General features: G+C 71.3%; 45 protein-coding genes, 1 tRNA gene and 1 pseudogene (1 of these 47 only partly in view). 31 read left to right on the forward strand and 16 right to left on the reverse strand.

Annotated elements, in window-relative coordinates; genetic code table 11:
- Positions 1-596: the 3' portion of an alpha/beta hydrolase gene (locus tag B2K11_RS12415; protein WP_163618599.1), read on the forward strand. It extends 232 nt beyond the left edge of the window; 596 of the gene's 828 nt are visible here — the last part of the coding sequence; the start codon falls outside the window, past its left edge; the stop codon is at positions 594-596.
- A gap of 35 nt (positions 597-631) precedes the next feature.
- Here B2K11_RS12415 and B2K11_RS20825 read toward each other — a convergent pair whose 3' ends face one another.
- From B2K11_RS20825 to B2K11_RS12435, 4 genes and pseudogenes are all read right to left on the reverse strand, one after another.
- Positions 632-1,312, reverse strand: coding sequence for an OST-HTH/LOTUS domain-containing protein (locus tag B2K11_RS20825; protein ID WP_345770782.1), 681 nt, complete (start codon positions 1,310-1,312; stop codon positions 632-634).
- 30 nt (positions 1,313-1,342) lie between these two features.
- Positions 1,343-1,903 (reverse strand): annotated as a pseudogene (locus B2K11_RS20830) (NYN domain-containing protein); the annotation flags it as partial.
- 1 nt (position 1,904) lies between these two features.
- The gene (locus tag B2K11_RS12430; RefSeq protein WP_163618600.1) at positions 1,905-2,930 is read right to left on the reverse strand and encodes a Gfo/Idh/MocA family oxidoreductase; all 1,026 of its coding nucleotides are present in this window, start codon (positions 2,928-2,930) and stop codon (positions 1,905-1,907) included.
- 41 nt (positions 2,931-2,971) lie between these two features.
- Complete coding sequence (locus B2K11_RS12435) at positions 2,972-4,378, reverse strand: PLP-dependent transferase (protein ID WP_163618601.1); 1,407 nt, start codon at positions 4,376-4,378, stop codon at positions 2,972-2,974.
- A gap of 138 nt (positions 4,379-4,516) precedes the next feature.
- Here B2K11_RS12435 and B2K11_RS12440 point away from each other — a divergent pair, with 138 nt between their 5' ends.
- A complete protein-coding gene (locus tag B2K11_RS12440) occupies positions 4,517-5,368 on the forward strand; it encodes a sulfurtransferase (protein ID WP_163618602.1) in 852 nt (283 codons plus the stop codon).
- Positions 5,369-5,377: 9 nt separating this feature from the next.
- Here the strand turns inward: B2K11_RS12440 and B2K11_RS12445 are convergent, their stop codons facing one another.
- Entirely contained in the window at positions 5,378-6,319 is a 942-nt protein-coding gene (locus B2K11_RS12445; protein WP_163618603.1) for an NADP-dependent oxidoreductase, read from the reverse strand.
- 61 nt (positions 6,320-6,380) lie between these two features.
- Positions 6,381-10,394: an ATP-dependent RNA helicase HrpA gene (hrpA, locus tag B2K11_RS12450; protein WP_163618604.1), complete on the reverse strand. Its 4,014-nt coding sequence runs from the start codon at positions 10,392-10,394 to the stop codon at positions 6,381-6,383.
- 117 nt (positions 10,395-10,511) lie between these two features.
- Between hrpA and B2K11_RS12455 the strand changes: the two genes are divergently transcribed.
- Genes B2K11_RS12455 through B2K11_RS12485 form a run of 7 tightly spaced genes read left to right on the forward strand, consistent with a single transcriptional unit; the run spans position 10,512 to position 16,809 of the window.
- A complete protein-coding gene (locus tag B2K11_RS12455; protein ID WP_163618605.1) occupies positions 10,512-11,333 on the forward strand; it encodes a CPBP family intramembrane glutamic endopeptidase in 822 nt (273 codons plus the stop codon).
- Entirely contained in the window at positions 11,330-12,031 is a 702-nt protein-coding gene (locus B2K11_RS12460) for a hypothetical protein (protein WP_163618606.1), read from the forward strand. The genes B2K11_RS12455 and B2K11_RS12460 overlap by 4 nt, the downstream gene beginning before the upstream one ends.
- Positions 12,024-12,320 carry a transcriptional regulator gene (locus B2K11_RS12465; RefSeq protein ID WP_163618607.1) on the forward strand — a complete coding sequence of 99 codons (297 nt, stop codon included), beginning with the start codon at positions 12,024-12,026 and terminating at the stop codon, positions 12,318-12,320. Before B2K11_RS12460 ends, B2K11_RS12465 begins: the two co-directional genes overlap by 8 nt.
- Positions 12,317-13,240, forward strand: a complete 924-nt coding sequence (locus B2K11_RS12470) for an ABC transporter ATP-binding protein (protein WP_163618608.1) — start codon at positions 12,317-12,319, stop codon at positions 13,238-13,240. The genes B2K11_RS12465 and B2K11_RS12470 overlap by 4 nt, the downstream gene beginning before the upstream one ends.
- The gene (locus tag B2K11_RS12475) at positions 13,237-14,046 is read left to right on the forward strand and encodes an ABC transporter permease (RefSeq protein ID WP_163618609.1); all 810 of its coding nucleotides are present in this window, start codon (positions 13,237-13,239) and stop codon (positions 14,044-14,046) included. Before B2K11_RS12470 ends, B2K11_RS12475 begins: the two co-directional genes overlap by 4 nt.
- Before the next feature lie 32 nt (positions 14,047-14,078).
- Complete coding sequence (locus B2K11_RS12480; RefSeq protein ID WP_163618610.1) at positions 14,079-14,915, forward strand: aldo/keto reductase; 837 nt, start codon at positions 14,079-14,081, stop codon at positions 14,913-14,915.
- Between the two features lie 28 nt (positions 14,916-14,943).
- Complete coding sequence (locus B2K11_RS12485) at positions 14,944-16,809, forward strand: DUF255 domain-containing protein (protein WP_163618611.1); 1,866 nt, start codon at positions 14,944-14,946, stop codon at positions 16,807-16,809.
- A 13-nt stretch (positions 16,810-16,822) separates the two neighbouring features.
- On the opposite strand, the gene B2K11_RS12490 is transcribed toward B2K11_RS12485, so the two are convergent.
- Complete coding sequence (locus tag B2K11_RS12490; RefSeq protein ID WP_163618612.1) at positions 16,823-18,481, reverse strand: glycosyltransferase family 39 protein; 1,659 nt, start codon at positions 18,479-18,481, stop codon at positions 16,823-16,825.
- Between the two features lie 23 nt (positions 18,482-18,504).
- On the opposite strand from B2K11_RS12490, the gene rsmI reads away from it, so the two are divergent.
- Entirely contained in the window at positions 18,505-19,323 is an 819-nt protein-coding gene (gene rsmI, locus B2K11_RS12495) for a 16S rRNA (cytidine(1402)-2'-O)-methyltransferase (protein WP_163618613.1), read from the forward strand.
- On the opposite strand, the gene B2K11_RS12500 is transcribed toward rsmI, so the two are convergent.
- Positions 19,296-23,654 carry a hypothetical protein gene (locus B2K11_RS12500; RefSeq protein ID WP_163618614.1) on the reverse strand — a complete coding sequence of 1,453 codons (4,359 nt, stop codon included), beginning with the start codon at positions 23,652-23,654 and terminating at the stop codon, positions 19,296-19,298. The genes rsmI and B2K11_RS12500 overlap by 28 nt on opposite strands.
- Before the next feature lie 75 nt (positions 23,655-23,729).
- On the opposite strand from B2K11_RS12500, the gene B2K11_RS12505 reads away from it, so the two are divergent.
- The 4 genes from B2K11_RS12505 to B2K11_RS12520 all read left to right on the forward strand — a co-directional run bounded on the left by B2K11_RS12505 (position 23,730) and on the right by B2K11_RS12520 (position 27,114).
- Entirely contained in the window at positions 23,730-23,897 is a 168-nt protein-coding gene (locus B2K11_RS12505; RefSeq protein WP_163618615.1) for a hypothetical protein, read from the forward strand.
- Positions 23,898-23,985: 88 nt separating this feature from the next.
- On the forward strand, positions 23,986-25,566 hold the full coding sequence (metG, locus tag B2K11_RS12510; protein WP_163618616.1) for a methionine--tRNA ligase: 1,581 nt from the start codon (positions 23,986-23,988) through the stop codon (positions 25,564-25,566).
- Between the two features lie 93 nt (positions 25,567-25,659).
- The gene (locus B2K11_RS12515; protein ID WP_163618617.1) at positions 25,660-26,580 is read left to right on the forward strand and encodes a TatD family hydrolase; all 921 of its coding nucleotides are present in this window, start codon (positions 25,660-25,662) and stop codon (positions 26,578-26,580) included.
- Positions 26,581-26,601: 21 nt separating this feature from the next.
- Positions 26,602-27,114, forward strand: a complete 513-nt coding sequence (locus B2K11_RS12520) for an NUDIX hydrolase (RefSeq protein ID WP_163618618.1) — start codon at positions 26,602-26,604, stop codon at positions 27,112-27,114.
- Between the two features lie 10 nt (positions 27,115-27,124).
- Here B2K11_RS12520 and B2K11_RS12525 read toward each other — a convergent pair whose 3' ends face one another.
- Both B2K11_RS12525 and B2K11_RS12530 read right to left on the reverse strand, forming a co-directional pair.
- Positions 27,125-28,429, reverse strand: coding sequence for an MFS transporter (locus B2K11_RS12525; RefSeq protein WP_163618619.1), 1,305 nt, complete (start codon positions 28,427-28,429; stop codon positions 27,125-27,127).
- Between the two features lie 44 nt (positions 28,430-28,473).
- Positions 28,474-29,937, reverse strand: coding sequence for a sugar porter family MFS transporter (locus B2K11_RS12530; protein ID WP_163618620.1), 1,464 nt, complete (start codon positions 29,935-29,937; stop codon positions 28,474-28,476).
- Positions 29,938-30,043: 106 nt separating this feature from the next.
- Here B2K11_RS12530 and rsmA point away from each other — a divergent pair, with 106 nt between their 5' ends.
- Positions 30,044-30,904: a 16S rRNA (adenine(1518)-N(6)/adenine(1519)-N(6))-dimethyltransferase RsmA gene (rsmA, locus tag B2K11_RS12535; RefSeq protein ID WP_163618621.1), complete on the forward strand. Its 861-nt coding sequence runs from the start codon at positions 30,044-30,046 to the stop codon at positions 30,902-30,904.
- A gap of 118 nt (positions 30,905-31,022) precedes the next feature.
- Complete coding sequence (locus B2K11_RS12540) at positions 31,023-31,943, forward strand: phosphodiesterase (RefSeq protein ID WP_163618622.1); 921 nt, start codon at positions 31,023-31,025, stop codon at positions 31,941-31,943.
- Here the strand turns inward: B2K11_RS12540 and B2K11_RS12545 are convergent.
- Complete coding sequence (locus B2K11_RS12545) at positions 31,891-33,477, reverse strand: stealth conserved region 3 domain-containing protein (protein ID WP_163618623.1); 1,587 nt, start codon at positions 33,475-33,477, stop codon at positions 31,891-31,893. The two genes, B2K11_RS12540 and B2K11_RS12545, sit on opposite strands and share 53 nt — an antisense overlap.
- Positions 33,478-33,667: 190 nt before the next feature.
- Here B2K11_RS12545 and B2K11_RS12550 point away from each other — a divergent pair, with 190 nt between their 5' ends.
- The 4 genes from B2K11_RS12550 (at position 33,668) to B2K11_RS12565 (ending at position 39,036) form a co-directional block, all read left to right on the forward strand.
- Entirely contained in the window at positions 33,668-34,753 is a 1,086-nt protein-coding gene (locus B2K11_RS12550) for an aldo/keto reductase (RefSeq protein WP_163618624.1), read from the forward strand.
- The gene (locus B2K11_RS12555; protein ID WP_163618625.1) at positions 34,750-35,676 is read left to right on the forward strand and encodes a 4-(cytidine 5'-diphospho)-2-C-methyl-D-erythritol kinase; all 927 of its coding nucleotides are present in this window, start codon (positions 34,750-34,752) and stop codon (positions 35,674-35,676) included. Before B2K11_RS12550 ends, B2K11_RS12555 begins: the two co-directional genes overlap by 4 nt.
- A gap of 32 nt (positions 35,677-35,708) precedes the next feature.
- Positions 35,709-37,058 carry a GNAT family N-acetyltransferase gene (locus tag B2K11_RS12560; protein WP_163618626.1) on the forward strand — a complete coding sequence of 450 codons (1,350 nt, stop codon included), beginning with the start codon at positions 35,709-35,711 and terminating at the stop codon, positions 37,056-37,058.
- Positions 37,059-37,224: 166 nt separating this feature from the next.
- Positions 37,225-39,036, forward strand: a complete 1,812-nt coding sequence (locus B2K11_RS12565; RefSeq protein ID WP_163618627.1) for an ABC-F family ATP-binding cassette domain-containing protein — start codon at positions 37,225-37,227, stop codon at positions 39,034-39,036.
- Positions 39,037-39,046: 10 nt separating this feature from the next.
- Here the strand turns inward: B2K11_RS12565 and B2K11_RS12570 are convergent, their stop codons facing one another.
- On the reverse strand, positions 39,047-39,550 hold the full coding sequence (locus B2K11_RS12570) for a MarR family transcriptional regulator (RefSeq protein ID WP_163618628.1): 504 nt from the start codon (positions 39,548-39,550) through the stop codon (positions 39,047-39,049).
- Between the two features lie 100 nt (positions 39,551-39,650).
- Here B2K11_RS12570 and B2K11_RS12575 point away from each other — a divergent pair.
- The 8 genes from B2K11_RS12575 to B2K11_RS12610 all read left to right on the forward strand — a co-directional run bounded on the left by B2K11_RS12575 (position 39,651) and on the right by B2K11_RS12610 (position 48,716).
- Positions 39,651-39,722 (forward strand) — tRNA-Gln (locus B2K11_RS12575).
- 1 nt (position 39,723) lies between these two features.
- A complete protein-coding gene (gene glmU / locus B2K11_RS12580; RefSeq protein WP_163618629.1) occupies positions 39,724-41,196 on the forward strand; it encodes a bifunctional UDP-N-acetylglucosamine diphosphorylase/glucosamine-1-phosphate N-acetyltransferase GlmU in 1,473 nt (490 codons plus the stop codon).
- A complete protein-coding gene (locus tag B2K11_RS12585; RefSeq protein ID WP_163618630.1) occupies positions 41,171-42,205 on the forward strand; it encodes a ribose-phosphate diphosphokinase in 1,035 nt (344 codons plus the stop codon). The genes glmU and B2K11_RS12585 overlap by 26 nt, the downstream gene beginning before the upstream one ends.
- A gap of 57 nt (positions 42,206-42,262) precedes the next feature.
- Positions 42,263-45,076, forward strand: coding sequence for an HAD-IC family P-type ATPase (locus B2K11_RS12590; protein ID WP_163618631.1), 2,814 nt, complete (start codon positions 42,263-42,265; stop codon positions 45,074-45,076).
- Between the two features lie 90 nt (positions 45,077-45,166).
- Positions 45,167-45,646 carry an FMN-binding protein gene (locus tag B2K11_RS12595; RefSeq protein WP_163618632.1) on the forward strand — a complete coding sequence of 160 codons (480 nt, stop codon included), beginning with the start codon at positions 45,167-45,169 and terminating at the stop codon, positions 45,644-45,646.
- A gap of 3 nt (positions 45,647-45,649) precedes the next feature.
- Positions 45,650-46,585 carry an FAD:protein FMN transferase gene (locus tag B2K11_RS12600; protein ID WP_163618633.1) on the forward strand — a complete coding sequence of 312 codons (936 nt, stop codon included), beginning with the start codon at positions 45,650-45,652 and terminating at the stop codon, positions 46,583-46,585.
- Entirely contained in the window at positions 46,582-47,148 is a 567-nt protein-coding gene (locus tag B2K11_RS12605; protein WP_163618634.1) for an MOSC domain-containing protein, read from the forward strand. Before B2K11_RS12600 ends, B2K11_RS12605 begins: the two co-directional genes overlap by 4 nt.
- 5 nt (positions 47,149-47,153) lie before the next feature.
- Complete coding sequence (locus tag B2K11_RS12610; protein WP_163618635.1) at positions 47,154-48,716, forward strand: flavodoxin reductase; 1,563 nt, start codon at positions 47,154-47,156, stop codon at positions 48,714-48,716.
- Positions 48,717-48,726: 10 nt separating this feature from the next.
- On the opposite strand, the gene B2K11_RS12615 is transcribed toward B2K11_RS12610, so the two are convergent.
- On the reverse strand, positions 48,727-50,319 hold the full coding sequence (locus B2K11_RS12615; RefSeq protein ID WP_239526005.1) for a HAMP domain-containing sensor histidine kinase: 1,593 nt from the start codon (positions 50,317-50,319) through the stop codon (positions 48,727-48,729).
- Entirely contained in the window at positions 50,316-51,044 is a 729-nt protein-coding gene (locus B2K11_RS12620) for a response regulator transcription factor (RefSeq protein WP_163618636.1), read from the reverse strand. The genes B2K11_RS12615 and B2K11_RS12620 overlap by 4 nt, the downstream gene beginning before the upstream one ends.
- Before the next feature lie 195 nt (positions 51,045-51,239).
- On the opposite strand from B2K11_RS12620, the gene B2K11_RS12625 reads away from it, so the two are divergent.
- Positions 51,240-52,709 carry an ABC transporter permease gene (locus B2K11_RS12625; protein WP_163618637.1) on the forward strand — a complete coding sequence of 490 codons (1,470 nt, stop codon included), beginning with the start codon at positions 51,240-51,242 and terminating at the stop codon, positions 52,707-52,709.
- A 95-nt stretch (positions 52,710-52,804) separates the two neighbouring features.
- Positions 52,805-53,533: an ABC transporter ATP-binding protein gene (locus B2K11_RS12630; RefSeq protein ID WP_163618638.1), complete on the forward strand. Its 729-nt coding sequence runs from the start codon at positions 52,805-52,807 to the stop codon at positions 53,531-53,533.
- 62 nt (positions 53,534-53,595) lie between these two features.
- Here B2K11_RS12630 and B2K11_RS12635 read toward each other — a convergent pair whose 3' ends face one another.
- Positions 53,596-54,585 carry an SDR family oxidoreductase gene (locus B2K11_RS12635; protein WP_163618639.1) on the reverse strand — a complete coding sequence of 330 codons (990 nt, stop codon included), beginning with the start codon at positions 54,583-54,585 and terminating at the stop codon, positions 53,596-53,598.
- Between the two features lie 105 nt (positions 54,586-54,690).
- Here B2K11_RS12635 and B2K11_RS12640 point away from each other — a divergent pair, with 105 nt between their 5' ends.
- Positions 54,691-56,034 (forward strand): FAD-binding protein, encoded by a 1,344-nt coding sequence (locus B2K11_RS12640; protein WP_163618640.1) that lies wholly within the window; start codon positions 54,691-54,693, stop codon positions 56,032-56,034.
- A gap of 115 nt (positions 56,035-56,149) precedes the next feature.
- Here B2K11_RS12640 and gndA read toward each other — a convergent pair whose 3' ends face one another.
- Positions 56,150-57,592, reverse strand: a complete 1,443-nt coding sequence (gndA, locus tag B2K11_RS12645) for an NADP-dependent phosphogluconate dehydrogenase (protein ID WP_275575837.1) — start codon at positions 57,590-57,592, stop codon at positions 56,150-56,152.
- Between the last annotated feature and the right edge of the window lie 79 nt (positions 57,593-57,671).

Here is a 57,671-nt window from a genome sequence, read left to right on the forward strand (position 1 = left end):
ACATGGCTCGTCGGGGGAGCGACGTCCGCGACGTGCTCGCGGCGCTCGACCTACGCGACGCCGTCCTGGTGGGCGGCTCGATGGGAGCGAACACCATCTGGTCGTACCTCGGCCAGGAAGGCGCGGAGCGCGTCGCCGCGGTCGTGTCGGTCGATCAGACGCCGAAGATGCTCAACACCGCCGACTGGTCGCACGGCTTCTACGGCTACACCCCGGAGAACGTGGACACGTACTTCGCCACGGGCATTCCCGAGACCGGGCACGGCACCCCGATGCTCCGGCGCGGCATGCGGCTGGTGCGCCTGCTGCGAGCCATGAAGGGCGCCGAGCGCGCGCTGAGCCCCGGCGAGCTCGCGCTCCTCAACGACCACGCCAAGGCCGACTGGCGGCCGGTGATCGCGGCGACGCCGCTGCCGGTGCTCTTCGTCGCGGGCGCCGAGAGCGAGTTCTGGCCGAGCTCGCACGCGGCGGCCGCCGCTGCGCTCGCACCGCGGGGCGAGTCGGCGGTCATCGCGCACGACGGCCATGCGGCGAACATCGAGCAGCCGGCGGCGTTCAACGCCGGGCTGCTCGACTTCCTCGCCCGCATCGGCTGACGTGCCCGCCCCCCGGGCGGCGGGCGGCGGGACCGCTACTCGCGCAGCCGCACCAGTCGCTCGTGCCCCGTCTCCTCGAGCTCGGCGATCGACTCGCGCGCCTTCACGAAGTCGTTGAACGAGCGATAGCCCAGCGCCTTCTCGCTGAACGACGGGTCCATGCGTCGCATGTGCGTCTTGACCGCCGAGCTGTGGAGCCACTCGGAGTCGTCGTTCTTGTCGTGGCCGAGCCGCAGCGCGCGCTCGAGCAGCCGGGTCGCCGTCTCCTGCGGATCCTCTGCCGGCTCCTCCACGGGCAACGGCTCCACGGGCTCCGGCGCCTCGGGAGCCGCGGCCTCGGCGCGCGCAGCGACCGTCTTGGATGAGGCGCGACGATTCGTGCGCTTAGGCGGCGCCGCGGTCTCCAGCGCCTCGTTGAGCGCGGCCTCGATCTCGGGCGCCGACCGGGTCGGGGCCGCCTCGGCGGCGTCGTCTGCAACAGTGTCGGGCGTGACGGCCTCGGGCGTGACGGCCTCGGGCGTGACGGCCTCGGGCGTGACGGCTTCCTGAGCCGCGGCATCCGTCACTGCCGTCTTCGCCGTCCCTCGACGGCCTCCCGAGCGCGGCGCCGCGGTGGCTGCTGCGCCGCCAGTCTCCTTCGCCTTCGTGGCGCGGCTCGAAGAAGCGGCCTTCGCCTTCGCCGGCGCCTTCTCCGGCGCCTTGTCGGGGGCCTTCACGGCCTTCGCGGGCTCACGCGAGAAGCGCGGGACGCCGGGCAGCGAGTCGTACGCCTCGAACTCGTCGCAGGCGGCGGCCAGCGACTTCGCCGTCGACCCGGCCACGCCGACACCCACCACGTAGCGGCCGAGGCGCTTGCATCGCTGGGCGAGCGGGACGTAGTCCGAGTCACCGGCGACGATGACGACGTGCGTGAGGTCGGGCAGGCGGAACATGTCTTCGACGGCATCCACGGCGAGGCGGATGTCGGCCCCGTTCTTGGCGTATGCCGCGGCGGGGAAGAGCTGCACCAGATCCACAGCACGGGCGACGAGCTGCGAGCGATAGATCGCGTTGACGGGAGCCGACCAGTCGGCGTACGCACGGGTGAGGACCAGCGTGCCGAAGGATGCCGCGAAGTCGATGATCGCGCCGACGTCGATCGTCGCCGCCGAGAGCCGGTCGGCGATCTCGGGATCGGCCGGGTTCTCGGCGATGCGCTGGCGGTCGCGCGAGTACGAGTTGCGGCCGTGCACGCGGTCGTACCAGGACATCACGATGTTGTCGAAGTCGAGGTACACCGCGACGCGGGGATTCTGAAGATCGGGCATGTCAGGCCTCTCCGGGGTAGCGCACGCCCACGAGCGCGCGGATCTCATCGAGCGCGGCCATGATCGCGACGGTCTCGTCGATGGGCAGCACGTCCGAATCGGTGCGACCCTCGGTGAGATAGCGCGCGGCCGCCAGCGCCTGGTACTGCATCCCGCGGCCGGCGACGTCGGAGACGAAGTCCTCGAGCACCGTGCCGTCGTGCGAGACGACACGGAATGACGTCGGGGTGTACCAGACGCGCGCGATCTCGAGGCGGGCGTCGGTTCCAATGATCGCGGCCGTGTTGGGGCCGGCCGCGCGGGAGGCGGAGAGCGTCGTGGAGAGCGCCCCGGACTCGTGGGCCATGATGGTGGCGATCTCGGTGTCTGCTCCGGTGTCGCCCAGGCGGGCGGACGCCCCGATCGACAGCGGCTCGCCGAGGATGTCCCACACGAACGACACCGGGTAGATCCCGAGGTCGAGCAGGGCGCCGCCGCCGAGTGCCAGGTCGTTGAGCCGGTGGGCGGGATCGCTCGAGATCCGCTGGGTGTGGTCGGCGGTGATCGCACGGATCTCGCCGAGCGCGCCCGAGGCCACGATCTCTCGTATGCGCACCATGTGGGGCAGATACCGCGTCCACATGGCCTCCATTGCGAGCAGTCCGCGCTCGGCCGCGGCGTCGCGGACCGCTGCGGCCTCTGCGGCGTTCAGCGTGAAGGGCTTCTCGACGAGCACGTGCTTTCCGGCCTCGAGCGCCAGCAGGGCGTTGGCGGCATGCATCGGATGCGGTGTGGCGATGTAGACGATGTCGACGTCGGGGTCGGCGACCAGGTCCTCGTACGAGCCGTGGGCACGGGGGATGTCGAAGTCGGCGGCGAACGCCTCCGCGGTCTCGCGGCGACGCGATCCCACCGCGGCGACGTCGAGCCCCGCGGTGCGGAGGTCCGCCGTGAAGGCCCGTGCGATGCCTCCGGGACCGAGGATGCCCCAGCGTGGGGAGGACGAGCCGGGGGACTGCCGGCCCGATGGTGAGGACTCTGAGGTCATGACACGAGGCTAGCGGCGGGAGCGCACCGGCGCCCGATCTGCTAGCGCGCGACGGCCTCCGGCTGCCGCGCCGCGTCGGCGCTCTGGGCGCTCTGGGCGCTCTCGGTGATCCGGTCGAGCGCGCGGGCGAGGTCGTCGACGATGTCGCGGGCGTCCTCCAGGCCGATCGACAGGCGCACCGTCGTCGGGCCGATGTGGGCCTCGGCCAGCTGCGTCGGCGACATGTGGCTGTGCGTCATCGAGGCGGGGTGGGCGACGAGGCTGCGGGCGTCGCCGATGTTGGCGACGAGCCTGACCACCTGCAGGCGCGAGATGAACTCCTCGACGAGGCGGAAGTCGGCCTCGGCATCGCCCGTCGCGGGCAGGTCGAACGCGAACACCGAGCTCACCCCGTGCGGGAGGTAGGTCTGCGCCTGGGCTCGCCACGGGCTGGAGTCGAGCCCCGGGTGGTGCACCCGCGCGACCGCGGGATGGGTCTCGAGGAACCGCGCGACGGTGAGCGCGCTCTCGGTGTGGCGCTGCATGCGGAGGTCGAGCGTCTCGAGACCCTGCAGCAGCTGGAAGGCGTTGAACGCCGACAGCGACGGGCCCAGGTCGTGGACGTACTTCGTCTTGACGAGCGCGATGTACGGCGACCCCGTCTGTCCGAAGCGCTCGACGAGGCTGCCGTCGGGGACGCGCGGGTAGGTCTGCGTCAGCTGGGGCCAGCGCTCGGGCTGGACGGTGAAGTCGAACGTGCCCAGGTCGACGACGACCCCGCCGAGCGAGGTGCCGTGGCCGCCCAGGAACTTCGTCGCGGAATGAACCACGATGTCGGCCCCGAAATCCTTGGCCCGCTGCAGGTACGGCGTCGCGACGGTGTTGTCGATCACGAGGGGCACGCTCGCGGCGCGGGCGACGGCTGCGACCGCGCCGAGGTCGAGCACCTGCGCGATGGGGTTCGAGATCGACTCGGCGAAGAGCGCGCGGGTGGTCGGACGCACGGCGGCGCGCCACGCCTCGATGTCGTCCTGGTCGACGAACGAGACCTCGATGCCCCAGTCGGCGAACGTGTCCTGCAGCAGGTCGACCGTGCCGCCGTAGAGCTGGCGCGCGGCGACGATGTGCTCGCCCTGCTTGGCGAGCGCGAGCAGCGCCACCGCGACGGCCGCCTGGCCGGACGCCACGCCCGCGGCGCCGATGCCGCCCTCGAGCTCGGCCACCCTGCGCTCGAACACGAGCACGGTCGGGTTCGCGGCCCGGCTGTAGATGTTGCCGTCCTTGCGGAGTGCGAAGAGGTCGCGCGCCTCGGACAGCGATCGGAACTCGAAGCCGTTGGACTGGTGGATGGCGGGAACAGCGGTGTTCTCCGCGACGCCGGAGTCGAACCCGGCCTGCACCTGCGCCGTCGCGAACGAGCGAGGGGCGGCCGGACGAGGCGGCAGGTCGTTGTCGGTGGCACGAGGCATGCTGACCATTGTCGAGCCGGGTGGGCCGTGCCGGTACGTCGTGTGTCGAACTGTTGCGGCGCCGGCTCCGGCGCCCCCGCGCGGCGGTAGAGCGCGCGCGGGTGAGAGGCGAGCCGGAATGGAAGCCAGAATGGGCCAGTGGCGCAGCTGATCACCCCCGCAGAACTCGACGACCTCATCCGTGCCGGCGCCGTCCGCGTGCTCGACGTCCGCTACCGCCTCGACCGTCCGGACGGCAGCGTCGAGCACCTCGAGGGACACGTGCCCGGCGCCGTGTACGTCGACATGGAGACCGAGCTCTCGCAGCACGGCCGGCCCGAGGATGGGCGGCATCCGCTCCCGTCCACCAAGGGTCTGCAGGCCGCCGCCCACCGCTGGGGTCTTCGCGACGGCGACACCGTCGTGATCTACGACGACGACCGTTCCCTCGGCGCCTCGCGCGCGTGGTGGCTGCTCACGCGCTCGGGCGTCGGCGACGTGCGCATCCTCGACGGGGGGCTCGGCGCGTGGCGGGCCGCCGGCCTGCCGCTCGAGACCGGACCCGTGGTGCCCGAGCCCGGCGACGTGTCGCTCGCCCCGCTGGCGGAGCCGGTGCTCTCGATCGACGGGGCCGCGGCGCTCGCCGCCTCCGGGGTGCTCATCGACGTGCGCGCCGCCGAGCGCTACCGCGGCGAGGTCGAGCCCGTCGACCCGATCGCGGGGCACATCCCCGGAGCCGTGAACCTTCCGACCGGCGCGTACATGGACGGTGAGCGCTTCCGGGATGCCGCGAGCCTGCGTGCACTGTTCGCCACCGTCGGCGTCACCGAGGACGTGACCGCGGCCGCCTACTGCGGGTCGGGCATCACCGCCGCGCAGGCGGTGTTCGCCGCCGAGCGGGCGGGACTGCGGCTCGGCATCTACCCGGGCTCATGGAGCCAGTGGTCGAACACTCCTGGGCGCCCGATCGCCACCGGCGCCGCGCCGGCCGAGGTCACCGCCGGCGTGTGACCCCCGGCGTCAGGGCACCAGGGTGATCTTGCCGTCCACGCCCGCCTCGATCGCGCGGTGCGCGTCTGCTGCGTCGGCGAGGGCGAATGACGGGCCGAGCTCCACCGAGAAGCGCCCCGCCGCCATCAGGGCGACCGCGACCGGCACAGCCTCGGTGCGCCACACCTGCTGCTGAGCGGTGAGCGGCTGGGGAGACCCGCCCGAGAACGCACGGATGCCGCGGCCCGCGGCATCCCGTCCGCGCACCAGCGTCGCGATCCGCTGCCGATCGGGCACCAGTTCGATCGACGTCTCCAGGGCCTCATCGGTGCCGGCCGCGTCGATCGCGACCGTCACGCCGTGCGGGGAGACGTCGCGCACGCGGTCGATGAGCCCCTCGCCGTACTCCACGGGCGTGGCGCCGAGCGCACTCAACCGTTCGAACCGGCGCTCGGACGAGGTCGCCACGACGCTCGCGCCCCACAGCACGGCCAGTTGGATGAGCGCCTGCCCGACGGCACCCGATCCGCCGTGCACGAGGAGGGTGTCGCCGTTGCCGACGGCGAGCGAGCGCAGCGCCTGGTAGGCGGTGCCGACCGGGATGCCGAGTGCGGCGCCTTCGGCGGCGCTCACGTGCGGTGCGCGGGCGAAGACCCGCCCGGCGGGGACGACCACCTCGGTCGCGTACGCGCCGGACGCACCAGCGAACACGACCGGGTCGCCGGCCCGGAACCCGTCCACCTCGTCGCCGACGGCGACCACGACGCCCGCGCCGTCGCCGCCCACGCGTCGCGGCTCGGTGATCTCGCCCGACGGGCGTGCGCCGGAGCGCAGCTTCGCATCGATCGGGTTGACGCCGGCCGCGGTGACGCGGATCGCGACCTCGTCGGGGCCGGGCACCGGCTCGGGGACGGGGATCTCGTGCAGCACTTCGGGGCCGCCGAACTCGGTGTACACGATCGCGGTGGTCATGGCGGGGGCAACTCCTGTCGTCGAGGCGGCTCTTCGCGCAGGGACTGCTCCCATCGAGCACCTAGCCGCGCAGGGCTCGCTGAATCCGCTGCAGCGACACGGGCTCCGCCGTGCCGAGCGACTGCGCGAACAGGCTCACACGGTACTCCTCGAGAAGCCACCGTGCGTGCACGAGCGGCCCCGGAGCGTCATCGAGCGGCGGGATGGTGCCGCCGGCCTCGGCGAAGACGGTCGCGGCGCGCTCGAACTCCGTCATCCGCTGCCGGTCGCGGCCCGGATTGTCGGCGAGGGTGCGGACGCGGTCCAGCGCGCCACGCAGGTACCGCGGAAGGTGCGCGAGGCGCGCCGTGCCGGTGCGCGACACGAAGCCCGGGAACACCAGACCCGCGAGCTGGCCGTTGACGTCGTTGAGGGCGCCGAGCAGCGTCAGCGAATTGCCCTCGCGCATCGCCTTCTCGACCTCGCGCGACGCCGTGAGGATCCGTGCGGCGAGCGACACGGTCTGGAAGAGCTCGTCCACGACGGCGCTCGAGAACGCGTCGCGCACCGCCTCGAAGCCGGCCCGTGTGCGCACCGGCCCGCTCGCCGCGGTGCGCGTGATGACGGCATCCGCCACCGCCACACGGCAGTCCTCGATCAGCGCCTTCGCCGACGGATACGGGGATGCCGCGAGCGCGAGCTTCTCGGCGGACGTCAGGTGCTCGAGCACGTACGCCGTGGGAGAGGCGACCGACAGCAGCACGAGCCGGCGCACGCCCGCCCGCGTGGCACGGGCCGCCGCTTCGGGAGTGGTCTCGATGCGGACGGCCACCGAGGCGTTCTCGTCGACGAGCGCGGGGTAGCCGCGCACGACGCCGCCGGCGACCTTCGTGTCGACGACCTCGGGGAGGTCGCCGAACGTCCAGTCGGTCAGCCCTGCGCGCTCGGCGAACGTCGACTCGGGCCGCGCCGCAGCACCCGGCGCGGCCGCCGATCGCGGTGCCGGCATGCCTGCCGCCGGCCCGGACGCCGGCGCCCGCGTGGTGAGCGAGCGGGAGACGGATGCCCGTGCCCGGTCGGCGAGCCGTGCCTGAAGGGCCGTGAGGTCACGGTCCGAGCCGACGGCACGGCCCCGTTCGTCGACCGCACGGAACGAGACCTGCAGGTGACCGGGCACGCGCTCCATCTCGAAGTCGGCGGTGCTCACCGGCTGACTCGCGACGCGCTGGATCCGCGCGGCGAGCGCCTCTCGCAGCCCCGTCGGCGGCAGGCCGTCGTGGGCCTCCGGACCCTGTGCGGCGAGGTCGGCCGAGAAGGTGGCCGCCCAGTCGGCCGCGGGCACCACATGGCGGCGGATGGACTTGGGAAGCGAGCGCAGCAGGGCCGTGATGAGCTCGTCGCGCATGCCCGGCACCTGCCAGTCGAACCCGGCCGGGCGCAGCTGTGCGAGGAGCGCGAGCGGCACGACCGCCGTGACGCCGTCGTCGGCGGCACCGGGTTCGAAGCGATACGCCAGCGACAGCACCTGGTCGCCCTGCGTCCACCGCGCCGGGAAGTCGCGCTCGTCGCCGCGCGAGGCCTCGTCGACGAGGTCGGCCTCGGTCATGTCCAGGAGGCGCGGCGTTCGGGCGGAGGCTTCGCGCCACCACGCCTCGAACGACCGCGCGTCGAACACGTCGCGCGGGATCCGCGCGTCGTAGAAGCGGTACACAGCCTCGTCACCCACCAGGATGTCGCGGCGCCGCTCGCGCTCCTCGACCTTCTCGAGGCGCCGCCGCAGCTCCAGGTTGCGCCGCTCGAAGGCGGTCAGCCGCTTGTCGAGGTGCGTCGAGTCCCAGTCGCCCTCGACCAGCGCGTGGCGCAGGAACAGCTCGCGCGCGAACGGACGGTCGAAACGTGCGAGCTGCACACGGCGCTTCGGCACGATCTCGAGCCCGAACAGCGTGACCTTCTCGTAGGCGGATGCCGCACCCGACGCCTTCGACCAGTGCGGCTCGCTCAGCGACCGCTTGGCGAGGTCGCCTGCCAGCGGCTCGGCCCACTCCGGGTCGATCGCGGCGACGGTGCGGGCGAACAGCCGGCTGGTCTCGACGACCTCCGCCGCCATCACCGCGCTCGGGCGCTTCTTCTTGAGCCCCGAGCCCGGGAAGATCGCGAAGCGCGTGCCACGCGAGCCCAGGTACTCGGCGCCGCGGCGCTGGTCGGCGCGGTCGGCGCGGTCGGACGATCGGCCGCGTACGGCGGTGCCGGTCGTGCGCTCGTCGAGGATGCCGAGCTGCGACAGCAGGCCCGAGAGGATCGCCTTGTGGATCTGGTCGGCGTCGGCGGCGCCTCCGTGACCGGTCCCTGAGTCTGCGTGACCGGTCCCTGAGCCTGCGTGACCGGTCCCTGCGCCTGTCGAAGGGCGCGGAGCTTTCACCAGGGTGCTCAGCTGCCGGTGCACGTCGGCCCACTCGCGGACGCGCACATAGTTGAGGTGCTCGGCGCGGCACAGCCGCCGGAACGCGCTCGAGCCGAGCTCGGACTGCTTCCCCCGCAGATGGTTCCAGAGGTTCAGGAGGCTCACGAAGTCGCTGGTCGGGTCGGTGAACCGCGCGTGCAGGCGGTCGGCCTCCTCGCGCCGGTCTTCGGGGCGCTCCCGCACATCCTGGATGGACAGCCCGGCGACGATCGCCAGCACGTCGCGGAGGACCCCGGTGCGGCGGGCCTCGACGAGCATGCGGGCGAAGCGCGGGTCGATCGGCAGGCGCGCGATCTCGCGGCCGAGGTCGGTGAGCGTCGGGTGGCGTTTCGTCTCGCTCGTTCCTCGCTCGCTCAACGACCGATCCGTCACGGCGCCGAGCTCGACCAGCAGGTCGAACGCCGCCTTCACGCCGCGGGAGTCCGGCGGGGTGAGGAACGGGAACGACGAGATGTCGCCGAACCCGAGCGACAGCATCTGCAGGATGACCGAGGCCAGGCTCGTGCGCAGGATCTCGGGCTCGGTGAACTCGGGCCGGCTGTCGAAATCCTCCTCGGAGTACAGCCGGATCGCGATGCCGTCGCTGGTGCGTCCGGCGCGGCCGGAGCGCTGCTGCGCGGACGCCTGCGACACGGCCTCGATCGGCAGACGCTGCACCTTGCTGCGGTTGCTGTACCGCGAGATGCGGGCCGTGCCGGTGTCGACGACGTACCGGATGCCGGGCACCGTCAGGCTCGTCTCGGCCACGTTCGTCGCGAGGATCACACGACGACGGATGCCGGCGACCCGCGACCGCTCGAACACGCGGTGCTGCTCGGCCGCCGAGAGCCGCCCGTACAGCGGCAGCACTTCGGTGGGTGCGGCATCCTTCGCGTACATGCCCCGCACCGCATCCGCGGCGTCCCGGATCTCGGCCTCGCCGGGAAGGAAGACCAGCACGTCGCCCGCGGGCTCCCGGTCCAGTTCGCGAAGCGCCGACGTGATGCCGTCGACGTCGTCGGTCTCGTCCGCGTCCTTGGTGGGGCGAGCCGGCGGGCGGTAGCGGATCTCCACCGGGTAGGTGCGTCCCGACACCTCGATGATGGGCGCAGGGGTGCCGTCGGGTTTCGCGAAGTGCTCGGCGAAGCTCTGCGGGTCGATCGTCGCACTGGTGATGACGACCTTGAGATCGGGGCGCTTGGGGAGGATCCGCCGCAGGTACCCGAGCAGGAAGTCGACGTTGAGAGACCGCTCGTGGGCCTCGTCGACGATGACCATGTCGTAGCGACGCAGCAGCCGGTCTCGGTGGATCTCGTTGAGGAGGATCCCATCGGTCACGAGAGCGATGCGCGTCTCCTCCGACACCTTGTCGGTGAAGCGCACCTTGTAGCCGACGGTCGAGCCGAGCGGCACCTGCATCTCCTCGGCGATGCGCTCGGCGATCGTCCGGGCAGCGATGCGGCGGGGCTGCGTGTGGGCGATGCGCGTGCGGCCGAGCTCCAGCGCGATCTTGGGGAGCTGGGTCGTCTTGCCCGAGCCGGTCGCACCGGCCACGATGACGACCTGGTTGTCGCGGATCGCGCGCGCGATCTCGTCCCGCGCGGCGCTGACGGGAAGCTCCGGCGGAAACGAGATGACGGGTGCGGGCGCAGACATAGCCTTCGATCGTATCCCGTCCGGCGGGCCGGTCAGCCCTGCCTGCCGCGTCACGTCGTGCGAGGCGGCCGCGCAAAGGGGGTTGTGTCGCAGAGAACTTTGCGATACAAAGTTGATATGGCGATCGACACGAACCGCGGATCCGCGCCGTCGCACCCCCGACCGCGGACCGGCGACGGCGCGCTCGCCTGGGGCATCGGCCTGCCGGCCCTGCGCGTGGCACTGGTCGCGGTGGCCTGCACGCTGGCGTGGCTCGTGGTCGGCCTCAGTGCGGAGTGGATGCCGTACCCCTTGCCGCCGATGTTCGCTGCGATCGCGATGCTGCCGGTCAACCTCGTGTGCCTCGCGCTGGTGGTACGGCGGCTGCGATCGCAGGGCCGCCACGTGGGCGATCTCGTCGGCTACCGCCGCGGCCGGCTGGGCCGCGACATCCTGTGGGGCCTGCTGTGGCTGGTGGTGCTCTACGTGCCGTTCACGCTGACCGTCATGCTGGTGATGGCGCTGCTGCACGGCGACGCCATGTACGTCGCGTTCGAGACCGTCTTCTTCGATCCCGAGGCGAGCTTCCCCGTCTCTCCGGGGGTCGCCGCCGTGCTGGCCGTCGTCGCCGTGGTGACCTTCGCGCCGCTGAACGCTCCCGCAGAAGAGCTGCTGTACCGCGGCACGGCGCAGCAGGATCTGACGAGACGGATGCCGGTGGTCGTCGCGATCCTCGTGGCATCGGCGTTCTACGGGCTGCAGCATGTCTGGTACGCGCCGACGCCCGACGCGGTGCTCGTGTACGCGTGCGCCTTCTTCGTCTGGGGAGTCGGCTCCGGTCTCATCGCGTGGCGACAGCGCCGGCTGCTGCCCATCATCGTCGCCCACTTCCTGGTCGACCTGCTCACGTCGCTGCCCGCCCTCGCCGTGCCCTTCCTCCTCGCGAACGGAGCATCATGACCCTTCCCGATCCGCCCGCCGGCCCGGGTGACGACATGCGGGACGATCCGCGCGAAGTCGCGGCGATGCTGGAGCTGGTCCGCTCCGAGCAGGATCGGATGACTCGGCGCCTCGCCGCCGGCGTCCCGGTCATCCTGCTCGCCTGGGGGATGGCGTGGTTCGTCGGGTTCCTGCTGCTGTGGATGATCGATGGAGCGCGGCCCGCCTTCGCGATCCCCGTCGCGGTGGCCGCGGTGGCATTCGCGGCGCTCATGGCGGGAGCGCTGGTCGTCAGCGCTGTCGTGGGGGCGCGCATGGGCCGCGGCATCCGTCAGGCTCCCGGCGCGGCGTGGACCGGCATCGTGTTCGGACTCACGTGGCCCATCGGGTTCCTTGCGATCATGGCGCTCGGTCGCGCACTGGTGGTGAACGGGATGCCGCCGGAGCTGGGCAGCATCTACTACCCGACGTCGGCGACGATCTTCGTCGGCATCATGTACGTGCTGGCCGGCGGAATCTGGCGCAACTGGCAGTCGATCGCGATGGGCGCCTGGATCCTCGTCGTCGCCGCCGTGGCCCCCTTCTTCGGCTATCCCACCCACTACCTGGTGTTCGCGCTCGCGGGCGGCGGCGTCTTCCTGGTGGGTGCGCTGGTCGCCTGGCTGTGGCTGCGCGAGAGCCGTCGCCGTCCCGAGCCCGACGAGGACGCCGATGAGTGAGCTGGATCCGATCATCCACGCCGCCGCGCGGCTGCGCATCACCGCGGCGCTGGCGACGCTCGACGCGGGTGAGAGCATCACCTTCCCCCGCCTGCAGGAGCTGCTCGACATGACCGCGGGCAACCTGTCCACGCACCTGCGCAAGCTCGAGGAGGCGGGGTACGTCGCGGTCGACAAGACCCACCGCGGGCGCACGCCGGTGACCTATCTGGCTCTCACCAAACAGGGGCGACGCGCCTTCGAGGACTACGTCGAGACCCTCCGATCCGTGCTGGGAGAATCCGCATGACCATCGCCGAGTTCGCACACGTCACACGCCGCTACGGAGATCTCGTCGCCGTCGACGACGTCAGCCTCGAGATCGACCCCGGCGTCATCGTCGGGCTCCTCGGGCCCAACGGGGCGGGCAAGACCACGCTCCTCTCGCTGCTGCAGGGTCTGCGCCGCCCGACCTCCGGGCGAGTGACACTGTTCGGCGCAGACCCCTCCGACGCGCACGCGCGGCGCCTGCTCGGATCGACCCCGCAGGAGACCGCACTGCCCGACACGCTGCGCGTCGGCGAGGTGCTCGACTACGTCGGCGGACACTTCGCCGATCGGGCGCCGACGGGGGAGCTGGCCGTGGAGTTCGGCCTCGACGAGCTGCTGCGGCGGCAGTGCGGGTCGCTCTCCGGCGGCCAGAAGAGACGTGTCGCGGTCGCCCTCGCGTTCGTCGGGCGCCCGCGGCTCGTCCTCCTCGACGAGCCGACCACCGGCCTCGACGTGGATGCGCGCCGCACGCTGTGGGCCGCCATCCGTCGCCAGCACGAGGCGGGTGCGACGGTCGTCGTCACCAGCCACTACCTCGAAGAGATCGAGGCGCTCGCCCAGCGCGTCGTGGTGCTCGGAGACGGGCGCGTGCTCGCCGACGACACCGTCGCGCGCGTGATCTCGCGCGTGGGCGTCAGCCGCGTCGAGCTGTCCGCGTCCGACAGTGGCGCGATCGCCGCACTCCCGAGCGTCGTGCAGCACGAGAGTATCGACGGGCGCGAGATGTTCACCGTGACCGACGCCGATGCGTTCGTGCGGGAGCTCGTGGTGTCGGGTGCCGACTTCCGCGCTCTCACCGTGCGGGGAGCAACGCTCGAGGAGGCCTTCCTCGCGCTCACCGAGGCGTCCGCGCCGGGCTCGGGCCCGGCGGCGGCCTCCCGCCGGAAGGACGTCGCATGACCAGCTCGCCCACCGCCGCGCCGGCGACCCGTCGAACCGACGGGCGAACGCCGCCGTCGACCCTGCGCCTCACGACGCTGCACGCGAAGTACGTTCTCATCGAGACGTTCCGTGTGCCGATCGCCGTGATCGGGACCATCGTCTTCCCGGCCGTCTCGCTGCTGTTCTTCGTCGTGCCCCAGCGCGCGGTCGCCGACCACCCGCTCTTTGCGACGCAGGCCGTCATCTCGGTGTGCGTGTTCGCGGTCATGGCGAACGCGCTGTTCTCGTTCGGGCTCACGATCTCGGAGAACCGCGAGAAGCCGTGGGATCCGTACCTGCGGACGCTGCCCGCGCCGGGACTCGCCCGTGTGCTGGCGCAGATCCTCTCCACCGGCGCACTGGGGATCGTGGCCATCGTGCCCGTGATCGTCATCGGCGGCCTCTTCACCGCGGCCGAAGCGCCGCCGCACCGGGTCGTTGCGGGACTCATCGCGCTCGCGGTGTCGGCCGTCCCCTTCATGCTGATCGGCACGGCGGTCGGCTACGCGTTCCCCTTCAAGGCGGCGATCGCCGTGATCCAGATCGTGATGTTCGCGCTGGCGTTCATCGGCGGGCTGTTCCTGCCTCCGATCCTCTTCGCCGACTGGCTCAACGCGATCTCGAAGTTCACCCCCTCGCGGCAGGCCCGCGAGTTCGTGATCTGGGCCGTCTCCGGCGGTCCGCTCGAGTGGTGGGTGTGGGTCGGGATCCTGGCGTGGACGGTCGCGATGCTCGTCCTCTCGCTGGTGCTCTACCAGCGTGACGAGGGCAAGCGCTACCGCTGACCGGCACGCGGCGACGCGCCTAGGCTGGAAACATGACAGTCCCCAGCGTGACCTTGAACGACGGCAACACCATCCCGCAGCTCGGCTACGGCGTCTTCAAGGTGCCGCCGGCCGACACCGAGCGGGCCGTCGCCGAGGCGCTCGAGGTCGGCTACCGTCACATCGACACCGCCGCGATCTACGGCAACGAGGAGGGCGTGGGAGCGGCGATCGCCGCGAGCAGTATCCCGCGCGACGAGCTGTTCATCACGACGAAGCTCTGGAACGACCGTCACGACGGCGACGAGCCGAACGCCGCGATCACCGAGAGCCTCGACAAGCTCGGGCTCGAGCGCGTCGATCTGTACCTGGTGCACTGGCCGACGCCGGCGCGCGACAACTATCTGCACGCGTGGGAGAAGCTCATCGAGCTGCGGGACGCCGGCCTCACCCGCAGCATCGGCGTCTCGAACCACCTGGTGCCCCACCTCGAGAAGATCGTCTCGGCCACCGGCGTCGCGCCCGCCGTCAACCAGATCGAGCTGCACCCGGCCTACCAGCAGCGCGAGATCACCGACTGGGCAGCGGCCCACGACGTCAGGATCGAGTCCTGGGGGCCGCTCGGACAGGGCAAGTACGACCTCTTCGACGCGGTGCCCGTGGCGACCGCCGCCGCGGCGCATGGCAGGACGCCCGCGCAGGCCGTGCTGCGCTGGCACCTGCAGAAGGGCTTCATCGTCTTCCCGAAGTCGGTGCGTCGCGAGCGCCTCGAGGAGAACCTCGACGTCTTCGGCTTCGAGCTCACCCCCGAAGAGATGGCCGACATCGACGCGATGGACCCCGGCGACGGCAGCGGTCGCGTCAGCGCGCACCCCGACGAGTTGAACTGACCGCTCGAGAGCGGGAGGAGCGGATGCCGTGAACCCACGTCTCGCGGAAGCAACGAGCCCGTACCTGAGAGCCCACGCGGGCAATCCGGTCGCGTGGTTCCCGTGGGGCGAGGAGGCGTTCGCCGAGGCGCGGCGCCGCGACGTGCCCGTGATGGTGTCGATCGGCTACTCGACCTGCCACTGGTGCCACGTGATGGCCCGCGAGTCGTTCGAGGACGCAGCGACCGCTGCGGAGCTCGACGCCGGCTTCGTGTCGATCAAGGTGGACCGCGAGGAGCACCCTGAGGTCGATGCGGCGTACATGGCAGCGGCCGCCGCGTTCACCCCGAGCCTCGGGTGGCCGCTCACGGTGTTCGCGACACCAGAGGGCCGGCCGTTCTATGCGGGCACCTACTTCCCGCCGCAGCCGCGCGCCGGCTTCCCCGCCTTCCGGCAGGTGCTGGCCGCGGTGCAGGAGGCGTGGACCGAACGGCGCGAACAGATCGACGAGACCGCGAACGCGATCGCCGGCGCGCTCGCCGACGTGCGCGACGCTGCGCCGGCCTCCCAGAACGCCGTGCCCGCCGCTGACGACCTCGTCGCAGCGGCTCACGCTCTCGCCGGCCGCGAGGATCCACGCCACGGCGGGTTCGGCGACCCCGCGTCCGACGCCCCCAAGTTCCCGGTGGGGACGGCACTGCGGTTCCTGCAGACCCGCGTGGTCCGGGAGCGGGCGGGGGAGGCATCCGTCGTCGCCGACCGTGCTCTCGCGGCCATGGCGTCGTCGCCGCTGCGCGACGCCGTCGAGGGAGGCTTCTTCCGCTACGCGACCCGCCCCGACTGGACCGTGCCCCACTACGAGCGCATGCTCACCGACAACGCCCAGCTGCTGGATGTCGCCATGGACGCAGCGGCGATGGACACGGCGGACGCTCGGCACGATGTCGCGCGCGGCATCGCCGGCTTCCTCATCGAGGTGCTCCAGCAGCCGGGCGGCGGTTTCGGCGCCGCCCAGGACTCGGAGTCGTGGATCGACGGCGTCCGCAGCGAGGGCGGCTACTACTTCCGCGACGCCGCCGGGCGCGCCCCGCTCGAGCCGCCGGCCGTGGACGGCAAGGTGGTCAGCGGCTGGAACGGCCTCGCGATCGGCGCGCTGGCCCGTGCGGGTGCACGCCTCGACGAGGCGTCGTGGATCGACGCCGCGCGCTGGGCGGCCGACGCCGTTCTCGAGACGAACGTGGCCGCCGACGGCCGGCTGCTGCGCGCCTCGCTCGACGAGATCCCGTCACGGGCGCACGCGACCCTCGCCGACCACGGCCAGCTCGCGGGCGGACTCCTCGCTCTCGCGGTGGCGACCGGCGAGGTCGCCTACGCGGTCCGGGCGCGGGAGCTCGTCGACTCCTGTGTGGCACCGGACGGCCACGTGGCGGTGCCCGGCGGAGGAGACCCGGTGCTGACCCGGCAGGGGATCGGAGCGCCGGATGCCGCCTCCGACGCCGACGAGCCCTCCGGCCCGGCGGCGCTCGCCGAAGCAGCCGCGGCGCTCTGGACCCTCGGCGCCGGCGAGCAGTACCGCGCTCTCGCCGAGCGGCTCGTCTCGACGCACGCATCGGCCGCCCTCGCGCAGCCGCTCGCGTACGGCGCGCTGCTGCGGGTCGCCACGAGCGTCGCCGTCGCGCCGCGGCAGGTCGTGGTCGTCACGACGGACACCGGCGCCGCGATCGCGACCGCGGCCCGCGGCATCCGTGCCGACGTCGTCAGCATCGTGTCGCCGGAGCAGGTCACCGCGTGGGAGGACGCCGGATTCGGGCTGTTCGCCGACAAGGCGCTGCGCGACGGGCGGGCGACCGCCTACGACTGCCGCGATTTCGCGTGCCGACTGCCGGTCACCGACCCCGAGGACCTGCAGGCCTGAGGCCCAGACCGCCTCAGACCCAGCTGTCGAGCCACATGTGCAGGTGCCAGAAGTCGTACGGCACGTTGACCGCCGAGATGACCGGGTACCAGAAGACGGAGAGCGCGAGCGCGACCCCGAGGAACACCAGCACGAGGCGCTGACCGGTCAGACGGCGGTAGGTCCCCGCCGTCGGGGGGCCGGCGATGTCCTTGAGCGCGAAGGTGAGCGCCAGCAGCATGAAGGGCAGGATGAGCACCGTGTAGAACTGGAACACCGTGCGCGCGGGCAGGAACAGCCAGGGGACGTACGTGACGGCGATGCCGGTGAGCACGAGCGCGTAGCGCCAGTCGCGGGCGACCACGAAGCGGTACGCCAGGTACAGGACGGCGGCCACTCCTGCGTACCAGATGAGCGGATTCGGCATCGTCGCGATGACTTCGCTGCACCCGTTCGGGACGGTGCATCCGTTCACGCCGAACGCGTCGTGGTGGTAGTACACGCCGGTCGGCCGGATCAGGAGCGGCCATTGCCAGGCCGGGCTGGCGTACGCGTGGGCGGAGGTGATCCCCGCCGTCGACGTGTACATCGCCACGTGGTAGAGCCAGAGGCTCTCGAGGGGGTTGCTTCCGGCATGACGGTCGTACCCGCCGTCGGTGACGAGCCAGCCGGTCCACGACGCCAGGTACACGAGCAACGCGACGGGGACGAACAGCACGAACGTGACGAGGCCCTGGCGCACGGCATCCGTCGGCCAGAACACCACGCCCGCCCGCCGGCGGGCGAGCGCGTCCGTCACCACGAGGTAGACGCCGAGACCCGCCAGCACCCACGCGCCCGACCATTTGACGGCGGTCGCGGCGCCCAGCGCCGCACCGGCCGCGATGAGCCACGGCCGGTTCCACAGCAGGGGCCCCCACGAGGTCTGTCTCGCACCGGACGGCTCGTCGCCGTCGTGGCGTGCGGCGACCGTCTCGGCGATGCGCGTCATCGTGCGCTCGCGATCGCGCAGTACGAACAGGAACGCGAGCAGCACGAAGAAGGTCAGCGGGGTGTCGAGCAGCGCGACGCGGCTCATCGAGATCGCGAGGCCGTCGACGGCCATGAGGAGCCCCGCGACGACCGCGAAGGTGGTAGACCTCGTCAGGCGCTTCGCGATGAGCATCAGCAGGAGCACCGAGGCGATGCCGAGGAGCGCGGTCGTGATGCGCCAGCCCCACCCGGACTCGGGGCCGAGCACCATCATGCCCAGCGCGATGATCCACTTGCCGAGCGGGGGATGCACCACGAAGGCCGGGTTCGTGGTGAACACGCCGGGGTCGCCCGAGAGGAACCGCTCGTTGCCATCGCCGGGCCAGGATGCCTCGTACCCGAGGTTCAGCAGCGTCCAGGCGTCCTTGACGTAGTACGTCTCGTCGAACTGGTTCATCAGGTCGTGCGCGGCGGCGAGGTTCCAGAGGCGCAGCACGGCGGCGATCACGAGGACGATCGCGGGCCCCAGCCATGCGTACAGCCGCCGGGCGCGCGCGTCCTCGCTCAGGCGGCGTGCGAAGCGGTCGTAGAGACTCGGTCGTGCCGGGGGGAGGAGCGGCGCGGCGGGCGGGTCGGCAGCGGGCGGGTCGGCAGCGGGCGGGTCGGCAGCGGGCTGGTCGACAGCGGGCCGGTCGACAGCGGGCCGCGGGGCATCCGTCACCCGGCCAAGTCTAGGCTGAGGGCGTGATCATCCTCGCGGCGACCCCGATCGGAAACCTCGGGGACGCGTCCCGCCGCCTCGTCGAAGCCCTCTCCGAGGCGACCGTCATCGCCGCCGAGGACACCCGCACGACCCAGCGCCTGCTGGCCGCTCTCGGCATCGCGAACCGCCCGCGGCTGATCGCGCTCCACGACCACAACGAGAAGGAGCGGGCGCCCGAGCTCGTCGAGCTCGCCCGCGACCAGGACGTGCTCGTGCTGAGCGACGCCGGCATGCCCACGGTGAGCGACCCCGGCTACGGGCTGGTGGCAGCGGCGGCCGCCGCGGGCGTCGAGGTGACCGCTATTCCGGGGCCCAGCGCCGTCGTGACCGCGCTCGCGGTATCAGGGCTGCCGACAGACCGCTTCACGTTCGAGGGTTTCGTGGCCCGCAAGCCGGGGGAGCGCGCGGCGGCCTTCCGGGGCCTCGCCTCCGAGCCCCGCACGATGGTCTTCTTCGAGGCGCCCTCGCGTGCGGCGGCGACGCTGGCCGACATGGCGACCGCCTTCGGCGCCGACCGTCGCGCCGCCGTCTGCCGCGAGCTGACGAAGCTCCACGAGGAGGTGGGGCGCGGCTCCCTCGCCGACCTCGCCGCGTGGGCCGAGGCCGGTGTGCGCGGTGAGCTGGTGATCGTGGTCGAAGGCGCGCCCGCGCGGGAGGTGCCTTTCGCCGACGCCGTCACGCAGGTTCTCGGGCTCGTCCGCGACGGCACCCGGCTGAAGGCAGCCGCCGCCGAAGTGTCCGGTGAGACCGGACACTCCAGCCGCGAGCTGTATCAGGCCGCGCTCTCCGCACGCGGGTAGCGGCGCCGGCGGATCGCGAACAGGATCCCACCGCCCGCGAGCATCACCAGCCCGACCCACAGGGCGGTCAGGGTGACGCCCGTCGGCGGCAGCGACGCCGGGACCGGCGCGCAGGCGGTGGCGGCGGCATCCGCGTCGGTGAACGCGATCGTGGCGGCGTTGAGCAGCCCCGTGCCCTCGGCATCCGACCCGGTCGTGCAGTCCGCCTGATCGGCGGTGATGTTCGCCGCGACGCGGGCCGTCACGCGGACTTCGTAGGTGTGGGTCAGTCCGCCGTCGATCGTGACGGCGGTGGCGACTCGCGTGTCTTCGATGCCGTCCCAGCCCGGCTCGACGGGGAGGCCGTCGCCCGACGCCACGGTGGCCGTGACCACGGTGATGCCGGCGCCGAAGCGCAGCTCGTCGTCGAGGTCGTAGGTGTCGGCGAGCGCGCCGGGGTTCGTCACGGTCAGCGAGTATGAGATGGCGTATGCGCCGTCGGACTGCGCAGTGGGCCCGGACGCGACCGACTTCGCGATCTCGAGCGGAGCGAGGTAGGCGTTCACGAACGTGCAGTACACCGTGGCCTGAAGCGGCACCACGACCGCCACCGACGACCCCTCGACGAGCGGGTCGCTCTCCGAGCCGACGCACTCGACGTCGTCGAGCATCCAGCGCTCGAGCACGGTCGTCTCGGTGACCGTGTACTCGCCGGGGGCGACGAGGCCCGTGGAGTAGGGGTCGGACTCGTCGGTGAGGGTGAACTCCTCCCCATCGGGACCCCACTCGAAGTCGAACTCCTGCGGCGAGCCGGCGGGCAGGGTCGTCTTGTCGACGACGATCGAGCCCCACTGCGTGTTCGTGAAGGTGCAGACCACGATCTCACCGGGGTCGAGCACGATCGTGCCGACGAGGTCTTCCACCGTCGACGCGCCGCCCTCGGGGTCGCTGTCGGCGCAGAGGAGCTCCGTGTTGTCATACCCCTCGGGCGACCACTCCGTGACCTCGTACTCTCCCGGGGTGATGTCCAGGAAAGTGGCTGATCCGGTGCCGTCGGACGTCTCGATCGAGAAGTTCTCGGGGTCGAGCCACGAGCCGGTGAAGTCGAACGTCCCGTCCGCGCCCTCGACGTTCTTGACCACGACGATGCGTCCGACCGCGATGTTCTCGACGTCGCAGGAGATCTGGTCGCCGGGCTCGACGACGAAGCCGGTCACATCGAGCTCCGTGATCTCGCCATCGGCGTGGGCGACGGTGCAGAGGAGTTCGCCCTCGATCCAGCCCGGCAGGTCGATCTCCGACAGCGAGTAGAGTCCGCCCGGGGTGAGACCCGTGAACGTCGCAATGCCCGTGCCGCCCTCGGTGGCCACCGACGCGACGATCGCCTCACCCGCGGGATCGATCGGCGTCAGCACCCACTGGAACGTCGAGTCGCCGCCGAGCGCGGTCTTGGCGATCGTGATGTCGATGGGCTCGAGGACGTTCTGGATGGCGCAGGCGACCGCGACGCCCGGCTGGGCGACGAAGGTCACCGCAGCGGGGTCGGAGTTGGAGTCGTCGATCCCGGTGCAGGTGAGCGTGCCCTGCACCCAGCCCGCCGCGGACTGCTCGGTCAGCGTGTAGGTCTCGCCGGCGAGCAGGCCCGTCCATGTGGCCGTCTGGGAACCCGGACCGGTCCCGGAGATCGACTGAGCGCCGCCGACGGGCGTGACGCCCTCGGAGGGCGTCAGCGCGAACGGGAACGACCATTCATAGTCGCTCGTCACGCCGGTGACGCTCTTGGTGACCGACACGGATGCCGGAGCCGCCGTGTTCTCGGCGGTGCAGACGAATGAGGTGCCGGGTTCCAGGGTGAACTGCCAGCCGTCCTCGCCGGTCCTCGTGTCGACCACATCGCACTCGAGCGCGCTGGTCCACCCGGGTTGCCCGACTTCGGTCAGGCTGTACTCGGTCCCCGGGGCGATGTCGGTGATTTCGATCGACGGGGCTTCGGACGTGAGCGTGATGGTGCGGACGTCGCCCGTCGCGATGTCGGTGAGCAGGAAGTCGAACGACCAGGGAACGCCGTCGGCGATGCCGGTGGCCGTCTTCTCCAACTGGAGCGACACCGGATCGGCCGTGTTGAGGAAGACGCACTGAGCGATGCCCGCCGGCGGGAGGTCCACCGTCGCGGTCAGCGTCTGGAGGTCGATTGCCGAGCTGCCTCCGTCGGAGACCTCGCAGGTGATGTCCGTCAGGGTCCAGTTGGGCAGAGCCCCCAGGTCCTCGCTGATGTCGTACTGGCCGCCCTCGAGCGCCGGACTGACCCACGTCGCCTGACCGGGGAGGGGGTTCAGCGTGAATGTGTCCGTGGGCTCCTCACCTGAGGGCCCGAACTGGAACGCGAAGTCCTCGTCGTACTCGAACGGGTCGGACTCCTTGACGACGATGATCTGTCCCGGGCTGGCGTTGACGAAGTAGCACGTGACGGTGTCGCCCGGCGCGAGGTCGAAGGCCGCGGTCGCGGTGTCGAAGACCACGTCCTGTCCGCCGATCGTGCAGATCAGCGATCCGAGCAGGGTGCCGTGCTGGCCGCCGGGCTCCGTCACCGAGTACTGGCCGGGGGTCACCCCGGTGAAGGTCTGGGTGTAGTTCGTGCCGTCGCCGGTCTCGGCGTTGATCGAGAAGCCGCCTCCGGCAGGAAGGGCCGGCGACCCGGACGTCCACGTGCCGGTGAAGGCGAACTCGGTGTTCGGCGGTGTCCCGAACGCCTCCTTGCTGATGACGATGGTGCTCAGCTGCGTGTTCGTGAAGGTGCACGACACATCCTGCCCGGCGACCGTCGTCACCTCCGCGAAGGCGTCGGATTCGTTGATCACCGAGTTCGGGTCGCTGCATGTGATGTCGGGCTCGCCGACCCAGCCGTCGGGCACGACCTCGGTGATGTCGACCGTCGAGCCGGGCGCGAACGCGAAGGTGGCGCTCTCCCCGTCGGTGAGCGTCGCGGCGTTGCCTCCGACATCGAACGAGAACTCCTGGGGCGATCCGTCGGGGAGCGTCTGCTTGGTCACGGTGACCGTCGAGATGGCGTTCGTGATCACGCAGTCGGTCTGCGCATCCGGGTAGACGGTGAAGGGGTCGGTGGGAGTGCTGAGCTCGAACACGATCGGCTCGGCGGTGCCCGGTCGTGTCGTCGTGCACACGATCGACTGCTGCGCCCATGGCGCGGTCAGCGCTTCGGTCAGGCGGTAGTCCGTCGCCGCGAGCACGTTCGGGAACGTGTCCGTCTCATCGATGCCGAGGTCGTCGACGATCTCGGTCGCACCGGAGTCGGGAAGCACGATGCCCGCGCTCGCGCGATCCACGCGGTAGTCGAAGCGATCGTCGGAGGCGAATCCCGCTGGGACGACGTCCTTCGTCACCGTGAGCGTGCCGCAGTTCGAGATGGTGAGCGGGTCGGCGGCGTCCAGGTAGTCCTGCGTCTGCGCGGTGAAGTCCGACCCGGTGCGTGAGATCTGGGTCGACACCGAGAATGAGCTGCAGGCCGAGGGGTCGAACAGCCCAGCCGTGGTGAGGTCGACGGCGAACTCTCCGAACGTCGCCTGCGGCTGGTTGCCGACCGGCAGAGGGCCCTCGGTGCGCACGCCGACCGACCAGGCGAAGTCGACGGGCTGACCGGTGTCGACCCACTGTCCCGGACCGTTCGGATTCGCGCATGCGTCGTTCGCCGTCGGCGTCCAGCGGCGGAAGTGCACCGTCACCGTGCCGAGGTTCGACTCGTAGTCGAACACCACCAGGATGTCGTCGCATCGACCTGCGGCGGGTCCTTCCAGGCTTTGGAGCAAGCTCAGACTGCCGTTGCCGACCAGCCGCGTCCAGTAGGCGTACAGGATGGCGTGCCGCCGGCCCTGGTCGTCGGTCACCACCTCGTACGCCGAGCCCGTACTGCAGATGTCGCCCTTCTCGTTCACGTTCGCAGGGCCGGGCGCCCACGGGACCGTGTTCGGAGTCTGAGAGCCCGGAGCGCCGGTCGCATCGGCGGTATCAGGGCAGGCGCCGGCGAGGCTGCCGTTGTCCCACGAGAAGGCGGCATCGAGGATGCCCGTCGACGGCAGCCCTTCGGCGGTCGTGTAGGGCCCCGTCGGGGTGAAGGTGTAGCTGCCGTCCGGTGCGGGCGGGGTGAGGAAGGAGTCCCAGTCGAAGGTGGCGGGGGGAGTGCCTCCGACCTTGTCGCCGTCGAGCTCGAAACCCGTCTCCAGGCCCGAAGGCTCGAGCGTGGCGGCTGTCGCTGCGCCAGCGCCCGCGACGGGCACCAGCAGCGCGCCGAGGAGTGCGCCGACGGCGACGAGGGAGACGAAGCGGGTGCGCGACATGGCTGACCTTCCTTAGGAGGAGGCCGACGCCCAAACCGAGGCGCCCACAGCCTCTCGCCGGATAGGTCTGAGAATGTGCAGACCACCGACTTGAGCGAGAACCTACCGGATACCGCCTTCCGGCGCGACCAGTTGAAGCAATCCGCTCCTCGCTCGTCCTCCCTGGCCGGTCTGCGCGTCGCCGGCGCGCACCCCGCGCCCATCACACTGCCGACGACCCTCGTGGTGCGCGAGAGCGCCTGAGTATTACGTTCGGGGCGTTTCCCCGGCGCGCCCGACGGCGTCCGGTCACAGCGGCGGCGGCGGCATCCCGTCGAACTAGACTCGTCGGGTGACTTCCGGCCCCTCGTCCTTCTACATCACGACGCCGATCTACTATCCGAGCGACGTGCCCCACATCGGCCACGGCTACACCACCGTGGCGGTCGACACCCTCGCGCGCTGGCACCGCCAGGCGGGCGACGACACCTGGATGCTGACGGGCACCGACGAGCACGGTCAGAAGATGATGCGTGCCGCGTCGGCGAACGGCGTGACGCCGCAGGAGTGGGTCGACAAGCTCGTCACCGAGGCCTGGTTCCCGGTGCTGCAGACGCTGGATGTCGCCAACGACGACTTCATCCGCACGACGCAGCAGCGCCACGAGGAGCGCGTGCAGCAGTTCGTGCAGGCGATCTACGACCGCGGCTACATCTACGCCGGCGAGTACGAGGCGCTGTACTGCGTGGGCTGCGAGGAGTTCAAGCCCGAGTCCGAGATCGTCGACGGCACCGGCGCGTTCGAGGGCCTCAAGGTCTGCGCGATCCACTCGAAGCCGCTCGAGCTGCTCCAGGAGAAGAACTACTTCTTCAAGCTGAGCGAGTTCCAGGACAAGCTTCTCGAGCTGTACTCGAGCGTGCCCGACTTCGTGCGCCCCGAGTCGGCGCGGAACGAGGTCGTCTCGTTCGTCAAGAACGGGCTGAAGGACCTCTCGATCTCGCGCTCCGCGTTCGACTGGGGCATCCCGCTCCCGTGGGACGAGTCGCACGTCATCTACGTCTGGGTCGACGCGCTGCTCAACTACGCCACGGCGATCGGGTACGGCACCGACCCCGAGGAGTTCGCCCGCCGCTGGCCGGCGTACCACATCGTCGGCAAGGACATCCTGCGCTTCCACGCCGTGATCTGGCCGGCGATGCTCATGGCTGCCGGCCTCGAAGTGCCCCGCGGCGTCTTCGCGCACGGCTGGCTGCTCGTCGGCGGCGAGAAGATGTCGAAGTCGAAGCTGACCGGCATCGCGCCCACCGAGATCACCGACGTCTTCGGCTCGGACGCGTACCGGTTCTACTTCCTGTCGGCGATCGCGTTCGGTCAGGACGGCTCGTTCTCGTGGGAGGACCTGTCGGCCCGCTACCAGGCCGAGCTCGCGAACGGCTTCGGCAACCTCGCCTCGCGCACGACCGCCATGGTCGAGCGCTACTTCGAGGGTGTCGTGCCGCCGCCCGCCGAGTACACCGCGGCGGATCTGCACATCCAGAAGACGGTGGCGGATGCCGCGGCCAACGCGGACGCCGCGATCGAGCGCTTCCGCATCGACGAGGCGATCAGCTCGGTGTGGACGATCGTCGACGCGCTGAACCTGTACATCACCGAGAACGAGCCGTGGGCGCTGGCGAAGGACGAGGCCCAGCGCGAGCGCCTCGGCACCGTGCTGTACACGGCGGTCGAGGGCCTGCGGGCGCTCGCGGTGCTGCTGTCGCCGGTCATGCCGGAATCGACGGAGAAGCTCTGGGTCGCGCTCGGCGCCGCCGAGTCGCTCGGGCGCCTCCAGGACCAGCGGATCCGCGAGACCGGCGCCTGGGGCGTGCTGAAGCCCGGCACGTCGGTCAACGGCCTGGCGCCGCTGTTCCCGCGCGTCGAGCAGTCGGTCTGACTCCGTACCAATATCCATGTCCCGATTTCGCGGCGTCGTGTCCCGATAAGCCGGCGTTCGGGGCCGAAGAGCGCAAGAAAGTGGGACACATCAGTGAGTGAAGCGACCGCCGCAGTCCCGTACCCCGCGGAGGGCTCCGACCCCTCGCAGTACGTCCGCACCCGCGAGAAGGGATCGCGGGACGTCACCTATCCCGACGCCCCGGAGCCGCTGTCGGTACCGGTGTACGACAACCACGCGCACCTCGAGATCGAGGACGGCGAGGTCGGTCTGTCGCTCGACGAGCAGCTCCAGCGTGCTGGCGAGGTCGGCGTCGCCGGCGTCGTGCAGGCCGGCGGCGACATCGAGTCGAGCCGGTGGTCGGCATGGGCCGCGGCATCCCATCCCCGCGTGCTGGCAGCCGTCGCGATCCACCCGAACGAAGCGCCCGCATACGCGGCCGCCGGCCGGCTCGACGAGGCGATCGCCGTCATCGACGAGCTGGCGGCGCAGCCGCGTGTGAGGGCGATCGGCGAGACGGGGCTGGACTTCTTCCGCACCGGCGAAGATGGCCTGCCCGCCCAGTTCGAGAGCTTCGAGGCGCACATCGGTCTCGCGAAGAAGCACGGGATCGCGATGCAGATCCACGACCGTGACGCCCACGACGCCGTGCTCGAGACCCTCGCACGGGTCGGCGCGCCGGATCGCACAGTCTTCCACTGCTTCTCTGGCGACGACGCCATGGCGCGGATCGCCGCCGAGCGCGGCTACTACCTGTCGTTCGCGGGCAACGTCACGTTCAAGAACGCCCAGAACCTGCGCGATGCGCTCGCGGTGACGCCGCGCGAGCGGATCCTGGTCGAGACGGATGCCCCGTTCCTGACGCCGATTCCGCACCGCGGCCGTCCGAACGCGCCGTATCTGGTGCCGGTGACCGTGCGCTTCATGGCCGCCGAGCTCGGCGTCGATGTCGACGAGTTCTGCGCCCAGGTCGCCGCCAACACCCTCGAGGCCTACGGCTCGTTCGAGGACTGACCGGAGCCTCGAGGAGCAGACGTGGACGACGAGCTGTGGGACGTGACGGATGCCGCCGGCATCCCGACCGGACGCACGCACCGTCGCGGCGACCCGGACTTCCCGGCAGGGATGTTCCACATCGTGGCGTCGGTGTGCGTCGTGCGTGGCGACGGGCTCGTTCTCATGACGCGCCGCGCGGCCACCAAGGATTTCCCGCTGGACTGGGAGTTCCCCGCCGGCAGCGCGCTCGTCGGCGAGACGAGCCCTCAGGCCGCGGTGCGCGAGCTCGTCGAGGAAACCGGGGTCCAGGTCGGCGCCGACGACGTGGTCCTGGTCGGTCGGCTCACCGAGCGGACGGCGCTGTTCGACGTCTACGTCGCGGTCGTGGCGGGCGACCCGGCACTGGCGCTCGATCCGGAAGAGGTGTGCGAGAGCGCGTGGGTCCCCTTCGCGGAGGCGCTTCGCCGCGCAGCGGCGGGCGAGATGGCAGCGCCCTGGGTGCCGCGGCTGCAGGAGCTGGGCGCCCGGCTCGCACAGCGCGTTCAGCCGTAGGCGAGCCGCGTCAGTCGGGCAGCGGCATGCCGCCGGCGCCCGGGTCGCTCCCGCGATCGATCTCGTCGGCCGACTCCGCATCCAGCACCGGCTTCGCGGCGGCGATGTGCGAGATCGACCGCCACACCAGTGCGAGCGTGATGGCCGAGCCGGCGAAGGCGAACCACCACGGCGCCGTGAGCCCCCACGTCTGCGCGATGATCCCGCCGAGGAACTGACCGATCACCAGTCCGCCGAAGACTCCCACCATGTTCACCGAGGCGATGCGGCCCTGCAGTTCCATCGGCACCAGACGCTGGCGGACGGTGGTCGAGATCGTGCCCCACACGAAGGCGTACAGGCCGAAGCCGAACATGATGACGAACGCCACCGCGGGCGAGGTCGTGAGCGCGAACGAGAGGTGCATGAGCACCTCGAGCGACAGGCACACCCGCATCAGCGTCGAGAACGATACGTGCTTCTCGAGCCAGCCGAAGCTGAAGATCGCGATGAAGCCGCCGAGCGCCGAGGCGGTGGCCAGGGCGCCGTAGCCGACCGGTCCCATGCCGAGGTATTCGGTGGCGTACAGCACGAGGACGCCCCACGGGGCGGCCCAGGTCACGTTGAAGACCAGGATGATGATCACCAGCGTGCGCACCGGCGCATTGTGGCGCAGCCACTGCAGCCCCTCGCGTATCGCGTGCACCTTGGTCCCGGGGGACGATTCCGGATGCTGGGGGACGGGCGTGCGTGCGATGCGGGAGATCAGCAGCACCGCCAGCGACACGCACAGCACCTGCAGCAGGAACGGCCAGAACGAGCCGAGGGCGAACAGGAACGCACCGAGCGGTGGTCCGGCGAGCTGGTTCGCGACGAGGTAGCCCGCCTGCATGCGGGCGTTGCCGATGCCGAGGTCGGCGGGCTTGACGAGCATCGGCAGCAGGGTGCTGCCGGCCGAGTCGGCGAAAACCTCGGCGGTGCCGTAGAGGAAGCTGGTCGCCAGCACGAGCCAGACGGTCGCGTTCCCGGTGAGGAGGAACACCACCAGGGCGAGCACGACGAGCGCCCGCACACCGTTGGCGAGCATCACCAGGCGCCGCCGGTCGTGGTGGTCTGCGACGGCACCGGCGAGCAGGCCGAACAGCAGCCACGGCAGGAACTGCATCATGGCGCCGGCGGCCACGAGGATGGGCGACGAGGTGAGCGAGGCGATCAACAGCGGCGCGGCGGCCAAGGCGATGCCGTCGCCCAGGTTGCTCGTCCACGAGGACGCGAGGAGCCACCGGAAATCGGTGCCCAGGCGGCGTGGTGCGATCAGTGCGCCGAGCGAGGGCATCCGTTCATCCTAGAGGCGGGACGGATGCCGCAGCCGCCGCGGTCTCAGCTCGTGGGCGTGGCGGCGCCCTTGTGCGTGAAGAGCGTCTCGGTCTGCTCGATGTCCATGCCCTTGGTCTCGGGGATGCGCAGCAGGACGTAGAAGAACGACAGCGCCGCGAACACCGCGTACATGCCGTACGTGAGGGGCAGCGACCACGACGACATCGCGGGGAACGAGATCGTGATGAGGAAGTTCGCGATCCACTGCGCCCCGGCTGCGACGCCGAGCGCCTTGCCGCGGATGCGACTGGGAAAGATCTCGCCGAGCAGCACCCACACGAGGGGCCCCCACGACGCGCCGAAGCCTACGACGAACACGTTGGCCGCGATGAGCGCGATCGGCCCCCACGGTGCGGGCAAGGTGACCGCGCCCTCGGCATCCGTCTCGGAGAACACGAAGGAGATCGCCATCAGTCCGAGCGACACGGCCATCATGACGGAGCCGGTCAGCAGGATGGGCTTCCGGCCCACGCGGTCGACCAGGAAGATCGCGATGAGGGTCACGAGCACGTTGGTGATCGAGGTCACGACGCTGATCGTGAACGAGTCGCTCTCATCGAATCCGACCGACTGCCAAAGGCTCGTGGAGTAGTAGAAGATCACGTTGATGCCGACGAACTGCTGGAACACCGACAGGATGATGCCGACCCAGACGATCCGCTGCAGGCCCAGCACGGGACCCCGCAGCGAGACGCCGGCGTTCTTGCGGTCGCTCTCGATCGCGGTCTGCAGGTCGCGGATGGTGTGGTCGAGGTCGGCGGCCGGCACGAGGCGCGAGAAGATCTCCTTCGCTTCGGCGTACCGTCCCTTCGCGATGAGATAGCGCGGCGACTCCGGCAGGGTGAACGACAGGATGCCGTACACCGCGGACGGGATGACGCCCACGAGGAACATCCAGCGCCACGCCTCGAGGCCGAACCACAGCACCTCGTCGGCGCCGCCGGCGCTGTTCGCCAGGAGCGCGTCCGACAGCAGGGCGGCGAAGATGCCGAGCGTGATCGCGAGCTGCTGCAGCGAGGCGAGCCCGCCGCGGATCTGCCGCGGCGCGATCTCGGCGATGTAGGCAGGGGCGATGACGGACGCGATGCCGATGCCGAGACCGCCGATCACGCGCCAGAGCGCGAGGTCCCAGGCGGAGAAGGCGAGCCCGGCGCCGATCGAGCTGACGAAGAACATGATGGCGCCGAGGAACATGACCCGCAGGCGCCCCCAGCGGTCCGACAGGTTGCCGGCGATGATCGCGCCGACGGCGCAGCCGAGCAGCGCGATCGCGACGACGAAGCCGGTGATGACGTCGTTCAGCGCGAAATCCTGCGAGATCGAGTCGACGGCGCCGTTGATCACCGACGAGTCGAAGCCGAACAGGAATCCGCCGACCGCGGCGGCGACCGAGAGGCCGATCGCGCGGCGCCCGTACGGGCTGCGGAGGGAGAACGCGTCTGCGGGGATTGATCCGGTCGAGCTCATGGTCGTACGCTAGCGGCCGGGTGGGACCGGAGCGAGGTCATCGGCGGCCGGTCGGCGAACCTCGGACGATCCGGGTTTGCGCACCCGCACACCGTACAGTGAACGCATGCCCGTGACACTCCTCGGCGCGGCCGAGATCCGTGCCCTCGCCGCCGAACTCGACGTGACGCCGACGAAGAAGCTCGGGCAGAACTTCGTCGTCGACGCCAACACCGTCCGCAAGATCGTGCATGTCGCCGAGGTGGTTCCGGGCGACCGCGTGGTCGAGGTGGGGCCGGGTCTCGGATCGCTGACCCTCGCGATCCTGGAGGCCGGGGCATCCGTCACCGCCGTCGAGATCGACCACCGCCTCGCGGAGCGTCTGCCCGCGACCGCCGCCGCACACGGCGTCGCGGACGGGGCGCTCACGGTGGTCGATGCCGATGCGCTGCGTGTCACCGAGCTGCCCGGCGACCCCGCGGTGCTCGTCGCGAACCTGCCCTACAACGTGAGCGTGCCGGTGCTGCTGCACTTCCTCGAGCACTTTCCGGGGTTGGATCGCGGCGTCGTGATGGTGCAGGCAGAGGTGGGGGAGAGGCTCGCCGCCCCGCCCGGGTCGAAGGTGTACGGCGCACCCAGCGTCAAAGCGGCCTGGTACGGCCCCTGGCGGCTGGCGGGAACCGTCTCGCGACAGGTCTTCTGGCCCGTCCCCAATGTCGACAGCGTGCTGGTCGGGTTCCGCCGGGATGCGGAGCCGCGCGGTGACGAGGCCCTGCGCCGGAGGACGTTCGGCATCGTCGACGCGGCGTTCCAGCAGCGGCGCAAGATGCTGCGGCAGGCGACGTCCGCGGTGCTCGGTGGATCCGCAGCCGCCGCGTCCGCGGTGCTGGAGAGCGCCGGCGTGGCGCCGACCGCGCGCGGCGAGGACCTCTCGATCGACGATTTCGTCCGAATCGCGCACGCGGCCGGAGATCCCGACGCGGTGTGAGTTTGGTCATTGTTCACCGTGTGGTGACCGAATAGCCCGAAACATGCCGGTAACATTTCTGCGTCTGCCGTCCCGCTACACGGGCAGCTTGCCTCGCGGCCGACCGGAGTGAACCGACATGCGACCCGCCGAGCACCCGGCCCCTGAACGCATCCTGCTGCACATCAGTGACACCCACCTGCGCGCGGCGTCCACGCCGCGCCTGTTCGATGCCCTCGACGGGGCGGCTCAGCTGTCACGCGCGCTGGACGTCATCGAGGCATCGGGCGTGCGGCCCGATGCGGTCGTCTTCACGGGCGACCTCGTCGACCTCGGCGAACGCGGCGCCTATGCGGATCTGCGGGCCCTCGTCGAGCCGTTCGCCGAACGGATCGGCGCGCGCGTGCTCTGGGTGATGGGCAACCACGACGATCGCGCGGCGTTCCGCGCCCAGCTGCTGGACGAGGCCCCCGATCTGCGTCCCGTCGACCGTGTCGACGAGCTCGACGGGCTCCGCGTCGTCACCCTCGACACCAGCGTTCCGGGGCACCACTACGGCGAGCTGCGCGACGAGCAGCTGGCCTGGTTGGCCGGGGTGCTCGCCACCCCGGCGCCGCTCGGCACCATCGTCGCGATGCACCACCCGCCGGTTCCCGCGGTGCTGCCGCTCGCTGCGAGCGTCGAGCTGCGCGATCAGTCACGGCTGGCGGCGGTGCTGCGCGGCACCGATGTGCGGGCCATCATCGCCGGCCACCTGCACTACTCGACGTTCGCCACCTTCGCCGGCATTCCGGTGTCGGTCGCTTCGTCCACCTGCTACGCGCAGGACCTCACGGTTCCCGTCGGCGGCACCCGCCCCCAGGACGGCGCGCAGGCCTTCAACCTCGTGCACGTCTACGACGACACCGTCGTGCATTCGGTTGTGCCGGTCGACGCGCCGCGGACCCTGGAGCACATCGACGCCGACGAGGCGCAGCGCCGGCTGCGTGCCGCCGACGTCGCGCCGCTCAGCGTCGTCCGGAGGGATGCGCCGACCGAGCCGATTCCTCTGCTGCGCTGAGCTCGGCGCGCTCCCACGGCGCCCGCACCGGGAACATGCGCTCCAGCGAGTCCCGGAGGCTCTGCACCCGGACGTCCTCGGGGACCTCGGCGTTGCCGCCGTCGTTGAGGCAGAACATGTCGACGTCGGTGCGCTCGGCGAGACGCTGCATGCGCCGGAGCCCGGACGCCATCGTGGTCTGCGCGTAGCGCACGCGCGGCTCGTGAGTGGCGACCGCGCGCCCGGTCATGAGGGCGTAGTAGTGGTAGAGGCTGTTCGTGACCGAGATGTCGGTGGCGGAGCGGAAGCGGGATGCCGCGGTCCGCGCGAAGTCGTCGGGGAAGGCCTCCTCGAGTTCCGCCATGACGCTCTTGCGCAGCGGCGTCGCGCAGTGGTCGAGGTCGCGCACGATGGTGCGGCCGAATCGCTCGCTCAGCAGGGCCCGGTTGACGCGGAGCCCGTTGTCGTGACCGCTGCGGTGCGACGCCGGGGCGCCGGCGCCGATCCGCACCTCGCACTCGACGAACTTGGTCACGCCCGCCGGGGTGAAGAAGAGTTCGGGCTCGACCAGGCGGCCGAAGAACATGTCGTCGTTGGAGTACAGGAAGTGCTCGGCGAGGCCCGGGATCCGGTGCAGCTGCGCCTCGACGGCGTGCGAGTTGTGGGTCGGCAGCACCGAGGGGTCGGCGAAGAACTCCTCGCTGCGCACGATCGTCACCTTCGGGTGCTCGAGCAGCCACGACGGCGCCGGCGAGTCGGTCGCGATGAAGATCCGCCGCACCCAGGGCGCGTACATGTGGACGCTCCGCAGCGCGTAGCGCAGCTCGTCCACGTGCCGGTAGCGCGCGGGACCGTCGTCGCCGTCGCCGACCACGTACTCGGCCATCTGGGCGGCGCGCATGCGCTGGAAGGCGCTCGACGAGCCGTCCACCCACGAGAAGACGAGGTCGACGTCTTCGGTGAACTCGTGCGGCTGCGGGTCGAACATGCCGTCCAGCGTCCGCCACGCACGCCCGTACCGCTCGACGGTCGTGTAGGTGACATCGTCGGCGGGCGTGAGCTTGCGCGTGAGGGCGTTGTCGTGGGGCGCCTCGACGACGTCGTCGGCGAAGCGCCAGAACTCGAGGTGGGCGCCGAGGGCGGCGGTGTAGCGGAGCGTGCCGTTGCGGCTGATGCGCGGCCGGTAGACGCGGACGCCGGACGGGGCCGCGGGGAACGGCGAGGCGTCGGAGGCGAGCACGGGCGGACGCCCCTTCGCCTTGATGTACACGGGCTCCGTCGCGCAGAGGCCGGCGAGCGCGGCCAGCGCGCTCTCGCGATCGGCGAGGTCGACGGCCAGCGCGGGGATCGCGCGGTCGTGGCGGATCAGGGTCACGGCGATGCCGGCTGCCTCCAGGGCACCGGCGGCGAGCAGGAGATCCGTCGTGCGGGCCTCGACCGGCGTGACATCGTCGTGCACGACGTGCAGGATGCCGCGGTCGACGGCGATGTCCGCGCGCTCCAGCAGTCCCGTCCACGTGAGGGCGGGCTGCGGCAGAGCCGAGAGTGCGGCCATATTTCCTCCTTCGCTGGCGACGCGGTGTCGCCGTCCGGTGTGGTCACCTTAGGCATCATCCGTTACGAAGACGTTTCCGACCGCATCCTTGACATGCTGGCATCCCGTGTGTCCAGTGTGCACCGGTGCGGGGGAGCACACACCGGGGGCGCCACCTGCGTTCCGCACGCCGCGCCGATAGCCTGGACCGGTGACCGAAGACGCGCGCTACCAGTCCCGTGGAGGAGACCTCCACCGCCCCTACGCCGCCGCTGCCGACCGCTACGCTGCGACGGGCTCAGCGGCAGGGAGGGAGTACCGCCGCGTCGGCACGTCGGGCCTCACCCTTCCTCCCGTTTCGCTGGGCCTCTGGTGGAACTTCGGCGACAACATCCCCTTCGACAACCAGCGGGCACTGCTGCGCCACGCGTTCGACCGTGGCATCACCCACTTCGATCTCGCCAACAACTACGGCCCGCCGTACGGCAGCGCCGAGACGAACTTCGGCCGCATGATGCGGGAGGACTTCGCGCCGTACCGCGACGAGCTCATCATCTCTTCGAAGGCCGGCTACGACATGTGGCACGGGCCGTACGGCAACGGCGGCTCGCGCAAGTACCTGCTCGCCAGCGCGGAGCAGTCCCTGCAGCGCATGAGCATCGATTACGTCGACATCTTCTATTCGCATCGCGTCGACCCCGACGTCCCGGTCGAAGAGACGGTGGGCGCGCTCGATACCCTGGTACGTCAGGGCAAGGCCCTCTACGTCGGAATCTCGTCGTACAGCGCGGAGCGCACGGCGGCCGCGGCATCCGTCGCCCGCTCGCTCGGCACGCCGCTGGTGATCCACCAGCCGTCGTACTCGATCCTCAACCGCTGGGTCGAAGACGGCCTGACCGGGGTGCTGCGGCAGGAGGGCATGGGGGCGATCGCGTTCACGCCGCTGGCGCAGGGCCTGCTGACCGACAAGTACCTCGGCGACGGCTCGGCGGAGCGCGCCCAGAAGCGGGCGTCGCTTCCCGCCGGATCGCTGAGCGAGAAGGGCCTCTCGACGCTCCGCTCGCTCGACGTCATCGCCAAGGAGCGCGGGCAGACGCTTGCCCAGATGGCGATCCAGTGGGTGCTGCGCGACCCGGTGGTCGCCTCCGCGCTGATCGGCGCGTCGCGCCCGGCGCAGCTCGATGAGAACCTCGAGGCCCTCGCGGGTCCGGCGTTCGACACCGAGGAGCTGGAGCGCATCGACGCGCTGTCGGACGGCATCGACGTGGACCTCTGGGCGGAATCGGCGAACCGGTGACGCAGGCCCTCGCCGCCGACGGCGTCCGGGTGCGGGCCCCGGGAAAGCTGAACCTCTTCTTCGAGGTCGGCGGTGTGCACGACGACGGCTACCACGACGTCGCCTCGGCGTATCAAGCGGTGTCGCTGTACGAGGACGTGTGGGCGTCGCCCTCCGACGAGTTCACCGTGGCGATCTCGGGCACCGTCGACGTGGCGGGCGTGCCGGCTGACGATCGCAACCTCGCGGTGCGCGCGGCGCGGCTCGTGGCGCAGCGCATCGGATACGACGGCGGCGTGCACCTCGACATCGTCAAGCACGTGCCGGTCGCGGGCGGGATGGGCGGCGGATCAGCGGATGCCGCGGCCGCCCTCGTCGCGTGCGATGCGCTGTGGGGTGCGGAGCTGGGCACCGCCGAGCTGCACAAGCTCGCCTCCCGGCTCGGCGCCGACGTGCCGTTCGCGCTCATGGGCGGAACGGCGATCGGGACCGGCCGCGGCGACCAGCTGAGCCCCGCCCTCGCGAAGGGCCGGTTCGACTGGGTCGTGGTGCCGTCGAAGGCCGGACTGTCGACGCCCGAGGTGTACGCGCATCTCGACGAGCTGCGGGCGCGCCCCGACATCGCGACCGCCGCCCGCGTGCCCGCCGTCGACCCCACGGTGCTGCAGGCGCTCCGCGCCGGCGATCCGGTCGCGCTCGCCGAGCACACCCGCAACGACCTGCAGGTCGCCGCCCTGTCGATGCGGCCGCAGCTGCGCGAAGTGCTGGAGCTGGGTGAGGAGTCCGGAGCGCTGGCCGGGCTGGTGTCGGGGTCCGGCCCTACGCTGGCCTTCCTGGCGGTCGATCCCGAGTCGGCACTCGAGCTGCAGATCACGCTTTCGGCCGCCGGGTACGAGGCGCTCCACGTGCACGGGCCGGTGGCCGGCGCGCGCGTGGTGGCGTGAGACCGGCGTCCTGACCCAGAGAGGAAGACACCATGAACACCGTCGATTCCACGCGCGGTTCGGGCGAGTCCGAGCGCGCGGCCTTCCGCGGCGGACCCGTCGACGAGCAGTCCCGCACGCGGCTCGCCGCGAACGGCCTCGACTACCGCCGCCTCCCGGTCGACCACGACGGGTTCGTCGGCTGGCTGCAGAGCGTGGCGAGAGGCTTCCAGGACGGGGAACGCACCGACGAGCAGGTCTCGGCATCGCGTGACCGCAGCGGCTACCGGCGGCTCACCGGGGTCTACGATCCCGCCGGTCCGATGGCCGACGCGCCGGTGGCGACCATCGCCTCCTGGCTCGGCGAGCTCACTGTGCCCGGCGGCGCGGCGATCCCGTCGTGCGCGATCTCGGCCGTCACGGTGGCGCCCACCCACCGTCGGCGCGGCGTGGCCCGGGCGATGCTCGAGGGGGAGCTGCGGGCCGCTCAGGCAGCCGGCATCCCCATGGCGATGCTCACCGTGAGCGAGTCGCCGCTGTACGGCCGCTACGGATTCGCGCCGGCCGCGGCAGGCGCGTCGTGGCGGATCGAGACCAAGCGCGCGTCATGGATCGGTCCGCAGCCTGCCGGGCGCATCGACTTCGTGAGCCGCGAGCGCGTCCGCGAGCTGCTGCCGGCGCTGCACGAGCGGGTGCGCCACCGTTTCCCGGGTGAGATCGACGTGCCGGGCGGTCACTGGGACAACGTCTCCGGTGTATGGCCCGGCGCCGAGAAGGCGACCGAGAAGCGCGCCGTGCAGTACACCGACGCCGCAGGCGAGGTGCGCGGTGCCGCGGTCTACGCCGTGCGCGAGAACCACGACGACTTCACCAAGGCGACGGTCACCGTCCACTACCTCCTGGCCGAGACCGACGACGCGTACGCCGCGCTCTGGCGGTTCCTCCTCGAGCTCGACCTGGTCGCCGAGGTGCACGCGGGAGAGCTCTCGATCGACGAGCCGCTGCTGTGGATGATCGCCGACCAGCGGGCGGCGAAGGTGACGGTGCGCGACCACCAGTACGTGCGGATGATCGACGTGGCGGCATGCCTCGAGACACGCCGCTACGGCGCCGCGGGCACGCTCGTGCTCGACGTGTCCGACCCGCTGGGGCTCTCGAGCGGGCGGTATCTGCTCGAGGTCGACGCTGAGGGCGTCGGACGGGTGAGTACTCTCGCCGACGGTGAGTCGCCCGAGGGGGCGGTGGAGGTCGCACTCGGCATCACCGAGCTGTCGGCCACCTACCTCGGGGCGGTGTCGCCGGCGACGCTCGCCGCGGCGGGCCGCATCACGACGACGGATGCCGCGGCCGCCGCTCGCGTGCTGGGCTGGCACACGGCGCCGCGGCTGAGCATCTGGTACTGACTCGCGGTCGCTCGGCGCGCAGGACCTCCGGCGGGAACACATCGCTGCCGGGCCGGTCGCGAGAGTGCGGGGTCGAGCACGACCATGTGCGGTAGGTGTGCTGACCAGGTCTCCTCGGCGTCCCGCGCGCGGCCGGGCCCCGCACCTCGCCTAGCCTGGAGGGGACATGGCACATCTTCTGGGGGCCGAGGCCCTGCATCTGGAGTTCCCGACGAAGGTCGTCTTCGACCGGGTCTCGCTCGGCATCGACGAGGGCGACCGCATCGGCGTCGTCGGCCGCAACGGCGACGGCAAGTCGAGCCTGCTGGCGATGCTCGCCGGCCGGCTCGAACCAGACGGCGGTCGCGTGACCGTGCGCGGCGGCATCCGTGTCGGCGTGCTCGACCAGGCGGACACTCTCGACGACACGCTCACGGTGCACCAGGCCGTCGTCGGCGATCGCCCCGACCACGAGTGGGCGGGCGACCCCCGGGCGCGCGATGTCATCGCGGGGCTGCTGGGCGATCTGCCCTGGGACGGACCCGTGGCGGGCCTGTCGGGCGGCCAGCGCCGGCGCGTGTCGCTCGCGACGCTGCTGGTCGGCGACCACGACGTGCTCTTCCTCGACGAGCCCACCAACCATCTCGACGTCGAGGCGATCTCCTGGCTGGCCGAGCACATCAAGGGCCGGTGGCCCGCAAACCAGGGCGGCCTCCTGGTCGTGACGCACGATCGCTGGTTCCTCGACGAGGTGTGCAACACCACGTGGGAGGTGCACGACCGGATCGTCGAGCCGTTCGAGGGCGGCTATGCGGCGTACATCCTCCAGCGGGTGGAGCGCGACCGCCAGTCCGCGGTGATCGAGCAGCGGCGGCAGAACCTCGCCCGCAAAGAACTGGCCTGGCTGCGCCGCGGCGCTCCGGCCCGTACGTCCAAGCCGAAGTTCCGCATCGACGCCGCCAACGTCCTCATCGCCGACGTGCCCGAGATCCGCGACGCCACCGAGCTGCGCTCGCTCGCCGTCTCGCGCCTCGGCAAGGACGTCGTCGACCTCCTCGACGCGGCCGTCGCCTACGACGGCCGCGAGGTGCTGCATCCGGTCGAGTGGCGGATCGCACCCGGCGAGCGCACCGGGATCCTCGGCGTCAACGGCGCCGGCAAGTCGACCCTCCTGGGTCTGGTGTCGGGCGACGTCGAGCCCACGTCGGGGCGTGTCAAGCGCGGCAAGACCGTGAAGGTCGCCACCCTCACACAGCGCCTCGACGAGCTCGAGGAGCATCTCAACGATCCGGTGCGTGTCGTCATCTCGCGGCTGCGCACGACCTACACGTTCGGCGCCGGCTCCAAGGCGCAGGAGCTCACTCCCGGCCAGCTGCTCGAGAGCATGGGCTTCCAGAGTGCGCAGCTCTCGACGCCGGTGAAGGACCTCTCCGGCGGTCAGAAGCGCCGGCTGCAGCTGCTGCTGATCCTGCTCGAGCAGCCGAACGTGCTCATCCTCGACGAGCCCACGAACGACCTCGACACCGACATGCTGGCCGCCATCGAGGACCTGCTCGACTCCTGGCCGGGCACGCTCCTGGTCGTGTCGCACGACCGGTACTTCATCGAGCGCGTCACCGACCAGCAGTACGCGATACTCGACGGCCACCTGCGCCACCTCCCGGGAGGCGTCGACGAGTATCTGCGGCTGCGCGCCCGGGCATTGAGCGAGCGTGACGATACGAGACGCGGCGCCGCAGCGGATGCCGCAGCCCCCGCATCCGCGTCCCCTTCGCTGTCGGGGGCCGACCTGCGCGCCGCGCAGAAGGAGGTGTCGGCGCTCGAGCGTCGGCTCGAGAAGCTCGAGTCGCAGATCGGTGCCGCCCGCATCGCGCTCGCCGAGCACGACCAGGCGGACTATGTGGGCCTCGGAGCGGAGATGGCGCGCATCGGCGACCTCGAGAAGGAGCGCGACGACGTCGAGGAGCGCTGGTTCGAGCTCACCGAGCAGATCGGCTGAGCGCAGCGATCTAGTCCTGGGCGTCGAAGCCCAGGCTGAGCTTGCGCAGCAGGGCTGCCAGCCGCTCGCGGTCGCCGCGCGAGAGCGTGTCGAGGAGGAGCGCCTCGGCATCGACGAGACGCGTGATCGCGGCATCCACCCGGATCTTCCCCTCGTCGGTCAGCGTGACCAGCACGCTGCGACCGTCGTCGGGGTCCGACTCGCGGCGCACCAGCCGGCGGCCGACCAGGCGATCGATGCGGTTCGTCATCGTGCCGCTCGACACGAGCGTCTGCTGCAGCAGCTGCTTCGGGCTCAGCTGGAACGGCTCGCCGGCGCGACGCAGGGCCGACAGCACGTCCCACTCCCACGGCTCGAGCTCGCTGCGGCGGAACGCGTCGCGGCGCGCCCGGTCGAGGTGACGCGACAGCCGGTCGACGCGAGACAGCACGCCCAGCGGCGAGAAGTCGAGGTCGGGGCGCTGCGTCGTCCACGCCTCGACGATGCGGTCCACCTCGTCGCTCTGCCCCGTCATGCCCCCATTATCGCGGTGTCGTGCACCCGAGCGCGGGCCGAGCCCGGCGACACGGTCTGGCAGACTTGTCGGGCGGCATCCGGAGCATCGGTCGCCGTGGTCCGCCGTGGTGTAATGGCAGCACGACAGCCTTTGGAGCTGTGAGGCCCAGGTTCGAGTCCTGGCGGCGGAGCATGACCGACACCCCCCGCGACCGCGCTCTGGCCATCATCGTCCTCGCCGCCGGCCAGGGCACCCGCATGAAGTCCTCGCTGCCGAAGGTGCTGCACCGCATCGGGGGTCGCCCGCTCGTCGGGCACGTGCTCGACACCGCCCTCGCCCTCGAGCCGGAGCGGGTCGTGGTGGTCGTGCGGCACGAGCGCGACCTCGTCGCGGGTGCGGTCGCCGAGGCCGCGCCGGGTGTCATCGTGGTCGACCAGGACGAGATCCCGGGAACCGGCCGTGCGGTCGAGGTGGCCCTCGACGCGCTCGACGACTTCACGGGCGACGTGCTCGTGCTGAGCGGCGATGTGCCGCTCCTCGATGCCGACACCCTCGCCGAGCTCGTGCGCCGGCACCGCGACGGTGCCGTCGCCGCGACGGTGCTCAGCGCGTCGCTCGACGATCCCACCGGCTACGGCCGCGTCATCCGTGACGCCGACGGCGCCGTGTCGCGGATCGTGGAGCAGAAGGATGCGGCGGCGGATGAGGCATCCGTCTCCGAGATCAACGCAGGGGTGTACGTCTTCCAGCTGCAGGCGCTCCGCACCGAGCTGGCGCTCGTCGGAACCGCCAACGCGCAGGGCGAGAAGTACCTGACCGATGTCGTCGCGCTGCTGCGCGGCGATGGCCTCGCCGTGGCGGCGCAGACCGCTCCGGATGCCGCCGCCGCCCTGGGCGTCAACGACCGCGTGCAGCTGGCCGAGGCCGCTCGGCTGCTCAACGCCCGCACGGTGCGCCGCTGGCAGCTCGAGGGCGCGACGATCCTGGACCCTGCGACGACCTGGATCGACGTCACCGCGACGCTCGCCCCCGACGTCACGGTGCTCCCGAACACGCACATCCTGCGGGCGACGACGATCGCGACCGGTGCCGTCGTCGGGCCCGACACGAGCCTCGTCGACTGCGAGGTGGGCGAGGACGCCACCGTCACCCGCACCGACGCGACGCTCGCCGTCATCGGCGCCCGCGCGACGGTCGGCCCGTTCGCGTACCTCCGACCGGGCACCTACCTCGGGGAGAACGGCAAGATCGGCACCTTCGTCGAGACGAAGAACTCCACGATCGGCGCGGGCAGCAAGGTGCCACACCTGTCGTACGTCGGCGACACCACGATCGGCCGCGGGGTCAACCTCGGCGCGGGTGCGATCACCGCGAACTACGACGACCTGACCAAGCACCGCACCGAGATCGGCGACGAAGTGCACACCGGCTCGCATAACGTCTTCGTGGCGCCCGTTAGGATCGGAGACGGCGCGAAGACGGGGGCGGGGGCGGTCATCCGAAAGGATGTGCCCGCCGGTGCTCTCGCTCTCAGCGTGGCCCCTCAGCGCAACGTCGAGGGGTGGGTCGAGCAGAACAGACCGGGTACCGGAGCGGCGGACGTCGCCGCCAAGGCCCGCAGCGCACAGAAGGCGGACGATGGCGCGCAAGAAGAAGACCGTTGAACTCGACCGGGCGAATGACATCGCCCCGGGCCTCGTCGCCAAGACGAAGAAGCGGCTCGTCATCGCGCGCGGGAGCTCGCACCCCGAGCTCGCGGCGCAGGTCGCCGAGCAGCTGAGCACGGAGCTGGTGCCCACCGAGTACCGCACCTTCGCGTCCGGCGAGATCCTGACGCGGTTCGAGGTCTCGATCCGCGGCTGCGACCTCTTCCTCATCCAGAGCTTCGGGCCGCCGGTCAACGAGTGGATGATGGAGACCCTCATCATGCTCGACGCCGCCAAGCGCGCGTCGGCCAAGCGCATCACCGTCGTCGCGCCGTACTTCCCCTACTCCCGCCAGGACAAGAAGGGCCGGGGCCGCGAGCCGATCAGCGCGCGACTGGTCGCCGACCTCTTCAAGACCGCGGGGGCGGACCGCATCATGAGCGTCGACCTGCACGCCGCGCAGATCCAGGGCTTCTTCGACGGTCCGGTCGACCACCTGTTCGCCAAGCCGGTGCTGCTGGAGTACTTCGAGAACACGCTCAGTGAACCAGACCGCGAGCGCCTCACCGTCGTCTCGCCCGACACCGGGCGCGTGCGCGTCGCCGACCAGTGGTCCGACAGCCTCGGCGCGCCGCTGGCGATCATCCACAAGCGCCGCGACCCCAACGTCGCCAACCAGGTCACCGTCAACGAGATCGTCGGCGCGGTGGACGGCCGCGTCTGCCTGCTGGTCGACGACATGATCGACACCGGCGGCACGATCGTCAAGGCCGCCGAGGCGCTCAAGGCCAATGGGGCGACCAAGGTCATCGTCGCCGCGACACACGCGATCTTCAGCGATCCGGCGGCCGAGCGGCTGCAGAGCCCGGCGATCGACGAGGTCGTGGTGACCGACACGGTGCCGATCCCCGACGAGAAGCGGTTCCCGAGCCTTACGATTCTGCCTATCGCCCCGCTGCTCGCACGGGCGATCCACGAAGTGTTCGAGGACGGCTCCGTCACCAGCATGTTCGACGGGGCGGCCTGACGCCGGCACAGGGTCTCACCACCGACTCCGCGGCGGCGACGGAAGGACGTAGCATCCATGACGCAGCCGCTGGATTCCGCACCGCTCGACTCCGGACAGATGACGGAGGCCCGCCTCACCGTCGCCCGTCCCTGGGGGCTTCCCGTCGAGCAGGTACTGGCGCAGCTCGACGCCGACGCCGGGGGACTGCGGGCGGCTGACGCCGAGGCGCGCCTCGAGATCGCCGGTCCCAACCGCCTGCCGGATCCCGTGCGCAAGCCGGCGGTGCTGCGCTTCCTGGCGCACTTCAACGACACCCTGATCTACATCCTGCTGGGCGCCGCCGTCATCAAGGCGCTCATGGGGGACTGGCTCGACTTCTGGGTGATCATGGTCGTCGCAGTCATCAACGCCGTGATCGGGTACATCCAGGAGGGGCGCGCCGAGAAGGCCCTCGCCGGCATCCGGGGCATGCTGTCGGCCGACGCCAGCGTGCGGCGCGACGGCGGCTGGGTGACCGTGCCTGCTGCCGATCTGGTGCCGGGCGATGTCGTGCGGCTGATGCCGGGCGACAAGGTGCCTGCCGATCTGCGGCTGCTGCAGGCGTTCCAGCTGCGCATCGACGAGGCCGCGCTCACCGGCGAGTCCGTCCCGTCGTCGAAGACCACCGAACCGTCGGCGCCCGAGGCGGGCGTGGGGGACCGGGGATCGATGGCCTTCTCGGGCACCATCGTGAGTGCCGGTCAGGGGCGCGGTGTCGTCACCGCGACAGGCCCCACGACCGAGCTCGGCCGCATCCAGAGCCTCGCCGACGAGGCCGAGTCGCTCGCGACCCCGCTCACGCGTCAGCTCGACGGCTTCGGTCGGGTGCTGACCGTCGTCATCCTCGCGATGGCGGCGATCATGATGATGATCGGGCGCTTCCTGCACGGGATGCCGTACCCCGAGCTCATCTCGGCGGCGATCGGCTTCGCCGTGGCGGCGATCCCCGAGGGCCTGCCGGCGCTCGTGACGATCACCCTCGCCATCGGCGTGCAGCAGATGGCCCGCCACAACGCCATCACCCGCAAGCTCCCCGCGGTCGAGGCGCTCGGCTCGGTGACGACGGTGTGCTCCGACAAGACGGGCACGCTGACGCGCAACGAGATGACGGTGCGGCACATCGTCACGCCGCTCGGCCAGTACGACGTGACCGGGCTCGGCTACGTCCCCGAGGGCGAGATCGTCCCGGCGAGCACGGGCACGGGCACGGCCGCGGACGCGGTGCCGGGGGCGGCCTCCGACCGCGGCGATCTGGCCGCGATCCTCGCGATCGCGACGCTGTGCAACGACGCGCACATCGTGCGCGGCGACGACGGCGCGTGGAACCTCGTGGGCGAGCCGACGGAGGGCGCCCTCAAGGTCGTCGCGATGAAGGGCGGCGTCGGGAGCGCCGGCGGGCGCCGGGTCGCCGTCATCCCGTTCGACTCGGCCCACAAGCTGATGGCGACGCTCAACGAAGGGGCCCGTTCGGGTGGCGCGGCCGGCGAGGTGTCGCGGGCGATCCTCGTCAAGGGCGCGCCCGACCGGCTGCTCGAGCGGTCGCTCACGCAGCGCGGCGCCGACGGGTCGGAGCCGCTCGACCTCGCCCGGTGGGACGCGGCCGTCGCCGACCTGAGCTCGCAGGGTCTCCGCGTCCTCGCGGCGGCGCGGAAGCCCGTGCGGCCGACCACCGACGAGTTCGAGCTCGACGACCTCATCGACCTCGAGTTCATCGGGCTGTGGGGGATCGTCGACCCGCCCCGGCCCGAAGCGGTCGAGGCCATCGCGGACTGCCACACCGCCGGCATCCGCGTGAAGATGATCACGGGCGACCACGCCGGCACAGCCCTCGCCATCGCGCACGAGATGGGTCTGGCCGGCGCCGACGCCGAGGTGCTCACCGGCGCCGAGCTCGAGGCGCTCAGCCAGGAGCAGCTGCGAGAGGTCGTGCGCGACGTCGACGTGTACGCCCGCACGAGCCCCGAGCACAAGATCCGGATCGTCCGGGCGCTGCAGTCACACGGCGAGGTCGTCGCCATGACCGGGGACGGCGTCAACGACGCGCCCGCCCTGACACGCGCCGACGTCGGGATCGCCATGGGCATCAAGGGGACGGAAGCCACCAAGGAGGCCGCCGAGTTCGTGCTGGCCGACGACAACTTCGCGACGATCCGCAGCGCGATCGCCGAGGGCCGGCGCATCTACGACAACCTCCGCAAGTCGATCGTGTTCCTGCTGCCCACCAACGGCGCGCAGTCGCTCGTGATCCTCGTGGCCGTCGTCTTCGGTCTGGCGCTGCCCATCACGAGCGTGCAGGTGCTGTGGGTCAACATGGTGACGGCGGTGACCCTGTCGCTCGCGCTCGCGTACGAGCCCGCCGAGCGCGGCATCATGCGCCGTCCGCCGCGCGCCACCGGCGGCCCGATCATCGATCGCCGCGAACTGGGGTTCGTGCTCCTCGTGTCGTTCGTCATCGGCGGCGCCGCGATGGGCGTCTTCTACGGCGTCGTCGCGGCGGGGGAAGACATCGAGGTGGCCCGCACCGAAGCGGTCCTCATGCTGGCGCTGGGCCAGCTCGCGTACCTGTTCAACTGCCGGTTCCTCAGCCGTTCGAGCCTCACGCTCGACGTGCTGCGCGGAAACCGCGCGGTCTGGTGGTCGGCCATCGCCCTGATCGTGCTCCAGGTGATCTACACCTACGTGCCGTTCATGAACGTGCTGTTCGACTCGCGGCCGCTGGCGGCGACATCCTGGATCCTTCCGATCGTCGTGTCGATCGGCATCTTCCTCGCGGTCGAGGCGCTCAAGGCCGCACTGCGTGCGCGCGCCACGACGTCGTCCTCCGCCGACGCGCTCAAAGGCGGCTCATAGGCCGGGTTGGCAGGATCTTCCCGACGCTGCTGCGTCCGCCGCTCGCACCGACCGAGCACCGACCGAGCACCACGAGCCAGGAGGACCGTCATGATCCGCACCGCACTCGCTTCCCGCCCCGGCCGCGCCGGGGCCGCGCTGACCGCCGTCACCGGGATCGCCCTCCTCGCCGGCTGTGCGCCGACGGCATCGGAGGCCGAGGAACCGGCCACGACCGACACCACGGAGAGCACCGACACCGGCTCGACCGACGCAGGCTCCGCAGGCACCGGCTCGTACGCCGACGGCACCTACACGGCTGACGGCTCGTACGCCACGCCCGAATCGGTGGAGAAGATCTCGGTCACCGTCACCCTCGAGGGTGACGTGATCACCGACGTCGAGGTGACCGGTGACCCGCAGAAGCGCGAATCGGAGCAGTACCAGGGCGAGTTCATCGGCGGCATCGCCGACGTGGTGGTGGGACAGGACATCGACGACATCCAGGTCAGCCGCGTCGCGGGATCCTCGCTCACCAGCAACGGGTTCAACGAGGCCATCGAGACCATCAAGGCCGAGGCGGCGAGCTAGGCCGTGACAGGGGCGCCGGCGCCGTGGCGCTTCGACGCCATCGGCACGACGTGGGAGATCGTCACCGAGCACCGCCTGCCCACGGCGGTGCGCGACGAGGTCTCCTCCCGCATCGACGAATTCGACCGCACGTGGTCGCGGTTCCGCGTGGACTCTGCGGTGAGCGCCCTCGGGCGCAGCGGGGGCACGATCCCTGCGCCCGCGGACGCCGTGCCGATGCTCGACGCCCTCGCGGCCCTCTCGAAGGCGACGCAGGGCGCCGTCAACCCGCTCATCGGGGCGTCGCTCGACGCCCTCGGCTACGACGCCGGGTACACGCTGCACGACCAGGGGGCGCTCCCTGCCCCGGCCGACTGGCGGCAGCGGCTCACCTGGGACGAGGGGCGCCTCGCGCTCATCGAGCCCGCCACCATCGACGTCGGCGCCCTGGGCAAGGGCCGCCTCGTCGACCTCGTGCTCGGCATCCTGATGCGCACCGAGACCGGCGACATCACGGTCGACGCCGGCGGCGACCTCGCGGTGCGGGGGCGGCCGCAGCGCATCGGGCTGGAGCATCCGTTCGATCCGCGTCGTGCGATCGGCGTGTGGGCGGTGACGGATGCCGCGCTCTGCGCCTCCGCCGTCAACCGGCGCTCATGGCCCTCTGCTGTGGGCACGATCCTGCACCACGTGCTCGACGCGCGCACCGGGCAGCCGGTGCGGACGATCGCCGCGACGTGGGCGGTGACGCAGGATGCGATGATCGCGGATGCCGTCGCGACGGCCCTGTTCTTCGACGGCGGCCCTCGCCTCGCTCACGAGTGGGGCGTCGACTGGGTGCGCATGACCACGGACGGCCGCGTGGAGTGGTCTCCGGGCTGCCGCGCCGACCTCTTCGTGCGAACGGACCGCGGGGCCCGGACCGCGCCGGCTTCGCGACCGAATAGCCTTGAGCAGTGACCGAACCCCGCCCCGAACCCCCCACCGGACAGGTCGTCGCCGTCGCGCGCGACGACGCGCATCGCTTCAGCAAGCCGACGCGCGAGAGCATCGCCCTGATCGCGGGTCTCGGCGTCGAGGGCGACGCCCACGCCGGCACCACCGTGCAGCACCTGTCCCGCATCCGGCGAGACCCCACGACGCCGAATCTGCGGCAGGTGCACCTGATCCACGCCGAACTGTTCGACGACATGGCCGAGCGGGGCCACGAGGTGCACCCGGGTGCGCTGGGCGAGAATGTCACCACCGCGGGCATCGACCTGCTCGGGCTGTCGCGCGGCACGCGCCTGGAACTGGGCGACGAAGCCGTGGTCGAGATCACGGGCCTCCGCAACCCCTGCGTGCAGATCGACGGCGTCTCGGCAGGGCTGATGAAGGAGCTGGTCCACGTCGACGACACGGGCGCCACCGTGCGCCTGGCGGGCGTGATGTCGGTCGTGCTCGAGGGCGGCATCGTGCGCCCGGGCGACGGCATCCGTGTCATCCCGCCTGCGGGCCCCCACGAGCCCCTGCAGCCGGTGTGACCCCGATGGGCACCCTCACCGCCGTCTGGAACCGCGTCTTCGCGGTGCTCGGCCGCATGTCGATGTACCGCCTCGTCTACCTCGCGCTCGCCGCGCTGGCCGTCGTGGCGCTGCTGCTGTCGTTCTTCGGCCTCGTCGGCCCCGATCCGCTGCAGCTCGTGGTGACGCTCGCCGTGCTCGCGGCCGTGTGCGTGGGGGTGGATGCCGCGGCCCAGCGCCTGCTGAACCTGCCCTGGCGCCTGGAGTCCTCGCTGATCACGGCGCACATCCTGCTGTTCGTGCTGCGTCCCACGATCGAGCTCGCCGGTCTTCTCGGGATCGTGATCGCGGCCGCCGTCGCGTCGCTGTCGAAGTACGTGCTCGCCTGGCGCGGGCGCCACATCTTCAACCCCGCAGCCGTGGGCGCGACGGTGCTCACCCTGCTGAGCCTGGTGTGGCCGGATCTCGGCGCGTCGTCATGGTGGGTCGGGACGCCGGCGCTCGCGGCGCCCGTGATCCTGCTCGGGCTCGCGGTGCTGGTGCGCACCGAGAAGCTCAGGGTGGTCGCGGTGTTCCTGGTGTTCGCGGTCGCTGTGGCGGTCTTCCGCACCGCCGCGCAGTACCAGGCGGCCGGGGTCGACCTCGATGTGCTCGACGTGCTGTGGCCGGTGCTCTGGTCGTCCCCGTTCCTCTTCCTCGGCGCGTTCATGCTCTCCGAGCCGCTTACGCTGCCGCCGCGGCGCTGGCAGCAGCTCACGGTGGCCACCGTCGTCGGCGTGCTGGCGGGCTGGCCCATCCCCATCGGCGACATCACCCTCGGCCAGGAGCGGGCGCTGCTCGTCGGAAACCTCGTGGCCTTCGCGTTCGCGGTGCGCACGGCCGTGCGGCTCACCCTCGTGTCGCGGTCGGAGCGCACGCCGAGCGTGCAGGAGCTGACGTTCCGGGTGCATGACCGGCTGGCGTTCCTGCCGGGTCAGTACCTCGAGCTCGAGGTGCCGCACCGCCACCCCGACGCCCGGGGCACGCGCCGCGAGTTCAGCATCGCGTCGGCCCCCGAAGAGCTGCCGCTCCTGAAGGTCGCGTTCAAGGACGGCAAGACCACCAAGCCGCTGAGCTCGTACAAGAAGGCGCTCGCAGAGGTGCAACCCGGCGACGCCCTTGCGATCACGGGCGTCTGGGGCGACTTCCTGCTGCCCAAGCGAGACGCCGCGCCGATCCTGATGGTGGCCGCCGGCATCGGCGTCACGCCGTTCGTGTCGCAGCTGCGCCACGCGCAGGAAGCGGGCCTCGACCGCGACATCGTGCTGGTCTACGTCGCGTCCGACTCCTCGGAGCTCGCGTACCGCGACGAGATCGCGGCATCCGGAGCCCACGTCATCGTGTTCACGCGCGATCGACCGGCCGACCTGCCCGACCACTGGGTCTGGGCGCGGGGCGTGCGCCTCGACGCCGACGGGCTGCTGCGTGTGGTGCCCGACATCGCCTCGCGGCACGCGTACATCTCGGGCCCGGCGGCCCTGATCGCCGATCTCGCACCGGCGCTCGAGCGCGCCCGCTCGATCACCACGGACGCCTTCAGCGGCTACTGAGGGCCGGGGCTCAGGCCGGGTCGGCGGGTCGAGCGGGCAGGCGCACCTCGAACGTCGTGTCGCCCGGAACGCTGTCGACACGGATGCTGCCGCCGTGGGCATCGACGATGGCTCGGGCGATCGAGAGGCCGAGGCCGGTGCCGCCGGTCTGGCGCGCACGCGAGCGGTCGGCGCGCGAGAACCGCTCGAACAGCTCGTCGCTGATCGACGGATCGATGCCGGGTCCGTTGTCGTGCACCCGGAGTATCGCGGTGCCGTCGTCGCGAGCGACGCCCACCGTCACGGTCGTACCTGCCGGCGTGTGGGTGCGGGCGTTGGCCAGGAGGTTGGCGGCGACCTGGTGCAGCCGGCCGGTGTCGCCGGCGACGAGCACGGGCTCATCGCCCACCTCGAGCACCCACTCGTGGTCGGGACCCGTGGGCCGCGCATCGCCGACCGCGTCGATCACGAGCCGCGTCAGGTCGACCGTGCCGTAGACGAGTTCCTGGCCTTCATCGAGGCGCGCCAGCAGCAGCAGGTCCTCCACGAGCGAGGTCATGCGCAGCGACTGCGCCTGGATGCGCTCGAGCGACGCCTCTGTGGTCTCGATGGTGGCGGCGCCCTGACCGCGGCTGAGCGCCTTGAGCGAGAGCTCGGAGTAGCCGCGGATCGACGAGAGCGGAGTGCGCAGCTCATGGCTGGCGTCGGCGACGAACGCGCGCATGCGCTCCTCGTTGCGCTGACGCGCCGTGAGCGACTCGTCGACGTGGTCGAGGAGCGTGTTCAGCGCCTCTCCCACCCGGCCGACCTCCGTGCGGGGGTCGGCCTCACGTGCCGGCACCCGCTCGGCGATGGTGACCTCGCCCTGGTCGAGCCGCTGCGTCGAGACCCTGGCCGCGGTGTCGGCGACGGCGCGCAGCGGGGCGAGGCCCCGGCGGATGGTCCAGGCCGTGGCGACCGCGAGGAGGAGGAGCCCGCCTGCCGTGAGGAGGCCGATCGTCGTGAGCATGCGGCCGATCGTCGCCGCGACGTCGTCGCGGGACAGTCCCAGGACGACGATGGATCCCCCGACCGGCTCTCCCTGCACGCGGAACGTCCCCACGTCGTCGATCTTCACGACGAGGGGGCCTTCGTCGGGGATGCGTTCGATGAGCTGCGCGATCTGGTCCTCGGTGAGGGCCTCCACCGAGCCATCCTCCGCGGTGTAGGCGGCCGTCGGAGCATGCGGAGGCGTCTCGACGACGAGCAGGGTTCCCGGCGGCATCGGCTGCTCGGCGAGGATCTGCTCCGCCGTGAAGCCGGCGGCGATGGGTCCGCGAACCATGTTCGCGGTGCGTGCGGTCTGCGACTCCAGGTCCTTCGCCAGGCCGTCCTCCAGGACGCTGCCGAGGATCGCGCTGGTCGCGACCGCGACGAGCACCATGATGAACGACGTGATGCCCACCACCGTGACGATGAGCTTGCGCTGCAGCGTCCACGGCGCTCGGCGGGGGAGCGGCCTGTCGGCGGGCGAGCCGGTCGCGGTGTCGGACGCGTCGAGGGGGGCTTCGGCGGCCGCCGAGGCGCCGCCCGCGGCATCCGTCCTCGTCTTCGCCGCGGGTCCTCCGGCGGTCCTGTCGGTCACTGGGGCGCCTTGATCATGTAGCCGACGCCGCGCACGGTGTGGATGAGGGGCTCGCGACCGGCGTCGATCTTCTTGCGCAGGTACGAGATGTAGAGCTCGACGACGCTGGAGCGGCCGCCGAAGTCGTAGTTCCACACGCGGTCGAGGATCTGCGCCTTCGAGACCACGCGGCGCTGGTTGCGCATGAGGTAGCGGAGCAGTTCGAACTCGGTGGCGGTGAGCTCGATCTCCTCGCCCGAGCGCTCGACCTCGTGGCTGTCCTCGTTGAGGCTGAGGTCGCCGACGCGGAGGATCGGCTCCGCCCCTGCCGCGTGGGCGGTCCCGGCGCGGCGCATGAGGCCGCGGAGGCGTGCGACCACCTCCTCGAGGCTGAAGGGCTTGGTGACATAGTCGTCGCCGCCGGCGGTGAGCCCGGCGACACGGTCGTTCACGGCATCCTTCGCGGTCAGGAACAGCACCGGAACGTCGTCGCCGGCCTGACGCAGCCGCTGCAGCACGGCCATGCCGTCGAGGTCGGGCATCATGATGTCGAGCACCATGGCGTCCGGCTCGAACTCGCGCGCCGCCTGCAGCGCCTCGAACCCCGAGCCGGCCGTCCGCACCTCCCAGCCCTCCATGCGCAGCGCCATCGACAGCAGGTCGGTGAGCATCTGCTCGTCGTCCACCACGAGCACACGGAGGTTCGAGCCGTCGGGACGCAGCAGGGTGGGCGCGGGGTTGGTCATGCGTCCAGTGTGGCGGTCTTCCTATGTGGTTCCTATGGAGCCCGCTATGCGCCGGCTGTGAACCGCGCCGCCGACGCGACCTTCGCCGCGGCATCCGGCTTCATACCGTCTCCATAGCTCCCGCTGGCGGCGCACATGAGCGGGCTCCGTAGCTTCCCCTCGACGGCCGGCATTCCGCCCGCCGAGAGGAGACCCATGTACCTGACCTATCTGCGGCGGGAGCTGGCCGGCCGCAAGAAGCAGACGATCATCGTGGCGGCGGGCCTCGCGATCGCCATCGCGCTCGTGATGATCGTGAACTCGCTCGCCGCCGGCGTCAGCGCCGCGCAGGCCGAGGCGCTCGAGTCGGTGTACGGCGTCGGCACCGACCTCACCGTCACGGGCGCGCAGGCCGAGCCCGGGCAGGGCGGCGCGCGCTTCGACTTCGCCGAGGACGGCGGTGAGACCACCGACGACGGCACCACCGAGCTCAGCCAGTCGCGCCTGGTGACCGAGCCCATGCGATCGACCCTCGACGCGTCGACGCTCGACACCGTGACCGGCGTGGAGGGCGTGGGCGCGGCATCCGGTGCGCTCAGCCTCACCAACATGACCTTCGCCGGGGAGCTGCCCCAGCGTCCTGATGACTCGGGGGACTCCACCCAGGCCATGCCCCCGCAGCAGACCGAAGGCGAGGCCGGGGGCGGCGGATTCGTCGGCGGCTCGTTCGACGTGGATTCGTTCACGGTGCTCGGCATCGACCCGTCGGCGGATGCCGTGGGTCCGCTGTCCGCTGTGGAACTCGGCGACGGCCGGGGCCTCGAGGCATCCGACGCCGGCGCGTACGTGGCGGTGCTCGATGCGACCTACGCCGCGACCGCCGACCTCGCAGTCGGCGACACCATCGACGTCGGCGGCGAGGAGTTCGAGGTCGTCGGGATCGCGGCATCGACCTCGGACGAGGCCGACACTGCGTCGAACGTGTACATCCCGCTGGACGTGGCCCAGGAGCTCTCGGGCGCGGGAGACGTGATCTCGACGGTCTACGTGCAGGCTGAGACCTCCGACGACACCTCGGCGGTGCAGACGGCGCTCCAGGAGGAGCTGCCCGAGGCGACCGTGAGCTCGCAGTCCGAGCTCGCCTCGACCGTGTCGGGGTCGCTCTCGAGCGCGTCGTCGCTGATCACGAACCTGGGCACCTGGCTGTCCCTCATCGTGCTCGCCGTCGCACTGGTGCTCGCGGTGCTGTTCACGATCTCGGGCGTCTCGCGCCGAACCCGCGAGTTCGGCACGCTCAAGGCGATCGGCTGGTCCAACGGCCGCGTCGTGGGGCAGGTCGCGGGCGAATCGGTCGTGCAGGGGCTCATCGGCGGCGTCGCCGGTCTCCTGATCGGCTTCGCCGGCATCCTGGCCATCAACCTCATCTCGCCCACCATCTCGACGGCTCCCGCCGCCGAGAGCTTCGGCCCCGGTGACGGCGGGGGCGCGGTGTCCCGCGGTGGCCCGTTCGGCGCTGCGGTCATGCAGCAGACGGGAGCCGACATCGTGCTGCAGGCGCCGGTCACGCTCTGGGTCGTCGTCGCGGCCGTCGGCATCGCGGTGCTCGGGGGCCTCGTGGCCGGCGCGTTCGGCGGCTGGCGGGCCGCGCGGCTGAGTCCCGCCGAAGCGCTCCGCTCGGTCGGTTGAGGCATCCGATGTCCGACGCCATCCGCACCGCCCCCGAACCCGTCTCCGCAGAAGTCATCTCCGCAGAACCCGCCTCCAGGAAGGGAGAGCACGTCATGACCATGATCGACACTGAGGCCCATTCGGCTCCGGATGCCGCAGCCCCGGCGCAGTACCGGCTCGAGGGTGTCACCCGCACCTACACGCAGAAGGGCCGCATCGTGAAGGCGCTGGCCGGCGTCGACCTCACGATCGACGCGGGAGACTTCGTCACGATCCAGGGACCGACCGGCGGGGGCAAGTCCACCTTGCTGCAGCTGCTGGGTGCGCTCGACCGGCCCAGCACCGGCTCGGTGCACCTGGGCGAGATCGACATCGCGACGGCGAGCAACCGCGAGTTGGGGCGGATCCGCGCGCACGAGATCGGCTTCGTGTTCCAGGGGTTCAACCTCATCCCGACGCTCACCGCGCACGAGAACGTCGACATGGCGCTGGAGCCGCTCGGGCTGTCGAAGGACGAGCGCTCCGCCCGCGTCACGGAGGCCCTCTCGCACGTCGGTCTCGCGGACCGCGCCGACCACCGTCCCGGCGAGCTCTCAGGCGGCCAGCAGCAGCGGGTCGCGATCGCGCGCGCGATCGTGAAGCGCCCGCGCGTCCTCCTCGCCGACGAGCCGACCGGCAACCTCGACGAGAGCACGCGCGACGAGATCCTCTCGGTGCTGCAGGCTCTCAACGCCGAAGGCCTCACGCTCATCGTCGTCACGCACGACTCCGCTGTCGCGCGCCGCGCCCGGCGCCGGCTGCGTCTGGACAAGGGCTCGGTGCGCGAGATCACTCGCCGGTGATCGGCCGGCGCCGCTGATCAGCCCGCCGCTGATCAGCCCGCCGCTGATCAGCCCGACGCTGATCAGCCGGCCGAGCGCGCATGGGCCGCGATGCGATCGAACAGCGCGTCGCGGCCCTCGTCGATCCGCTGCTCGTCGGGGTGCGCGTCGTAGTGGGCGAGGATGCGGCGGGCGCCCTCGTCGAAGGTGATCGTGGTGCGGAAGTCGGGCACCAGCTGCGTCACCTTCGACGCGTCGAACAGCATCGAATGGGCCTTGTCGCCGATGAGAGTGGGCCCGAGTTCCGGCGCGAACGCCGCGATCGTGTCGGAGGCCACGTGCACGAGGTCGGGGGAGTCCACGCCCGCGGCATCGGCCAGCCAGCCGTAGATCTGGTTCCAGGTCGGCGCGTGGGTCCCGGTGATGGTGAACGCCTCGCCGATCGCGGCCGGATTGCCGAGCAGCCCGGTGAACGCGACCGCGAAGTCGTCGGAATGCGTGATGGTCCACTGGCTCGTTCCGTCGCCGTGGACGATGACGGGGCGCCCCGCGCGCATGCGCGCGATGTCGGTCCAGCCGCCGATGGTCGGCAGCAGTCGCTCGTCGTAGGTGTGCGACGGCCGCACGATGGTCACCGGCAGGCCGCGCTCGCGGTGTGCGGCGACGAGGACGTCCTCACACGCGATCTTGTCGCGCGAGTACTGCCAGAACGGGTTGCGCAGCGGCGTCGACTCGGTCACCGGCATCCGGCGCGGCGGCTTCTCGTAGGCGGATGCCGAGCTGATGAACACGTACTGCCCGATGCGGCCCTCGAACAGCTCGAGGTCGGTCGCGATGTGCTCGGGTGTGAAGGCCAGGAACTCGGCGACGACGTCGAACCGGCGGTCGCCGAGGGCGGTGCGCACTGCGCCGGTGTCGCGCACGTCGGCCTCGATCAGTTCGACCTGCGGCGGCAGCGGGCGTCTCGCGGTGCCGCGGTTGAGCACCGCGACCTCGTGCCCGAGTGCCACGGAGCGGCGCACGCACGCCGCGCTGATCGTTCCGGTACCGCCGATGTAGAGGATGCTCGTCACCCACGCGAGCCTACGCCCGGACGGGACACCCCGCGGCGGAAGGCGCTCTCTCGCTGACGGCGAACATCTTCCCCGATGTCGGCGGGGGCCTCTAGCGTTGCCGTCATGAGCAACGACGACCTCAGTGCCGGATCCGTCGGCACCGTCATCCGTCCGGGCGACTCCGAGTGGGAGTCCGCCCGCCGTTTCCACTCCGGCATCGGCGAACCCGCTGCCGTGATCCGCGCCGCGAGCGTCGACGACGTGCGCGGCGCCGTCCGCTACGCCGCAGCCGAGCGGCTCGACATCATGATCCGCGGCGGCGGCCACAGCACCTGGGGCGGGGTGCCCGGTGGCCTCACCCTCGACATCTCGGCCCTCGACGCGGTCGAGGTCGACGGCACGCGTGTGCGCGTCGGCGGCGGTGCCCTCTGGGGCGGCGTCGCCCATGCGCTCGCCGAACGGGGGCTCGGGCTCAGCTCGGGTGACACGGCCTCGGTGGGAGTGGGCGGTCTCACCCTCGGTGGCGGCATCGGCTGGATGGTGCGGGCGTGGGGACTCGCCGCCGATCAGCTGGTGGGGGCGCAGCTCGTCACCGCGCGCGGCGACGTGGTCGAGGTGACCCAGACCTCGCACCCGGAGCTGCTGTGGGCGCTGCGCGGCGGCGGCGGCAACTTCGGCGTCGTGACGCGGTTCGACTTCGAGGCACACCCGCTCGACGGCGTCGTGCATGCCGTCTACGGGCTCGAGGGGGACGCGCGCCCGGTCCTGCGGGTGCTGGCCGATGTCCTGGCCGACGCCCCGCGAGAGCTCACCGTCACCTACATGGACGTCCCCGCGATGGACCCGAATGCGCCGGCGGGCGCCTCGATCACGGCGGTGTGGGCCGGCACCGATGAGGACGCCGCCCGTCGTGCGCTCGCGCCGCTCGCGGGTGTGCCCGGCGTCACCGAGAGGGAGTTCGGCGTGCAGGACTACCCCGACGTGCTGCTGGAGGCCCCCGAGTTCGATCCCGAGCAGCCGATGCCGGGCTTCGTCGGAGGGAACACGCTGCTCGGGGCGCTCGACGACGACGCCATCGACCGCCTCGTCGCGTTCCGCGAGCAGCACCCGGCCTCCGTGGTGCTGCTGCGCTCGCTCGGCGGCGCGTACGGCGACGTCGCACAGGACGACACGGCCTTCCCGGCGCGTGACGCGACGTGGTTCGCGATGGCCGGGGCGTTCGACATCCCCGGCATGCTCGACGACGCGGGGCGTGCCGACGTCACCGCCGAGTGGGAGGCCGTCGAGGCCAAGGGCTCAGGCGTCTACGGCAACTTCACCGTCTCGACGGACGAGACGATCGCCCAGCGCATGTACCCGCCGGCGACGATGGCGCGTCTGGCCGCGGTCAAGCACACCTGGGATCCGGGCAACATGTTCTGCCGCAACCACAACGTGAAGCCCGTGCCGAACGGCCACGCGGGCTGACGCGGGGCGCGGACGCAGATACGCACCGAGGGCGGATCCCCGTGATGGAGACCCGCCCTCGGTGTTTCGAGCTGATGTTTCGACCTGACGTGGTGTCCGGCGCGCCGGACCCGCGTCAGTGGGTGTCTTCGGCCTCGATCTCGGTGCGGTCGCCCGACCACAGCGTGTGGAAGGTGCCGTCCTTGTCGACGCGCTTGTAGGTGTGGGCGCCGAAGAAGTCGCGCTGACCCTGGATGAGCGCGGCCGGCAGGCGCTCGGCGCGCAGGCCGTCGTAGTACGACAGCGACGATGAGAACGCGGGGGCCGGGATGCCGGCACCGGCCGCCGTCGACACGATCCGGCGCCAGGCGCCCTGTGCGCGGCCCAGTGCCTCGACGAAGTACGGCGCGGTCAGCAGCACGGCAAGATCCGGCGTCTCGTCGTAGGCGTCGGCGATGCGGTTGAGGAACTGCGCGCGGATGATGCAGCCCGCGCGCCAGATCTTCGAGACCGCGCCGAGGTCGATCTGCCAGTCGTACTCGGCAGCGCCCGCGCGGATCTCGTCGAAGCCCTGCGAGTACGCGACGATCTTCGAGGCGTACAGCGCGAGGCGCACGTCCTCGATGAACGCGTCGGCGTCCTCGACCGCGAGGCCCTCGCCCGGGCCGGGCAGGTCGCGCGAGATCTCGCGCTGCTCGGGGTGCGACGAGAGCGAGCGGGCGAAGGTGGCCTCGGCGATGCCCGAGACCGGCACGCCGAGCGACAGCGCGGTCTGCACGGTCCACGCGCCGGTGCCCTTGGCGCCGGCCTGATCGAGGATGACGTCGACGAGCGGACCGCCGGTCTCGGCATCCACCTGGCGGAGCACCTCGGCGGTGATCTCGATGAGGTACGACTCCAGCTCGCCGCGGTTCCACTCGGCGAACACGTCGGCGATCTCGGCCGGCGTCTTGCCGGTGCCGCGCCGAATGAGGTCGTACGCCTCGGCGATGAGCTGCATGTCGGCGTACTCGATGCCGTTGTGCACCATCTTCACGAAGTGGCCGGCGCCGTCGTGGCCGATGTGCGTGACGCACGGCTCGCCCTCGGCGACCGCCGCGATGGACTTGAGGATCGGGCCGAGGGTCACCCACGACTCGTCCGAGCCGCCGGGCATGATCGACGGGCCGTTGAGGGCCCCCTCCTCGCCGCCCGAGATGCCGGCGCCGACGAAGTTGATGCCCGTCTCGCGCACGGCCTTCTCGCGGCGGATCGTGTCGGTGAACAGCGCGTTGCCGCCGTCGACGATGATGTCGCCCGGCTCGAACACCTCCACCAGCGCGTCGATGACGGCATCGGTGGGACGGCCGGCCTTCACCATGATGATCGCGGCGCGCGGCTTCTGCAGCGACGCGGCGAACTCCTGGTACGAGAACGCGGGCACGAAGCCGGCCTCGGGGTGGGCGGCGAGCAGCTCGTCGGTCTTGGACCGGCTGCGGTTGTGCACCGCGACGGTGTTGCCCTCGCGGCTGGCGAGGTTTCGCGCGAGGTTCGACCCCATCACCGCGAGACCCACGACGCCGATGTTCGCCGTGGCCACACGATCGGCCTCGGGACCCTTCGGCTCCGGGGTCTGGCGGGCCACGTCCTCGGGTGCCGGTGCGGCCTCGTGCGCGGTC

It is taken from the genome of Microbacterium sp. B35-30, from assembly GCF_010634855.1.
In the GTDB taxonomy this organism is placed as follows: Bacteria; Actinomycetota; Actinomycetes; order Actinomycetales; family Microbacteriaceae; genus Microbacterium.

Excerpts from the sequence above, each read along its gene's own strand:
- B2K11_RS12430 (WP_163618600.1), bottom strand. The coding sequence starts at position 2,930 with ATGACCTCAGAGTCCTCACCATCGGGCCGGCAGTCCCCCGGCTCGTCC.
- B2K11_RS12435 (WP_163618601.1), bottom strand. The coding sequence starts at position 4,378 with ATGCCTCGTGCCACCGACAACGACCTGCCGCCTCGTCCGGCCGCCCCT.
- B2K11_RS12445 (WP_163618603.1), bottom strand. The coding sequence starts at position 6,319 with ATGACCACCGCGATCGTGTACACCGAGTTCGGCGGCCCCGAAGTGCTG.
- hrpA (WP_163618604.1), bottom strand. The coding sequence starts at position 10,394 with ATGTCTGCGCCCGCACCCGTCATCTCGTTTCCGCCGGAGCTTCCCGTC.
- B2K11_RS12455 (WP_163618605.1), top strand. The coding sequence starts at position 10,512 with ATGGCGATCGACACGAACCGCGGATCCGCGCCGTCGCACCCCCGACCG.
- B2K11_RS12460 (WP_163618606.1), top strand. The coding sequence starts at position 11,330 with ATGACCCTTCCCGATCCGCCCGCCGGCCCGGGTGACGACATGCGGGAC.
- B2K11_RS12465 (WP_163618607.1), top strand. The coding sequence starts at position 12,024 with ATGAGTGAGCTGGATCCGATCATCCACGCCGCCGCGCGGCTGCGCATC.
- B2K11_RS12470 (WP_163618608.1), top strand. The coding sequence starts at position 12,317 with ATGACCATCGCCGAGTTCGCACACGTCACACGCCGCTACGGAGATCTC.
- B2K11_RS12475 (WP_163618609.1), top strand. The coding sequence starts at position 13,237 with ATGACCAGCTCGCCCACCGCCGCGCCGGCGACCCGTCGAACCGACGGG.
- B2K11_RS12480 (WP_163618610.1), top strand. The coding sequence starts at position 14,079 with ATGACAGTCCCCAGCGTGACCTTGAACGACGGCAACACCATCCCGCAG.
- B2K11_RS12500 (WP_163618614.1), bottom strand. The coding sequence starts at position 23,654 with ATGTCGCGCACCCGCTTCGTCTCCCTCGTCGCCGTCGGCGCACTCCTC.
- B2K11_RS12525 (WP_163618619.1), bottom strand. The coding sequence starts at position 28,429 with ATGCCCTCGCTCGGCGCACTGATCGCACCACGCCGCCTGGGCACCGAT.
- B2K11_RS12530 (WP_163618620.1), bottom strand. The coding sequence starts at position 29,937 with ATGAGCTCGACCGGATCAATCCCCGCAGACGCGTTCTCCCTCCGCAGC.
- rsmA (WP_163618621.1), top strand. The coding sequence starts at position 30,044 with ATGCCCGTGACACTCCTCGGCGCGGCCGAGATCCGTGCCCTCGCCGCC.
- B2K11_RS12540 (WP_163618622.1), top strand. The coding sequence starts at position 31,023 with ATGCGACCCGCCGAGCACCCGGCCCCTGAACGCATCCTGCTGCACATC.
- B2K11_RS12545 (WP_163618623.1), bottom strand. The coding sequence starts at position 33,477 with ATGGCCGCACTCTCGGCTCTGCCGCAGCCCGCCCTCACGTGGACGGGA.
- B2K11_RS12560 (WP_163618626.1), top strand. The coding sequence starts at position 35,709 with ATGAACACCGTCGATTCCACGCGCGGTTCGGGCGAGTCCGAGCGCGCG.
- B2K11_RS12565 (WP_163618627.1), top strand. The coding sequence starts at position 37,225 with ATGGCACATCTTCTGGGGGCCGAGGCCCTGCATCTGGAGTTCCCGACG.
- B2K11_RS12570 (WP_163618628.1), bottom strand. The coding sequence starts at position 39,550 with ATGACGGGGCAGAGCGACGAGGTGGACCGCATCGTCGAGGCGTGGACG.
- glmU (WP_163618629.1), top strand. The coding sequence starts at position 39,724 with ATGACCGACACCCCCCGCGACCGCGCTCTGGCCATCATCGTCCTCGCC.
- B2K11_RS12585 (WP_163618630.1), top strand. The coding sequence starts at position 41,171 with ATGGCGCGCAAGAAGAAGACCGTTGAACTCGACCGGGCGAATGACATC.
- B2K11_RS12590 (WP_163618631.1), top strand. The coding sequence starts at position 42,263 with ATGACGCAGCCGCTGGATTCCGCACCGCTCGACTCCGGACAGATGACG.
- B2K11_RS12595 (WP_163618632.1), top strand. The coding sequence starts at position 45,167 with ATGATCCGCACCGCACTCGCTTCCCGCCCCGGCCGCGCCGGGGCCGCG.
- B2K11_RS12610 (WP_163618635.1), top strand. The coding sequence starts at position 47,154 with ATGGGCACCCTCACCGCCGTCTGGAACCGCGTCTTCGCGGTGCTCGGC.
- B2K11_RS12620 (WP_163618636.1), bottom strand. The coding sequence starts at position 51,044 with ATGACCAACCCCGCGCCCACCCTGCTGCGTCCCGACGGCTCGAACCTC.
- B2K11_RS12625 (WP_163618637.1), top strand. The coding sequence starts at position 51,240 with ATGTACCTGACCTATCTGCGGCGGGAGCTGGCCGGCCGCAAGAAGCAG.
- B2K11_RS12630 (WP_163618638.1), top strand. The coding sequence starts at position 52,805 with ATGACCATGATCGACACTGAGGCCCATTCGGCTCCGGATGCCGCAGCC.
- B2K11_RS12640 (WP_163618640.1), top strand. The coding sequence starts at position 54,691 with ATGAGCAACGACGACCTCAGTGCCGGATCCGTCGGCACCGTCATCCGT.